The 57,671-nt window shown below is 33.6% G+C and carries 43 protein-coding genes and 1 pseudogene (1 of these 44 only partly in view); 25 read left to right on the top strand and 19 right to left on the bottom strand.

Translation table 11 applies throughout. The features are described 5' to 3' along the window. The 11 genes from ASE40_RS04740 to ASE40_RS04690 all read left to right on the top strand — a co-directional run. Positions 1-722, top strand: partial view of an LD-carboxypeptidase gene (locus ASE40_RS04740; RefSeq protein WP_082586756.1) — the 3' portion only. The gene continues 178 nt to the left of window position 1, outside the view; 722 of the gene's 900 nt are visible here — the last part of the coding sequence; its start codon lies beyond the left edge, outside the window; its stop codon occupies positions 720-722. Between the two features lie 138 nt (positions 723-860). Next, complete coding sequence (locus ASE40_RS04735) at positions 861-1,232, top strand: YraN family protein (protein WP_057115668.1); 372 nt, start codon at positions 861-863, stop codon at positions 1,230-1,232. Between the two features lie 64 nt (positions 1,233-1,296). Further along, positions 1,297-1,953 (top strand): hypothetical protein, encoded by a 657-nt coding sequence (locus ASE40_RS22275; RefSeq protein ID WP_008466087.1) that lies wholly within the window; start codon positions 1,297-1,299, stop codon positions 1,951-1,953. 387 nt (positions 1,954-2,340) lie between these two features. Next, entirely contained in the window at positions 2,341-2,904 is a 564-nt protein-coding gene (locus tag ASE40_RS04725; RefSeq protein WP_057115666.1) for an RNA polymerase sigma factor, read from the top strand. Between the two features lie 517 nt (positions 2,905-3,421). Continuing rightward, positions 3,422-4,600, top strand: coding sequence for a FecR family protein (locus ASE40_RS04720; RefSeq protein ID WP_057115664.1), 1,179 nt, complete (start codon positions 3,422-3,424; stop codon positions 4,598-4,600). 190 nt (positions 4,601-4,790) lie between these two features. Then, the gene (locus ASE40_RS04715) at positions 4,791-8,003 is read left to right on the top strand and encodes a TonB-dependent receptor (protein WP_241774320.1); all 3,213 of its coding nucleotides are present in this window, start codon (positions 4,791-4,793) and stop codon (positions 8,001-8,003) included. 8 nt (positions 8,004-8,011) lie between these two features. Beyond that, positions 8,012-9,520, top strand: a complete 1,509-nt coding sequence (locus ASE40_RS04710) for a RagB/SusD family nutrient uptake outer membrane protein (protein WP_057115659.1) — start codon at positions 8,012-8,014, stop codon at positions 9,518-9,520. Positions 9,521-9,534: 14 nt separating this feature from the next. Then, the gene (locus ASE40_RS04705) at positions 9,535-10,617 is read left to right on the top strand and encodes a SusE domain-containing protein (RefSeq protein WP_057115657.1); all 1,083 of its coding nucleotides are present in this window, start codon (positions 9,535-9,537) and stop codon (positions 10,615-10,617) included. A 95-nt stretch (positions 10,618-10,712) separates the two neighbouring features. Then, complete coding sequence (locus tag ASE40_RS04700; RefSeq protein ID WP_057115654.1) at positions 10,713-12,095, top strand: alpha-amylase family glycosyl hydrolase; 1,383 nt, start codon at positions 10,713-10,715, stop codon at positions 12,093-12,095. 47 nt (positions 12,096-12,142) lie between these two features. Then, a complete protein-coding gene (locus ASE40_RS04695) occupies positions 12,143-14,323 on the top strand; it encodes a glycoside hydrolase family 97 protein (protein ID WP_082586745.1) in 2,181 nt (726 codons plus the stop codon). A 248-nt stretch (positions 14,324-14,571) separates the two neighbouring features. After that, the gene (locus tag ASE40_RS04690; RefSeq protein ID WP_198530106.1) at positions 14,572-17,691 is read left to right on the top strand and encodes an Ig-like domain-containing protein; all 3,120 of its coding nucleotides are present in this window, start codon (positions 14,572-14,574) and stop codon (positions 17,689-17,691) included. Between the two features lie 63 nt (positions 17,692-17,754). Here ASE40_RS04690 and ASE40_RS04685 read toward each other — a convergent pair whose 3' ends face one another. The 3 genes from ASE40_RS04685 to ASE40_RS04675 form a co-directional block, all read right to left on the bottom strand. Then, positions 17,755-18,309, bottom strand: coding sequence for a DUF5683 domain-containing protein (locus ASE40_RS04685; RefSeq protein ID WP_057115649.1), 555 nt, complete (start codon positions 18,307-18,309; stop codon positions 17,755-17,757). 186 nt (positions 18,310-18,495) lie between these two features. Then, positions 18,496-21,861, bottom strand: coding sequence for a transcription-repair coupling factor (gene mfd / locus ASE40_RS04680; protein WP_057115646.1), 3,366 nt, complete (start codon positions 21,859-21,861; stop codon positions 18,496-18,498). After that, positions 21,854-22,462, bottom strand: coding sequence for a hypothetical protein (locus tag ASE40_RS04675; protein ID WP_057115989.1), 609 nt, complete (start codon positions 22,460-22,462; stop codon positions 21,854-21,856). Before ASE40_RS04675 ends, mfd begins: the two co-directional genes overlap by 8 nt. 312 nt (positions 22,463-22,774) lie before the next feature. On the opposite strand from ASE40_RS04675, the gene ASE40_RS04670 reads away from it, so the two are divergent. Continuing rightward, positions 22,775-23,713 (top strand): L-threonine 3-dehydrogenase, encoded by a 939-nt coding sequence (locus ASE40_RS04670; protein WP_057115643.1) that lies wholly within the window; start codon positions 22,775-22,777, stop codon positions 23,711-23,713. A 73-nt stretch (positions 23,714-23,786) separates the two neighbouring features. On the opposite strand, the gene ASE40_RS04665 is transcribed toward ASE40_RS04670, so the two are convergent. The 3 genes and pseudogenes from ASE40_RS04665 to ASE40_RS22270 all read right to left on the bottom strand — a co-directional run. After that, on the bottom strand, positions 23,787-25,667 hold the full coding sequence (locus tag ASE40_RS04665; protein ID WP_057115641.1) for a M1 family metallopeptidase: 1,881 nt from the start codon (positions 25,665-25,667) through the stop codon (positions 23,787-23,789). A 64-nt stretch (positions 25,668-25,731) separates the two neighbouring features. Next, positions 25,732-27,369 (bottom strand): S8 family peptidase, encoded by a 1,638-nt coding sequence (locus ASE40_RS04660; RefSeq protein ID WP_057115639.1) that lies wholly within the window; start codon positions 27,367-27,369, stop codon positions 25,732-25,734. A 306-nt stretch (positions 27,370-27,675) separates the two neighbouring features. Next, positions 27,676-27,786 (bottom strand): annotated as a pseudogene (locus ASE40_RS22270) (MBL fold metallo-hydrolase); the annotation flags it as partial. 219 nt (positions 27,787-28,005) lie between these two features. Here ASE40_RS22270 and ASE40_RS04655 point away from each other — a divergent pair. Continuing rightward, entirely contained in the window at positions 28,006-30,612 is a 2,607-nt protein-coding gene (locus tag ASE40_RS04655) for a leucine-rich repeat domain-containing protein (protein ID WP_057115637.1), read from the top strand. 74 nt (positions 30,613-30,686) lie between these two features. Here ASE40_RS04655 and ASE40_RS04650 read toward each other — a convergent pair whose 3' ends face one another. Next, positions 30,687-31,544: an MBL fold metallo-hydrolase gene (locus tag ASE40_RS04650; RefSeq protein ID WP_057115635.1), complete on the bottom strand. Its 858-nt coding sequence runs from the start codon at positions 31,542-31,544 to the stop codon at positions 30,687-30,689. A 74-nt stretch (positions 31,545-31,618) separates the two neighbouring features. Further along, positions 31,619-32,533: a hypothetical protein gene (locus ASE40_RS04645; RefSeq protein WP_057115632.1), complete on the bottom strand. Its 915-nt coding sequence runs from the start codon at positions 32,531-32,533 to the stop codon at positions 31,619-31,621. 334 nt (positions 32,534-32,867) lie between these two features. Between ASE40_RS04645 and ASE40_RS04640 the strand changes: the two genes are divergently transcribed. From ASE40_RS04640 to sufD, 5 genes are all read left to right on the top strand, one after another. Further along, a complete protein-coding gene (locus tag ASE40_RS04640) occupies positions 32,868-33,197 on the top strand; it encodes a HesB/IscA family protein (protein WP_012023267.1) in 330 nt (109 codons plus the stop codon). 84 nt (positions 33,198-33,281) lie between these two features. Then, on the top strand, positions 33,282-34,730 hold the full coding sequence (gene sufB, locus ASE40_RS04635) for a Fe-S cluster assembly protein SufB (protein WP_057115631.1): 1,449 nt from the start codon (positions 33,282-33,284) through the stop codon (positions 34,728-34,730). 166 nt (positions 34,731-34,896) lie between these two features. Continuing rightward, positions 34,897-35,643: a Fe-S cluster assembly ATPase SufC gene (sufC, locus tag ASE40_RS04630; RefSeq protein WP_029271512.1), complete on the top strand. Its 747-nt coding sequence runs from the start codon at positions 34,897-34,899 to the stop codon at positions 35,641-35,643. Positions 35,644-35,724: 81 nt separating this feature from the next. Beyond that, a complete protein-coding gene (locus ASE40_RS04625) occupies positions 35,725-36,114 on the top strand; it encodes a four helix bundle protein (RefSeq protein ID WP_057115629.1) in 390 nt (129 codons plus the stop codon). Between the two features lie 47 nt (positions 36,115-36,161). Then, positions 36,162-37,478, top strand: coding sequence for a Fe-S cluster assembly protein SufD (sufD, locus tag ASE40_RS04620; protein ID WP_057115626.1), 1,317 nt, complete (start codon positions 36,162-36,164; stop codon positions 37,476-37,478). A 103-nt stretch (positions 37,479-37,581) separates the two neighbouring features. Here sufD and ASE40_RS21960 read toward each other — a convergent pair whose 3' ends face one another. Together ASE40_RS21960 and ASE40_RS04615 are read right to left on the bottom strand one after the other, a co-directional pair. Further along, positions 37,582-37,758: a hypothetical protein gene (locus tag ASE40_RS21960; RefSeq protein ID WP_157848498.1), complete on the bottom strand. Its 177-nt coding sequence runs from the start codon at positions 37,756-37,758 to the stop codon at positions 37,582-37,584. Between the two features lie 9 nt (positions 37,759-37,767). After that, positions 37,768-39,117 carry a serine hydrolase domain-containing protein gene (locus tag ASE40_RS04615; RefSeq protein WP_057115624.1) on the bottom strand — a complete coding sequence of 450 codons (1,350 nt, stop codon included), beginning with the start codon at positions 39,115-39,117 and terminating at the stop codon, positions 37,768-37,770. Positions 39,118-39,335: 218 nt separating this feature from the next. Here ASE40_RS04615 and ASE40_RS04610 point away from each other — a divergent pair, with 218 nt between their 5' ends. The 6 genes from ASE40_RS04610 (at position 39,336) to ASE40_RS04585 (ending at position 43,451) form a co-directional block, all read left to right on the top strand. Beyond that, positions 39,336-40,550: an aminotransferase class V-fold PLP-dependent enzyme gene (locus ASE40_RS04610; RefSeq protein ID WP_057115622.1), complete on the top strand. Its 1,215-nt coding sequence runs from the start codon at positions 39,336-39,338 to the stop codon at positions 40,548-40,550. Between the two features lie 14 nt (positions 40,551-40,564). Then, positions 40,565-40,990 (top strand): hypothetical protein, encoded by a 426-nt coding sequence (locus ASE40_RS04605; RefSeq protein ID WP_057115620.1) that lies wholly within the window; start codon positions 40,565-40,567, stop codon positions 40,988-40,990. Positions 40,991-40,992: 2 nt separating this feature from the next. Beyond that, entirely contained in the window at positions 40,993-41,418 is a 426-nt protein-coding gene (locus tag ASE40_RS04600) for a SufE family protein (RefSeq protein ID WP_057115618.1), read from the top strand. Positions 41,419-41,504: 86 nt separating this feature from the next. Continuing rightward, positions 41,505-41,828 (top strand): SUF system Fe-S cluster assembly protein, encoded by a 324-nt coding sequence (locus ASE40_RS04595; protein ID WP_025570977.1) that lies wholly within the window; start codon positions 41,505-41,507, stop codon positions 41,826-41,828. Between the two features lie 85 nt (positions 41,829-41,913). Then, positions 41,914-42,423, top strand: a complete 510-nt coding sequence (locus tag ASE40_RS04590) for a DUF2480 family protein (protein WP_057115616.1) — start codon at positions 41,914-41,916, stop codon at positions 42,421-42,423. Positions 42,424-42,500: 77 nt separating this feature from the next. Then, a complete protein-coding gene (locus ASE40_RS04585; RefSeq protein ID WP_057115614.1) occupies positions 42,501-43,451 on the top strand; it encodes a DUF3078 domain-containing protein in 951 nt (316 codons plus the stop codon). A 166-nt stretch (positions 43,452-43,617) separates the two neighbouring features. Here ASE40_RS04585 and hflX read toward each other — a convergent pair whose 3' ends face one another. From hflX to ASE40_RS04540, 9 genes are all read right to left on the bottom strand, one after another. Continuing rightward, a complete protein-coding gene (hflX, locus tag ASE40_RS04580; RefSeq protein WP_057115612.1) occupies positions 43,618-44,856 on the bottom strand; it encodes a GTPase HflX in 1,239 nt (412 codons plus the stop codon). A 170-nt stretch (positions 44,857-45,026) separates the two neighbouring features. Beyond that, entirely contained in the window at positions 45,027-45,887 is an 861-nt protein-coding gene (locus tag ASE40_RS04575; RefSeq protein ID WP_057115609.1) for a hypothetical protein, read from the bottom strand. A 136-nt stretch (positions 45,888-46,023) separates the two neighbouring features. Beyond that, positions 46,024-47,373 carry a DUF5689 domain-containing protein gene (locus tag ASE40_RS04570; protein ID WP_057115607.1) on the bottom strand — a complete coding sequence of 450 codons (1,350 nt, stop codon included), beginning with the start codon at positions 47,371-47,373 and terminating at the stop codon, positions 46,024-46,026. 11 nt (positions 47,374-47,384) lie between these two features. Then, positions 47,385-50,204 (bottom strand): carboxypeptidase-like regulatory domain-containing protein, encoded by a 2,820-nt coding sequence (locus ASE40_RS04565; RefSeq protein WP_057115605.1) that lies wholly within the window; start codon positions 50,202-50,204, stop codon positions 47,385-47,387. 201 nt (positions 50,205-50,405) lie between these two features. After that, positions 50,406-51,626, bottom strand: coding sequence for an MFS transporter (locus ASE40_RS04560; protein WP_082586744.1), 1,221 nt, complete (start codon positions 51,624-51,626; stop codon positions 50,406-50,408). 447 nt (positions 51,627-52,073) lie between these two features. Beyond that, positions 52,074-53,114 (bottom strand): Gfo/Idh/MocA family oxidoreductase, encoded by a 1,041-nt coding sequence (locus tag ASE40_RS04555; protein WP_057115603.1) that lies wholly within the window; start codon positions 53,112-53,114, stop codon positions 52,074-52,076. A 142-nt stretch (positions 53,115-53,256) separates the two neighbouring features. Next, complete coding sequence (locus ASE40_RS04550) at positions 53,257-54,327, bottom strand: NADH:flavin oxidoreductase/NADH oxidase (RefSeq protein ID WP_057115601.1); 1,071 nt, start codon at positions 54,325-54,327, stop codon at positions 53,257-53,259. Between the two features lie 127 nt (positions 54,328-54,454). Further along, complete coding sequence (locus tag ASE40_RS04545) at positions 54,455-55,102, bottom strand: ABC transporter ATP-binding protein (RefSeq protein WP_057115600.1); 648 nt, start codon at positions 55,100-55,102, stop codon at positions 54,455-54,457. Further along, positions 55,096-55,998 carry a hypothetical protein gene (locus ASE40_RS04540; RefSeq protein ID WP_128414929.1) on the bottom strand — a complete coding sequence of 301 codons (903 nt, stop codon included), beginning with the start codon at positions 55,996-55,998 and terminating at the stop codon, positions 55,096-55,098. Before ASE40_RS04540 ends, ASE40_RS04545 begins: the two co-directional genes overlap by 7 nt. 247 nt (positions 55,999-56,245) lie before the next feature. Between ASE40_RS04540 and rseP the strand changes: the two genes are divergently transcribed. Next, positions 56,246-57,589, top strand: coding sequence for an RIP metalloprotease RseP (gene rseP, locus ASE40_RS04535; protein ID WP_057115595.1), 1,344 nt, complete (start codon positions 56,246-56,248; stop codon positions 57,587-57,589). Positions 57,590-57,671 lie beyond the last annotated feature (82 nt).

Here is a 57,671-nt window from a genome sequence, read left to right as displayed (position 1 = left end):
AGAGAGCAGCCGATTTTCAAAAACAATTAGATAATCCGAATATTAAAGCTATTTGGTGTGTTCGCGGTGGCTACGGAACTGTTAGGATGTTAGATTTATTAGATTTTACCAAATTCAAACAACATCCAAAATGGGTTATTGGTTTTAGTGACGTTACTGTTTTGCACAATCATTTAAATACAATGGGCTATAAATCTATTCATGGTATTATGCCCGTAACTGTTCCTAGAGCAACTCCAGACGCAGTGAGTTCGTTAAAAGCAAGCTTGTTTGGCGAACCAATTTCATATTCTATCAGTCCAACTCCAATGAATCGTTTAGGAAGCGCTACCGGAGAATTGGTTGGCGGTAATCTTTCTATTTTATATAGTTTATTAGGTTCTCCGTCTGCCATTGACTGCAGGGATAAAATTTTATTTATCGAAGATCTAGATGAATATCTTTATCATATCGATCGTATGATGATGAATTTGAAACGAAATGGATGTATCGAAAATCTAAAAGGAATAATCATTGGAGGTATGACAAGTATGAAAGACAATGAAGTTCCGTGGGGGAAAAATGCATTAGAGATTATTGACGACGTCACAAAGAAATATAATATTCCCGTAATTTTCAATTTCCCAGCCGGTCACATTAGAGACAACAGAGCTTTAATTATGGGAAATACCGTTTCTATGGAAGTTACTGCTTCTGGAAGTACTGTTACTTTTAAAAAATAATATCACCGAATCCTAGTAAGGAAACTCAAGAATACCACATAAAAAATCTCGCAAAGACGCGAAGCCGCCAAGTTAAATACTCTTAGCGACTTCGCGTCTTTGCATGCAAATAACCTGAAACTTGAAACAAAAAAGAACATGGCAGAACATAATGATTTAGGAAAATTAGGAGAAGATCTCGCAGCTGCACATCTCGAGGAAAATGGTTATAAAATTATAGAGCGAAATTATGTTTTTCAAAAAGCCGAAATAGATATAATTGCTCAAAAAAAATCCATTTTAGCAATTATCGAAGTAAAGACGCGCTCAAGTTTAGATTTTGGATCGCCGCAGGATTTTGTCAAGCCAAAAAAGATTCAATTACTCATTAAAGCAGTAAATGCCTACATAAACGATAGGGAAAGGGATTTTGGTGAAGATATTGAAATCCGTTTTGACATCGTTGCCATCCATAAATACGGCGAATCATTTGCAATTGAACATCTTACCGACGCATTTTATCATTTTTAACATAATTTTTTATTGTTATAATTGTAACAATTTGTTTTTTTATTTATNAAAAAAAAAAAGAATTATGAAAACTGTTTCTTCTATTGTAGAAAACTACATTAAAACAAAACCATTTTTATTAAATGCCCTATCACTCGGAATTATTAACCTAACTTCACTTTCGCGAAATATTATGACCGAATTAGAAAGTGAGTTTGGAAAAGAAGTAAAACAAGGCGCTGTTGTAATGTCTTTAAAACGACTTACGGAAGAACTAGATTTTAAACTAAACCACAAAATCAATAAAGTAATTAAAAACATAGGTGAAATTACGGTTCGTTCTGAACTTACAGATTACACTTTTGCAGCTTCTGAAACTGTTCTAAACAAACAAGCCGATTTAATTTCTGATATTAATGCTTTATCAGATATCTTCTATACCTCATCTCGTGGTGTAAACGAAACCAATATCGTTGTCAGCAGCAGTGTAAATCACTTAGTTGAAAAACACTTTATGAGAGAAAAATTAATTCAAAAATTAGATAATTTAGCTTCAATTACTGTAAAATTACCAAAAGAAAATATTGTAGTTCCTGGTATTTATTACTTCATTTTCCAGCGTTTAGCTTGGGAAGGCATTATTATTAATGAGGTAATTTCTACTTCAAATGAATTTACAATTTTAGTTGGAGAAGATCAGGTTGATGTTGCTTTTAAAGTAATTAAAGATTTGAAAAACTAATCCAATTTATAATATTTAAGAATCATTTTTGATTCTCTTACTCATAATCCTTTTGTCTTTTTATTTAAAGATAAAAGGATTTTTTTTGAAATGAAATTATCATTTTCGACTAAATTTCATTTTTCGCAAATAAGAATATTCTCAAAAGTCAAATTCTAAATTAAATTTTATTTTACAAAAGCGTTAATCTGACACTTACTTGCGTGAAAGCGACTTGCCAGTACTTTTTGCCTCTTTTATTTAAAAAACTACTTGAAAATAAGAATTAAGTTTTTTTATATATAATTTGTTGCGAATAATATTTTTATATATTTGCCATGAAGTCAGATCTCCGACCTCTTATTTTGATAGTTTAATACCATTAGAATTAAATAAAAGCGAATTAAATTGTTAGAAGCTGCCAACCATAGTGAAAAATTATTGGTAAGTGAACTCAAAAACGGAAACGAAAAAGCTTTTCGCCAACTTTTTGATTTATTCCACCAAGATATTTATGGATACAGCATCAGTCTTCTAAAATCAAAAGAGGCAGCGGAGGAAAATGTGCAGGATGTTTTTTTGAAGGTTTGGCTCAACCGTGAGAATTTAGATATTGAACAATCTTTTAAATCTTACATTTTTACAATCGCAAGAAATCAGGCTTTTAATGTTTTGAATAAAGCTGCGAATGAAATTTTATTGAAAGAAGCCGTTTTCTACGAAAGTCAGAAAACACATGAATACGGTGACTATGCAGTTCGCGAAGCCGATTGCAAAAAACTCCGAAAACAAGCCATAAAGCAGCTTCCACCCAAACGACGGCAGATTTTTAAAATGTCTCGGAAAAAAGGAATGAGCTATGAAGAAATAAGTCAGGAACTCGGAATCTCGATAAACACGGTCCGGAACCAAATGAGTAAAGCGCTCGAATCGATGCGCGGTTTTTTTCAACTTCACGATGAAATTATCTAACCAAAACCACAATAATGCCATTAAATCACTCTTCGGAGTGATTTTTTTTGATTAAAACTTTGATCTTTTTTTTAGCCACAGATTAAAGGATTTCCACTGATTAAAATCCCTTTTTAATATTTTAAATCTGTCGCTAAAAAATTCAATTGCCTCCAGTTTTAGCTGGAGGTTTATAATGAAACCGCACGAAAGGCTTTAGCCAAACTATTTATTTTGTCTAAAGCCTAGTATCATGAAGCATTTTATGACCTCCAGTTAAAACTGGAGGCAATTGAATAAACTTTAGCATTTGTAAGCTTGGCTATAAATTTTATTCTTTGTGGAAATTCTTCTAGATGACAAACTGGTTAATCATTAATTATTTAAAAAAAAAAATTTTTTCAAAAGACTAAAAATCAACTACATAAAAAATCAAAAACTGTTTCAAATGTTAAAATTTAAAAATTTACAACGTTTGAGTAGTACTCGCCTTCTCTTCAACTGTATTATATAAACACAGAACCTAAAAACATTCTTAATGAATTCAAATTCTGAAATAAAAACGCTTTTACAAAAGTTTATTCTCAATCAATGTACTGCCGAAGAAACAGAACAAGTAATTGCCTATTGCCGTAGTAACAAACTTACAGAAGATTTCCCGACAGTTGAAGATGTACAAAAGCTCTTAAACGAAATGCCAAAAATGAAGGCTGAAAAAGCAGACTCTATCTTCAACAATATTTTAACTGCAGGAAAAGAAGAAGAAAACGTCATTGAACTTCATTCTAAAAAATCAAATCGTAGAATATATATTTCTATTGCTGCATCTCTTTTGGTATTGCTTGGAATTGGTTTTGCCTACAAACAAGTTTTTTCTAATAAAGTTGCTGAAGTTCCTTTCGATTTTAAAAACACAGATATCGTTTTGCAAATGGAAGACGGAAGTGTTCAGATTATTTCAGAAAATGGAAAAGTGCAGGTTCATGATAAAAATGGAAATATTGTTGGAAATCAAGACGGAGACAAACTGGTTTATGAAAAAGAAACAGATTCTGAGAAGTTAACCTACAATACTCTTAAAATTCCATTTGGTAAAAAATTCCGTTTAGAATTATCAGACGGAACTTTGGTACATTTAAATTCTGGAACAACTTTGAGATATCCGGTAAAATTTATTGCCGGTCAAAATCGTCAGGTATATCTTGACGGTGAGGCATTTTTTGATGTAGCAAAAGATAAAAAACATCCTTTTATTGTAAATGCCGACGAACTAAACGTGCGCGTTTTAGGAACTCACTTTAACGTCTCTAATTACCCTGAAGATGCTCTTACCGATGTTGTCCTAGTAGAAGGTTCCGTTGGAATGTATCGTTCTAATGAAGATTTTGATGCGAGTAAAAACACTATTCTAAAACCAGGATTCAAAGGAAGTTTCAACAAACAAAACGCTTCAATTTTCACAAAACCCGTTATAACAGAAATTTATACTTCTTGGATAGAGGGCGGATTGACTTTTAGAAACATGACTTTCAAAAACATTATTACAAAACTGGAAAGACGCTATAACGTAACAATCATTAATAAAAATGAAAAACTGGCGAACGAGAAATTTAATGCAAGTTTTAAAGAAGAATCTATAGAAAATGTAATGAGTTATTTTAATGAAATTCATGGCATTAATTACACCATAAAAAACAATCAAATACTAATTAAATAACCACTAACCCAATGAAAATTTATGAGGAAAAAAGAATACTAGAATAAAAAAATCGGAAAGAGCTGCGAACAATTTCCGATTTACTAAGTGATTGAATATAACGAATTAACTACAATCAATTAACAAAATTATGAAAAAAAAATCTAAGAATAATGGGTTTCTATACTCATTGTTCCAAAATGACCTAAAATTGAAACTAACTACACTACTTATTTTGGTCGCCATGTTTAATATTAGAGGGAATACTTATGCCCAAAAGACAAAAGTTACCCTTGAATTAAACAATTCAACAATCGAAAAGGTTATTGAGACCATTGAACAAAAAACAGATTTTAGATTTATTTACAAATTGAGCGACATCGACTTAGATCGAACCGTTTCAATTTCTGTAAAAGATCAATCTATATATGTGGTTTTAGACAAACTTTTTAAAGGAACTCCAACCGAATTTAAAATTCGTGATACGCAAATCATACTTAAGAAGCCCGAACTTAAAACACAGGTAATTGAATTTCAAAAGCAAACCGTTTCAGGTATAATTACCGATGAAAATGGTATGCCTTTACCTGGCGCTTCTGTTATTGAAGAGGGAACAAAAAACGGAATGGTAACTGATTTTGACGGAAAATACAAGCTTACGGTTGAAAGTAGCCAATCGGTAATTGTTGTGTCTTTTGTTGGATATAAAGAGAAAAAAGTAGTTGCCAGCCAAAGCGTTATCAATATTCAGCTTCTTCCAGATGCAACCGATTTGCAAGAAATTGTAGTTGTTGGTTATGGTACAACATCCAAAAGAGATGTAACTGGTGCTGTTTCGTCTATTGGTGCTAAAGATATGAATCAAGGTGCGATTGTAAATCCGTTACAATTAATTGCGGGAAAAGCTGCAGGTGTTAATATTACACAGTTAGGAAGCGAGCCAGGTTCTGGTCCAAGTGTTCGTATTCGTGGAATTTCTTCTTTAATTGGCGGAAGTGATCCTTTGGTAGTTGTTGATGGAATTCAGGGAAATATGGATTTGCTGAGCCAAGTTCCCCCTAGCGAAATTGAAAGTTATGATATTCTAAAAGATGCTTCTGCAACTGCCATTTATGGTTCTCGCGGTGCGCCGGGTGTCCTTATAATTACCACTAAAAAGAATAAAGCAGGTAAAACTACTATGGAATATACTGGTTCTACATCTTTAGATTTTATTCCAAAAAAATTAGACATGTTAAATGCTGACGAGTGGTGGGCCACTGCACAAAGTGTTGGCGTACCTGCATCTGCAAATCATGGTTCTAATACAGATTGGTATGGCCTTTTGACACAAACTGGTTTAACACAAACTCATACACTTTCTTTTGGTGGAGGAACTGATAAATTTAATTATAGAGCTTCTTTAACTGCGATTTTGCAAGATGGAGTTGTAATTAATTCAAGTAATCAAAAATACATTGGGCGTATTCAAGCAACTCAACTGGCACTTGATGATAAATTAAGTTTAACTTTTAATTTAAACACGGGAATTAATAATACAACCAGCATTATTCAAAGTATTGGAACTGCAGCGTATACTTCAAACTTAATTACTAACGCATATTTAGTAAGACCAACAGATCCAGTTTTCAATACTGATGGAACTTATTTTACAGATCCTAATGTATTTCAATATTTAAATCCTTATGCAACGGCTCAATCTGTTTCAAATGATGCAGAAAATGACAACTTATTTGCAAGTTTAAAAGCTGATTTAGATTTGGCTAGAGGTCTAAAGGCTAGCTGGTTTGGAAGCTGGAGAAAAACAAATACAACCGAAGGTTATTATCTTCCTGTAGTTTCAACAAGTGCTTATGCCATTGATCAAAATGGTTATGGAAATGTTAGAAACCGCAGACAAAATGAGAAACTTACGAACTTTAGTTTGAATTACAAGAGAACATTTGGCGTACACAGTATAAACGTATTAGGTTTATACGAATGGCAAAATCAGATGTATCAGGGAAGTTTTGCACAAGTAAGAGGTTTTATTAATGATAAAGCCACTTATAATGCACTTCAGTTAGGAGATTTGACAAAAATTCGTCCTGGCGATATTGAAACCTATAAAAACGACAGAACTTTAGCTTCATTTTTAGCGAGAGTAAACTATTCTTTATTAGATCGATATTTAGTTACAGCCAGTATCCGTCGTGATGGTTCTTCAGTGTTTGGTGTTAATAATAAATGGGGAAATTTCCCTTCTGCATCTGTTGCATGGCAAATTGAAAAAGAACCATTTATGCGTAACCAACGTTTGTTTGACGAATTAAAACTTCGAGTAGGATATGGAGAAACGGGTAACCAGCAAGGACTTTATCCGCAAAACTCAATTTCATTAGTAGGCAGCAGCGGAACGACTTATTTTGGAGGTTCGCCAATTACAAACTACATAATCACCCAAAATGCAAATGCCGATTTGAAGTGGGAAACCAAAAAACAAACCAATTTAGGTCTTGATTTCGCACTCTTAAATAACAGATTAAGAGGAACTGTCGATGTTTATGATTCTAAAACAGAAAATTTATTATTTGATTATACAGTACCTCAACCTCCTTATCCTTATCCTACTATTAAGGCAAACGTGGGAAGCATTTCAAACAAAGGTATTGAGGTTTCTCTTGCTTACGACGTTATTAAAACACAAAACAGCACATTGACTTTGGCAGGAAACGCTTCATTTATGAAAAATGAAGTCCTAAATTTAGATGGAAGCATTAATGGCGTTCCTTTAAACACTGATTATGTGGGTTGGGGAGCCGCAAACTCTTATTTGGTAAAAGGAAAACCAATTGGAGCATTTTATATTCTAGAACATACCGGCAAAAACGAAAACAATGTTGAAACTGTTTTGGATCGCGACGGAAATGGTATAATTGATCAAGGTGTAAAAAGTCCAGATCGTTACTACGCTGGTTCTGCTTTACCAACTTATACTTTTGCATTTAATCCATCTTACAGATATAAAAACTTTGACGCTTCTCTTTTATTAAGAGGTTCTGGAGGAAATAAAATCTACAACGGATTGCGTTCTAACTTAAGCAGATTAGAAAACATTGGTAAATCGAATGTCTTGGCAAGTGCCGTAGATCAAGGAATTTATACTTCTCCTTACGGTTCAGATTTATGGCTAGAAGATGGTTCTTTCATTCGTTTAGAAAATCTTACAGCGGGATATACTTTCCGTTTCACAGATAAATATATTGATACTATTAGACTTTCACTTACAGGAAACAACTTATTCCTGATCACGGATTATTCAGGTATTGATCCAGAATTGAACGTAAGCGGAAGTGGCAGACCTGAAGATAACTTTGGAGGCGATAGAGGAATTTATCCTCGTACCAGAAGCGTGGCGTTTGGTTTGACTGTAAAATTTAAATAGTAAAAGACATGAAAATTAAAAATATATTGATAACAGGAAGCTTGTGTTTCCTGACTCTTTTTAGTTGTACAGATATAGACGAAAATGTGTACGATAAATATCCCGCAGAAGATTTTTACGGAACTCCAGAAGGTGCTGATATAGCGCTTGCAAGCGTTTACGCCCAAGTTCCTGGTGATTTCGTAAGAGATAATGCCTCTGGTGTTGGTTATGCAGGTGCAGATAATGGCTGGTATGATATGAACTGTATGTCATCAGACGAGCAGGTTATTCCGCACAGAAATACAGGTGACTGGCAGCAGGATTTCGCCCGTCTGCACAAACACGAATGGCTGCCAACAGATTTCATTATCAACAACACTTGGAACTGGCTTTATAAATCTATTTTCAATGCCAATTTAGCGGTTAGTTTATTAGAAAAATCAAATGCCGAAGCTTCTAAAATTGCTGAAGCTAAAACATTGAGAGCTTTCTTTTACTATTTATTAATTGATGACTATGGCGATGTTCCTTTCTTTACTGATAATAATATTACTGTTGATAAAATTCCGCAGTCAAGCCGTAAAGAAGTTTATGATTTTATCGTAAAAGAATTAACCGAAAATGTAGAACTGCTTTCTGGAACAAGAGGTGGCAATTATTATGGAAGATTCAATAAATGGGCGGGTTATACTTTACTGGCAAAAGTATATCTGAACGCTCAAGTATACACAGGAACTCCAAAATGGAGCGAATGTTTAGCCGCTTGTAACAAAGTTGCTGAAGGCGGATTTTCACTTCACTCAGGAGCGGCAGATGCTGCAAATCCTTTAGGAAGTAAATATTATGAATTATTTGGAGATGTACTTCCTGAAGATGAAACCATTTTACCAATTTACGCAACCTTAGATGTTGTATCTCGTAACGTTTATGCGGTTCGCAGTTTATATGGTCCGCACGCACAAGCTCTATTTGGTTTCAGCGGATGGAACGGTACAATTGTTCCTAAAGAATTTTTCTTAAAATACGATGTAAATGATATTCGCAGAAAACAGTTTTTATTTGGAGAACAGCCAGGCGGTTTCAATTATACACTTGATGTTGCTTCATTAGACAATCCAGGAGCAGATCCGCAAGCTGGAGTTAGAAACGTGAAATTTTATCCTGTAGCGCCAAGAACGGGCGGAGGAGCTTCTAACGACTTCCCTATTTTCAGATATGCAGATGTTATTTTAATGATGGCTGAATGTAATGCACGCTTAGGAAATCCAAGCGCTGCAAAACCTTTCATAGACCAAATAAGGCAGCGTGCCGGGTTAAATGCTTTAGATCACGACCCAACTCTTGATGATATTTATAATGAAAGAGGATTCGAACTAAACTGGGAAGGACACAGAAGACAAGACATGATTCGTTTTGACAAATTTTTATTGGCAAATGAATTTAGACCTGCATCTCCTGCTTTCAGAAAATTGTTCCCAATTCCAACCTCAGCTCTAGATGCCAATCGTGGATTAAAACAAAACCCAGGTTATTAAAAACAAAGACTATCATGAAAAAATATATCAATAAAATATTCATATTAGGCAGCTTGCTTTTCTTGGGTTCATCCTGCGAAAGCGACGCCGAATTAACAACATTAAAATCTGTTAGTTTTCCATCAGAAATCAGCGTTTCATCCAATACAATAGTATTAACAGAAGACACTGCAGAAGATCAGGCATTACTAGTTTCTTGGCCATCCGTTTCTTTTCCTATTGAAGCTCCAGTAACTTACGCCCTTCAATTTGATTTAGTTGGAGATACAAGCGGCTCTAACGCTTGGTTAAAAGCAAAACGAATTGAAGTTGGCACCGATGTTTTAAGCAAAACTTTAATTGGTCAGGATCTAAATAAAATTGCTGTCGATTTAGGACTTCCAATTGATACTCAAGGAAAATTAGTCGTTCGCGTAGAAGCAACAATGGATCGCAAAGTCTATTCAGATCCAGTTACTTTGACTGTTACTCCTTATGAAAAAAGTGTTGTTTTCGGCGAAATTTATATGCCTGGAGCCTATCAGGGAGAATGGAATGTAGACACTGCTCTTGCTTTAACGGCTATCGCAAAAGGTGTTTATCAAGGTTATGTTACGGTACAACCAGGTTATGGCCCTGTATTTAAATTAAATCAGGGAAGAAATTGGGAACAGTACTATGGTGCAGGTGCTACTAACAGCGACCTACAAAACATGAGTACGAAAGATTTTGCGCTTCCGGGCGAAGGTTCGTATCAGGTTAAAGTAAATCTAAATACTTTAAAATGGACAGCTACACCTTACTCTTGGGGTATTGTTGGTGATGGAACTTCTGGAGGCTGGGATAACAGTACACCAATGAATTATGATTACCAGACAAAAACATGGAAAATAACCGCAGTTTTGGTTCCAGGAAATGTAAAATTCAGATTAAATAATAACTGGACAATCAATTACGGACCTAAGAATACAACAGATGGAATTGTGTATTTAGATGATCCAGGCGCTCATTATGTTGGCGAAGGCGGTACGTATGAAATCACATTCAAAATAAACGATGTTGATCCTGCAACTACTGGATATCCTCCAACAGCAACTTATACAATCACAAAAAAATAGATAAAAATTAAGTTTAGTTTGGTTTGAGTTTACCTGTCTTTTTACTTCGAAAGGCAGGTTACTTCTCAACCATTTAAAATATAAAAAGTAAAATCATGAAATTTAACATAAAAATCGTGTACGCATTACTGCTTACATTGGCATTTGTTTCGTGCAGTTCATCTGACGACGATACAAAAACACCAGAATCTTCATATACACAATATGGAGCTCCTTTTGAAAAAATGCCAAAGAAAGAAGATGCTATAATCTATCAGGTAAATATTCGTGCCTTTAGTCAGGCAGGAACATTAAAAGGCGTTCAGGACAGATTGACACAAATTCAGGAACTGGGAGCAAATGTTATTTATTTAATGCCTATTTATCCTGTTGGAAAAGAAAGAGCTTCAGGCGAATTAGGATCTCCTTACGCGGTAAAAGATTATAAGGCCGTAAATCCAGATTTCGGAACGTTACAAGATTTGCAGACTTTAGTCGAAGAAGCGCATAAAAAAAACATGGCAGTTGTTTTAGACTGGGTTGCCAATCATACTGCTTGGGATAATACTTGGATTACACAACATCCAGACTGGTACCAAAAAGATGCAAGCGGAAACATTATTATTCCGCCAGGAACAAATTACAATGATGTTGCTCAATTAAATTTTAATAGTACTGAAATGAAAGATGCGATGATCGACGCCATGTCATACTGGGTTTACAACGCAAATATTGATGGATTCAGATGCGATTATGCTGATTTTGTTCCTCAAGATTTCTGGTCTGATGCTATTTCAAAATTGAGAAAAATCAAGAAAAATCAAACCATTTTAATGCTTGCCGAAGGTTCTAAAGTAAATCATTTCGCATCAGGTTTTGATTATACGTTTGGATTCAATTTCTTCAGAACGTTAGAACAGCTTTTCAAAAACAACAAACCTGCTACAACTATTCAGGATTCGAATGCAACTGAATATGCAAATAATTACAATCCAGAAAATAGAGTTGTTCGTTACACAAGCAACCATGACGTAAATCTTTCAGATGGAACTCCATTAGAACTTTTTGGAGGTAAAAAAGGATCAATTGCAACTTTTGTCGTAGCTGCTTATTTAAAATCTGTTCCAATGATTTATAATGGTCAGGAAATTGGTTACGATAAAAGATTAAATTATTTTGCCAAAACACCAATCGACTGGAGTACTGCTGATACTGAAATGCTGGCAGAATACAAAAAAATCATTGCCTTTAGAAATACAAGTAATGCCATTAAAAAAGGTACATTTACAGGTTACAGCAGCGATGCCGTAAGTGCATTTACGATGGAAAAAGATGCAGAAAAAGTTTTTGTACTTTCTAACTTAACCAATTCAACAGTAAAACATCTTATTCCAAATACTTTAAAAGGAAACTGGAAAGACGCTTTTACTGGAGCTGCCGTAACTGTAGGTTCTGAAATAACACTTCAACCCTTTCAATATTTAGTATTGAAAAATTAATATTCTTATGCAGCTTTAAAACCTAAATTTGCAAAAAACTTAATAACATGAATTTTCAATCCCAAAAATCATTGCTTCAAATTTGTTTGAGCAAAAAAACAGCGTTTTTATTTTTTCTTCTTGTCCACACATTATGGATTCACGCACAAGAAATAACTTCGCCAGACAAAAATCTTTCTTTAAAATTTGAATTAAAAGAAGGCGGTGTTCCGTCTTACCAATTATCATATAAACAAAAAGCAGTTATAAAACCAAGTTCTTTGGGCTTAGAACTGCAAAACCTGCCTTCGTTTTTGGATGGTTTTACCATTACAAATACAGCACAATCTTCTGTTGATGAAAATTGGAATCCAGTTTTAGGCGAAGAAAAAACAATTCGCAATCATTACAACGAATTGGTTGTCACTTTAGCTCAGGCAAAAAACAACAATAGATTTATTCGCATCCGTTTCCGTTTATTTAACGACGGATTGGGATTTAGATATGAATTTCCGAAACAAAATGATCTAAGTTATTTTGTAATAAAAGAAGAACGTTCTCAATTTAATTTGGCTGGAAATCATAAAATTTTCTGGATTCCAGGAGATTATGATACCAACGAATATGCGTATACAACCTCAAAAATTTCAGAGATTCCTTCGTTGATGAAAAAGGCGACGATCGAAATCAATTCGCAGTGGCCCATAAAAGAGCTTTCTGTTCAAACGCCGTCAATGATGAAATCTGATGATGGTTTGTACATCAACATTCACGAAGCTGGATTAATCAATTATCCGGCAATGTACCTTGAAGTTGATGCAGTAAACAACAAAATGATCAGTCATTTAGCACCAGATGCGGTTGGCGCAAAAGGTTATATGCAGACAGATGCACAATCGCCTTGGAGAACTATTGTAGTAAGCGATAAAGCAACAGATATTTTAGCTTCAAAATTAATTTTGAATTTGAACGAACCAACAAGTTATAAAGATGTTTCGTGGATTAAACCCGTAAAATACATTGGAATTTGGTGGGAATATTTCGTAGCCGGAAAAAGTACGTGGGCTTTTGGAAAAGAAAACAATGTGAAATTAACAGATGATTTTACGAAACTTACTCCAAACGGAAAACACGGTGCTACAACAGAACGTGCCAAAGAATATATTGATTTTGCATCTAAAAATGGTTTCGATGCCATCCTTATCGAAGGCTGGAACATTGGCTGGGAAGACTGGATTGGCAACTGGAAAGAAGAAGTTTTTGATTACGTAACGGCATATCCAGATTTTGATGTAAAAGCAGTTCATGAATATGCAGCTTCAAAAGGAGTGAAAATTATCATGCACCACGAAACTTCAGGATCGGCAACCAATTACGAAAGACGTTTAGATCGTGCTTTTCAATTTATGAATGACAACGGTTATGACGCTGTAAAAACCGGTTATGTTGGAAAAATTATTCCGCGTGGCGAACACCATGATGGTCAATGGATGGTCAATCATTACATCAATGTAGCCAAACGTGCAGCTGATTATAAAATTATGATTGACAGTCACGAAGCCGTTCGTCCAACAGGTTTACACCGAACTTTTCCAAACTGGATTGCTCAAGAATCTGCTCGCGGAACGGAGTTTGAATCTATGGGAGGTTTAGCGCCAGATCATACTACGATTTTACCATTTACAAGATTAATTGGAGGTCCAATGGATTATACACCTGGAATTTTTCAAACCGATCTTTCTTATTACGGAACAGGAAGTTCACAGCGTGTTAATACCACTTTGGTAAAACAATTGGCATACTATGTAACTATGTACAGTCCGTTGCAAATGGCAGCAGATATTCCGGGGAATTATGAGCGTTTTCCAGATGCATTTCAGTTCATTAAAGATGTTGCTGTAGATTGGGACAATAGTTATATTCTAGAAGCTGAACCTGGAGATTACATTACAATTGCGCGTAAAGCAAAAGGCAAAAACGAGTGGTTTATTGGTGGTATTACAGATGAAAATGCAAGAACTGCCAGCATTTCATTTGACTATTTACCCGCTGGAAAAAATTTCATCGCCACAATTTATGCTGATGCTAAAGAAGCCAACTGGAATGTAAATCCTCAGAAATATACCGTTACTAAAGTTATCGTAAACTCAAAAAGCAAACTGAAGCAATATTTAGCTCCAGGCGGAGGTACAGCTATCAGCATCAAAGAAGGAAATTCTACAGAATTAAAAGGATTGAAAAAGTTATAATTTAAGAAACTTAGGTTCTAAGTTTTTTGCCACAAATTTCACGAATTGACACGAGAATTAGCTGCAGATTAAATTTGTGCTAATTCGTGAAATTCGTGGCAGAAACTTATGCTCATTAATGAGCAAAAAATTAAAAAATTTACTACTTGAAAACTATTAACCACAAAATGTTTGTCGAATTTAAAAACAATGCGAGTGAGAATGAATTTTAGTTAGAAATGCCGACAAGCATTCAAAAAACTATTATTATGAAAATCAAAATTACCACTAGATTATTTCATATTACCAAAGCATTAGTTTGCTTTCTATTATTATTATTTGCAAGCTCCGTTTATGCGCAGGATCCTCCGCAATACGGAACACCTTTTGCCGGTGTGCCTGATCCGAGAGATGTCAATATGTATCAAGTACATATACGTCCGTTTAGTGCTAACGGAAATTTAGCAGGAGTAACCGCCCGATTAGACAATATAAAAGCACTCGGCACAAATGTTATTTATTTAATGCCGATTTACCCGCATGGAACAGATTCCCGAAGTTCGGCTTCGCCTTATTGTATTAAAGATTTTAAAGCCGTAGGATCAGAATATGGTTCGCTTGCAGATTTAAGAACTTTAGTTGATGGCGCACACAGCCGCGGAATGGCCGTAATTCTAGATATTGCTATCAATGGAACTTCATGGGATCATGGATGGACAACTTCTCATCCAGAATATTATAAGCGAACTGGAACAACGATTCAGCAATTAGGAAACTTCTCCGATATTGCTGCGCTTGACCTTAATAGTTCGGCTACACGAGATGCTATCAAAGATGCTATGCGTTACTGGATTTTCGCTGCTAACATTGATGGTTATCGCTGCGATTATGCTAATAATCCTCCTTTAGATTTCTGGTCTGAAGTCAACTCAAATCTTCGAAGTATTTCTTCTCATAATTTATTAATGTTAGCCGAAGGAGACAGACAAGAAAATTTTCAGGTTGGTTTCGACATGAATTATGGCGACAGATGGTTTCACAGCGGTTTATATGATATTGCTAATGGAGGACCAGTTTCTCAAAGACTTCAAGACCAATCTACTTATGAATATGCTAAAGCAACCGGAAATCAGCAAATAGTTCGATATACTGGTAACCATGATACGTACACCAATGATGATGGCGTAAGAAGACCGTTCGTAGCCTTCAAAAATCATAACGGAATTGTTGCGAACTTCTTAGTTTCGGCATATATGAAAGGTGTTCCCTTTTTAATGAGCGGACAGGAAATCGACTACGAACCCAAAACAGATTGGCCGTGGACAAACTTCAAATTCAACTGGTCTCAAAACCCGACAGCTGCCGCAGATTTCGCCAAAATCTTAAATTTCAGAACTACTAGTGCTGCCATCAGACGTGGTGATTTAACCATGTATGCAAATGATGATATCAGTATTTTCACTAAAACATTAGGTACAGAAAAAGTAATCGTAATGTCGAATTTGAGAAATGCCTCAAAATCGTATGTAATCCCAGCGGCTTTAGCAGGAACTTATGTAAATCCATATAATAACAATGCCTCTGTAACTTTAACAACAGGCGCGACAAGAACATTTGCTGCTTTTGAATATTTGGTTTTAACGAATACCAATGCGCCTGTTGTGGCCGTAACTGGAGTTTCAGTTAGTCCGACAACGGTAACTGTTGGTTTAGGCACAACACAGCAGTTAAATGCAACGATAGCTCCTGCAAATGCCACAAACCAAAACGTAACCTGGACATCCAGCAATACTGCAGTTGCTACTGTAAATGCATCTGGATTGGTTACAGCCGTTGCAGCAGGAACAGCAACTATTACAGTTAAAACAGTTGACGGAAACAAAACGGCTACTTCTGCTATAACTGTTGCTGCAATTCCAGTTTCTTCTGTGGCAGTTTCCCCAACTTCTGCAAGTCTGTATGCTGGAAATACACAACAGCTTTCGGCGACAATTTCTCCAGCAAATGCCACGAACAAAAATGTAACATGGAGTTCCAGCAACAACGCAATTGCAACGGTAAACTCAAGCGGACTTGTAACGGCAGTTGCTGCAGGAACAGCAACGATTACAGCAACAACACAAGACGGAAATAAAACAGCGTCTGCAACAATTACAGTAAATCCGAATACGAATTTTACGGTTTATTTCTATAAACCATCAAACTGGGGAACTGGAATTAAAATCTATTATTGGAGTGCTTTACCAACAGGAGTTTTAGCAAATGCAACCTGGCCGGGCGTAAACATGAGCGATGCAGGAAGCGGATGGTACAGTTATACATTTACCAATGTAACCTCAACAAATTTAATTTTCAACGACGGAACCAATCAAACTGCCGATTTAAGCAGAAACAAAACCGGCTGGTATATGAACAACACTTGGTACGATTCTAATCCAGGAACGGGCGTTGCCGTTACAAGTGTAACTTTATCTCCAACCACTGCGGCTTTATCGGTTGGTGCAACACAGCAATTAACGCCAACAGTTTCGCCATCAACAGCGACAAACAAAGCCGTAACTTACAGTTCAAACAATACTGCTGTGGCAACAGTAAATAGTTCCGGATTAGTAACTGCTGTAGCAAATGGAACAGCTACAATTACCGTTACAACTGTTGACGGAAATAAAACGAGTACTTGTGTCGTAACAGTTTCTACAACTTCTACGGGAGGAACATATTATACAATTAAAAACAGATGGACAGGAGCTTATTTATCTGATGCCGGGACAAATGTTGGCTACGGAACAACGGTTTCTGGAAACAACTACAAATGGCAGAAAATCGCTATTGATGCCACTTATTTCGTTCTTAAAAATGCAGCAACTGGAGAGTTAATTAATATTGAAGGTCAAACAGGAACTGTTCAATGTAATATAACAGATACTACTTTCTGGAGTGCACAATGGTCAAGCGATTATATTGACGGAACCTGGGTAAGATTAAGAAATAGATGGCAGACAGGAAATATTATTCATGTTGAAAATCAAACAGGATCTGCTCAATATGGAAATTCACAAGACGGCTGGTTGAGCGCACAATGGCAGTTGGAACCAACTACTGTTGGTACATCAAAAATGGCACTAAATGTTGAAGAAGTTTCAACAGCAGAACCTGTAATTGGTATTTATCCAAATCCTGCAATAAACAATGAATTTCATATTCTAATGCCAGAATTAGCAAATGGCGATACTGCCGAAATTTTCGTTTCTGATTTGAATGGAAGAAGTCTTTTAACCGAAAAACTTTCTTCTTCAGGACAAGTTAATCATCATTTATCTTCAGGCATTTACATTGTAAACATTATTTCTAAAGATTTTAATGTAACTAAAAAACTAATTGTTAAATAATTTTTTTCGCCGCGAATTCACGAATTTAATTTAACCTAATTTGTGAATTCGCGGCGATTTTTTTTAAAAAGAATAATTTAAAGCAAACCCAAAATTATTATTTAATGTAATATCATTATTGATTACGGAAGGTTTAAATGCTAATTTCTCGCTTACATTAAACTGCGATAATGCCGCATCGATATTAGCATCAATAATATTCAAAACGTAAAAACCAACTATAAATAGGGCTGATAAATCTCTGTTCCTTTGAAATTGTTTCTGAGCAGAAATCAATTGACTTTCACTTAATCCAGCTAAATAATCTGAGTTACTCGTATTTCCTTCCAATCTGCTTTTATATTCATCTCTGTATATATTGTACTTTTTTTGATTGTCGATATATAAATAAGCGCTTGTGCCGATTGCTCCATAAACTAAAGGAACTTTCCAGTATTTTTTATTGTAAACCTGACCTAAACCTGGTAAAATAGCTGAATAAAATGCTGCTTTTGCGGGACGAAGCGGATCAATTGTTTCTGATCTAAGAGTGTCATTTAAGACAATTTTAGTTTTTTCCTGAGCAAAAAGAGAAGTTAATCCAAAAAATAAAAATAGGAGGATGAATTGATTCTGCATATAAAGTTGTCTTTGAAAATTTGATCAAAGAAAACTTTTTAGTTCTAAGGTTTTTCTTAAATAAAAGATAAATAAAACTTAATGTTATTTACCACGAATCACAAAAATCAGGACTAATTTTTATTTTTCAAGCTTTAAATTATTTCGTGCTAATTCGTGTAATTCGTGGCAACACTTTATTCTATACTATTCCTCAAACAACTCCATCAACTCCAAAGCACGTTTGATAGATTTCACATTTTCAAAAGTCAATAATAAACGTAATCCGTTTACGGTTTGTTTTTCTTTCATTTTGCAAAGATTACTATGCTTCTGAACAAAATTTAAAACATTTCTAAACTTCACCGACTGATAGTAATCAGATTGCTGGTCTGAAACAAAATAACCAATCATTTTGCCTTGTTTCAAGACTAATTTCTCGATTCCAACACGAGTTGCAATCCATTTTATACGGATGCTGTTTAGTAAGGCAGTTGCTTGTTTTGGCAAAGGTCCGAAACGGTCAATTAGCTTTCTTTCGAATTCCTGTAAACCAGCTTCGTCTTTTATAGCGCCTAATTCGTTGTATAAAACCAAACGTTCCGAAACGTTATTGATATATTCATCTGGAAATAATAACTCAAAATCGGCATCGATTTGAATGTCTTTTACATATTCCTTAGTATCAATATTATTTTCTTCTGGATACAAATCTTTGAATTCGTTTTCTTTCAATTCTTCAATTGCTTCATTCATGATTTTTTGGTACGTATCAAAACCAATTTCGTTTATGAAACCGCTTTGTTCTCCGCCCAATAAATCTCCTGCACCACGAATTTCAAGATCTTTCATGGCTATGTTGAAACCGCTTCCTAATTCGCTGAATTGCTCCAAAGCCTGAATACGTTTTCTTGCATCTTCCGTCATAGATGAATATGGTGGGCAGATGAAATAACAGAATGCTTTTTTGTTGCTTCGTCCAACACGCCCGCGCATTTGATGTAAATCTGATAATCCGAAATTGTTGGCGTTATTAATGAAAATCGTATTGGCATTTGGAACGTCCAAACCACTTTCGATGATTGTCGTTGCCACCAAAACGTCGAATTCTCCATTCATGAAACCTAACATCAATTCTTCGAGTTTTGCACCGTCCATTTGTCCGTGGCCAATTCCGACTCTTGCGTTTGGAACCAAACGCTGAATCATTCCTGCCACTTCTTTTATATTTTCGATTCTATTATTGATAAAGAAAACCTGTCCGTTTCGCTGGATTTCATACGAAATCGCATCACGAATGATCTCTTCATTAAAACCAACAACATTCGTTTCAATAGGATAACGATTTGGCGGAGGCGTTGTAATTACAGACAAATCTCTCGCCGCCATTAAAGAGAATTGTAAAGTTCTCGGAATTGGCGTTGCTGTTAATGTCAACGTATCAACATTTGCTGCAATAGTTTTTAATTTATCTTTTACGTTAACTCCAAACTTTTGTTCCTCATCAACAATCAACAAACCTAAGTCTTTAAAAACTACATTTTTGTTGACCAATTGATGCGTTCCAATTACAATATCCAATTTACCTTCGGCTAAATCTTTTAAAGTTTGTGCTTTTTGTTTTGCCGTTCTAAATCGGTTTAAATAACCAATAGAAACTGGCATATCTTTCAATCGTTCCGAAAAAGTTCTATAATGCTGATAAGCCAAAATAGTCGTCGGAACCAAAACGGCAACTTGTTTGCTATTATCAACCGCTTTAAAAGCAGCACGAATCGCAACCTCTGTTTTTCCGAAACCAACATCACCGCAAACCAAACGATCCATTGGGCGATCGCTTTCCATGTCGGCTTTTACTTCTTGTGTCGATTTAGTTTGATCTGGCGTATCTTCATAAATAAACGAACTTTCTAATTCGTTTTGCAAATAACTGTCCGGCGCAAACTGGAAACCTTTTTCTAAACGACGTTTTGCATACAACTGAATTAAATTGAATGCAATATGTTTGACACGCGCTTTGGTTTTTTGTTTTAAAACTTTCCAGGCGTTCGATCCTAATTTGTAGATTTTCGGCGGTGTGCCGTCTTTTCCGTTATATTTCGAAATTTTATGCAGCGAGTGAATGCTCACGTACACGATATCATTATCGGCATAAACCAATTTTATGGCTTCTTGCGTTTTGCCTTCTACTTGAATTTTCTGTAAACCGCCAAACTTCCCAATTCCATGATCGATGTGTGTTACATAATCACCAACAGAAAGTGCTGTTAATTCCTTAAGCGTAATATTCTGCTTTTTAGAATAACCGTTTTTAATGTTGAATTTATGATAACGTTCAAAAATCTGGTGATCGGTATAAGCCGTTATCTGATTTTCTTCATCAATAAAACCTTGGTATAAAGGCAGTACAATAGTGTTGTATTGTTTTCTGATATTCTCAGAATTAGCTTCGTCCAGCGATTCAAAAATATCATGAAAACGTTTGGCCTGCGTCTCATTCGAACAGAACAAATAATTTTTGTATCCGTTAAAATGATTATCACTCAAATTATTCAGCAATAAATCAAATTGTTTGTTGAACGAGGGCTGAGGCTGAATATGAAATTCGAATTTTTTAGTGGTTTTAAAAATTGGTTTTGAAGCCAATTCTACTATCGAAAAATCTAAAGCTCGTTTGATAAACGAAGCCTGATTTAAAAATAATTGTTCTGGTTCGGCATGTTTTATTTCTCCCGAAAGTTTCGAAAAAGCTTCTTCTGCCCTTGCAAATTGTTTGTCTAACTGACTAAAAAGTCCATCAGTATTTTGAATAAAAAGTACTGTTTTCTCAGCAATATAATCTAAAAAGCTTTCACGGTTTTCCTGAAATATCTTGTTTTCGACATTCGGAATAATGGTGATTTTTTTATGCGTTTCAACAGATAATTGTGTTTCTACATCAAAACTTCTGATGCTGTCTACTTCATTTCCGAAAAATTCAATTCGATACGGATGATCATTTGAAAATGAGAATACATCGACAATACCTCCACGAACCGAAAATTCTCCCGGTTCTGTAATAAAATCGACTCTTTTGAATTCATATTCAAATAAAACTTCATTAATGAAATCAATTGAAATTTTATCGTTTAAAGAAACTTTTAAAGTGTTTTTATCCAATTGCTGGCGCGTCACTACTTTCTCAAAAAGTGCTTCTGGATACGTAACAATTATGGCCGGTTTTTTTCGGGAATTTATTCGGTTTAAAACCTCAGCGCGAAGCAAAACATTTGCATTGTCTGTTTCATCAACTTGATAGGGACGACGGAATGAAGCGGGATAAAACAATACATCCTGCTCGCCAATCATCTGCTCTAAATCGTTTAGGTAATACGCAGCCTCTTCTTTATTGTCTAAAACAATTAAAAAAGGAAGTTCGGTTTTTTTAAAAACAGAGCGGACAACAAATGAAACTGCAGATCCCAGCAATCCGCTGAGATGCATTTTTATCTGATTTCCTTCCAGTAAATTTGATGCAATCTGTTGTGCTTTTGGCAGATTGTCGTATATCGTATATAGTGCGTTTTTACTCAATTCTAGGTTTATTTTGATCTAATGGCGGCGTAGAACTCGGTATCGCACGCGTGGTGTCTAACATTCTAAGGAAATCTGCTTCTCCTTCTTCTTTCGGAATTTTGGCTTTTTCGACAATTTTATCCATTTGTCTTTCCAGCGAAATCAATTCTTTGTTGATTTCTTGTATCAAAAAAACCACTTTATCATCTGGAACTTTATTTAAATGAATAAATAAATCCATCATTTTTATTTTGGTAATTAAAATAGAAATACGGCTTTTTATTTGAGGTACATTAAATTCTGCCGGAATATTGTTATTTAAAGCCATTGCTTTTTTAGAAATAGCAGCCGATTTTTTCTGAAATGCTCCAATTGTTTTTCTTGGCTTATCTCCAATCTCTTTCATAAACTCTCGCCATTCTGTCCAAGAATTTAATTTTTGTTCTGAGATTTCATTGATCGGTTCATCAATAAACGTCCAGCCTTTATTTATATTATTAAAAATAGCTTCTTTCTTTTTTGCTTCTTTTTCATTTTCAGCAAGACGTTTTTCATCTTGATTTTGACATGAATTCAACACAAAAACAAAAAGCAGAAAAAGAGATATCTTATATTTCATTTGGTAAAACATTAAGCTACAAAGTTACAAAGTAAATTTACAATTACGAATTCTGATTTTTGCCTTTGATTCACATAAATTACTATCTTTTTTTTACGACAGATTATGCAGATTTAAAATAATTTTCTTTGGTTTTATTATCAATAGAAATGATCTTTTACATAGATTTTTGAAAGGCACAAAGACACACCCTTGTAAAAGAGAATTATCCAACAAACAAACTTTTTAATTGTTGAATTTATAATTTATTCTTCAAAAAAGCGCAAGTAATTGCGAAAACGTTATATTTGTATCTCTAAAAATCATCGAAAAATGAATCCTAAAATATTGATCATTGGTGCCTGCGGTCAGATTGGAACAGAGCTGACGCAAAAACTGCGCAAATTATACGGAACCGAAAATGTAATCGCTTCTGATATTCGAAAATTAAATACTGATGTTGTTAATTCGGGACCTTTTGAAGTGGTCAATGCTTTAGATTTTAATCAAATTGAACATTTGGTAGAAGTTCATCAAATTACTGATATCTATTTAATGGCGGCACTTTTATCTGCTACTGCTGAAAAAAATCCAGCATTTGCATGGGATTTGAATATGAATTCGCTTTTTCATGTTTTGAATTTAGCGAAAGCAAAAAAGATTCAGAAAATTTTCTGGCCTTCGAGTATTGCAGTTTTCGGACCAACGACTCCAAAAGAAAACACTCCACAATATACTGTAATGGAACCTTCAACAGTTTACGGAATCAGCAAGCAAGCTGGAGAAAGATGGTGCGAGTATTATCATAATATTTATGGTGTTGATGTTCGAAGTATTCGTTATCCTGGTTTAATCAGCTGGTCTACTCCTCCAGGCGGCGGAACTACAGATTATGCTGTTGATATTTTTTACAAAGCGATTGCTGATAAAAAATACGAATGCTTTTTATCGTCTGAAACCAAAATGCCGATGATGTATATGGATGACGCTATTGATGCAACGATTAATATTATGAAAGCTCCTGCTGAGCAGATTAAAATACATTCTTCTTATAATTTGGCTGCAATGAGTTTTACTCCGACAGAAATTGCAAATGAGATTAAGAAACATATTCCTGATTTTGAAATCACTTATAATCCAGATTTCCGTCAAAAAATTGCTGACAGCTGGCCGGCAAGTATTGACGACAGTTCTGCCAGAGAAGACTGGAACTGGAATCATAAATTTGATCTGGAATCTATGACAAAAGATATGATCGAGCATTTGAGTTAAACCTTAATGATCTAAAAATAAAAAGTCCCGTTTATTAATTTAAACGGGACTTTTTTTATTCTTTAAATGAAGATTATTTCACGTCAAAAACATTGTTTGCAGCTTTTACATCAGCCATTAATCCGCTTGGATCAATAGTGATTTTTTTGATTGCAATTTTGTTTTTATCGATTGTAAAACTATAGTTTTGCTGTGCCCAAGCCCAGTCTTCTAAAACAGTTCTTTTTTGATTTGGATTTGGATTCGGTTTAATAAAATTCATCATTCTTAACGGAATGTAGAAGTTCTCAGAGGTTCCGTCAGTATAATCTACTTTTAAGTCGATTGGCATTGGCATTCTTCCAATTCTCTCCAAAGTTACAGTTGTTTTTCCTGCATTATCAGCAACGTCTTTAATTCCGTAATCAATCGTATTTAATGTTTGCGTCCAATCTGTTAAATACCAATCTAGCTCAGCTCCAGAAACTCTTTCTGCTGTTCTTTTGATGTCATTTGGAGTTGGATGTTTGAATTTAAAATCGTTGAAATATCTTTTTAAAGTAGCATCAACATTTTCTTTTCCAATTACATATTCTAATTGAGAAAGAAAAATACTTCCTTTTACGTAAGAAGAAATACTGTAAGGACGGTTTTCGTCATAGCGATCTCCGTGTGTACTTTGCGGCTGTTCTTTTCCAGAATTTACTAAACTGTAATAAGCAGCATAATTCCCTTTAAATGGATTTACTTCTTTTTTATCTCCCTTTAATTCGTTCAAAGCGCTGTCTTCAATATAAGTTGTAAAACCTTCATCCATCCAAGGATGTTTGGATTCGTTTGAAGCTAAAATATGCTGAAACCAAGAGTGTCCTAATTCGTGTGTTGCAGTCCCAAGAATTCCTTCCAGTTTTCCATTTCCTAGCATTAAGGTACACATTGCATACTCCATTCCACCGTCTCCACCTTGAATAAATGAATATTGTTTGTACGGATAAGCTCCAACTCTTTGGTTGTAATAATCCATTACTTTTACCATCAATGGCTCTAATTGTTTCCAGTTTTCTGCCACTTTTGGAGTGTTTTTATAGAAGAAATGCAAATCAACATCGTTTGGTCCTTTTACAATATCATGTGCATATTCTTTGTCTGCTGCCCATGTAAAATCGTGAACATTTGGAGCAATAAAATGCCAAGTTAACGTTTTTGCTTTTTTAGGATAAGTAACCGTCACACCAGCATCTTCGTAACCGTGTCCAATTGAATTTTTGTCTTGTAAATATCCAGAACCTCCAATTGTATATTCTTTATCGATTGTAATTTTTACATCAAAATTTCCCCAAACACCGTGAAATTCTCTCGCAATATACGGATCTGCGTGCCAGCCTTCGAAATCAAATTCTGCTAATTTTGGATACCATTGTGACATCGAAAGTTCAATTCCCTCCGAATTATTTCTTCCCGAACGACGAATTTGCACTGGAACTTGTCCGTCAAAATCTAATGTGAAGGTAGTTTTTGAATTTGGTAAAATTGGTTTAGCCAAAGTAACTTCTAGAATAGTTCCTGAAACTCTTGTTTGAGCTGCAGTACCATCCTGTTTAAAGTTTGTGATTTTTAAAAATCCAATTTCATTTGGTTTTAAAGTTTCAATTCGGCTTTGTTTTACATCTTTTCCGTCTGCACCTTTTACTTTATTTACCATTCTTCCGTCTGGATCTTTGATAAAATGAAGACGCGCATCCATTTCACTTCCTGGCTGAAAAGCATTTGGAAACAAATGATAGAATACTTTTCTTAAAGTATCAGGAGAATTATTGGTGTAAACCAATTCTTGTTTTCCTTTATACTGATAGTTTTTTACATCCATTGAAACCTCCATTTTGTAATCGGCGTGTTGCTGCCAATATGAGGTGTTTTGAGCAAAAGCTGTGTTTAATCCAAAGCTCAGGAAAGAAAGTAAAATAATTTTTCGCATGTTTATATGTAATAGAAAATGGAAGAGCGCGAACTCTTCCATTAGATTAATAGTGTGTTATTCTTTATTTTTTAGACATCTTCTCTGCCATTAATAAAGCGTTGTAAGCATTTACCATTTTTGCAGTTTTTGATGATTCTGCAGAAGAAACCGCTACTGGTTTTTCATTTGGATTTGGATTTTCTCCCAAAATAACTTTAGAAGGAAGTGCAACTCCAGAATCCATCAAAATCTTCTTAACTTGAGCAGCTTTTAATTTTGGGTAGTAAGAACGAATTAAAGCCGCAACACCCGCTGCATTTGGAGATGCCATTGAAGTTCCTTGTAAATATTTGTATTTATTGTTTGGAACTGTTGCGTAGATTTCTTCACCTGGAGCAAATACGTCAACATTAATTTTTCCGAAGTTAGAAAATGGTGCAACAACCGTTTCTCCGTATTCTTTATTGATTGCTCCAATTGTGATTACATTATCAGCAAATTCTTTTACGTTGTCTTCTGAATCATTTGGATAATTGATATTTTTTGTCTCATCAATATTGTATCCGTCGTTTCCTGCAGCATGTACAATTAAAACGTCTTTTTTAGCTGCATATTTAATAGCATCGTAAACCCATTGTTTGTGAGGAGAAAAGCTTTTTCCGAAACTTCCGTTAATTACTTTTGCACCATTATCTACTGCGTAACGAATTGCTAAAGCGATATCTTTATCATACTCATCACCGTCTGGAACAGCTCTCACAGTCAGAATCTCAACGTTTGGCGAAGCAACTCCGTCTCCTCCTAAATTGTTTCCACGGATTTGTGCAATGATTCCAGCAACGTGAGTTCCGTGAAGTGCTTTTTCTTTATCTGGACCAAAAACAACATTATTTCCATAATGATTGTCTTTAATATCTTCTGGATTATCGCCTACGACTTTTCTTCCGTCAAATTCTTTATTTAAATTATAATTCAATTGATCGTAAACTTGCTCTTTATATTCTCCAAAATCAGCTTCTGGGTTAAAAGTTGGACCAGCATTTGTAAAAATTTGAGTCATTATTGCTTTTGCTCTAGCAACTTTTGAATCTGTTGACGTAATAGATGCTAAATCCTCAACTTTATAATCTGTCTTATTTAGTTCTTTTTTGATAGTATTATGAATATCTAATAAAAAATCAACTTGTTCTTTATCTTTTAGAGCTTTTTCGTATTTCTCGTTGTATTGGGCTAAAGCTTCTTTGTATTGAGCAGAACCATCGTCTCCTTTTTTGACAATACGTGTCATTTCAAGATTTTCATTAACAGCATTTCCAAGGAAATTCCAGCCGTGAACATCATCAATAAATCCGTTTTTATCATCATCGATTCCGTTTCCAGGAATTTCTTTTGCATTAGTCCAGATCATTCCCTGCAGATCTTCATGTTCGATATCTACACCAGAGTCTACAATACCAACAATAACTTTATTGCCTTTTTTACCTTGAAGCAATTCAGTTAAAGCTCTATCAACACTCATTCCTGGGATAGAATCTTTTACTAAATCAAGATGACTCCATCTTTTTAGTTCGTTTTCACTAACTGGTGCTTTTTTAACAACTGCTAAAGGAGCAACAATTGGTTGTTTTGGCACTGATTTTTGCGCTTGCAAACTTGCACTGCATCCTGCTAAAACAAGTAATGCAAAAGCAGATAATTTAAGAGGTTTTATATGACTCATGTATCTATTATATAAGTAAAGTTAAAAGATGGGTCTAAATTATGCTTTTTTGTTACAAAAAACTAACTGTTAACAATGTGTTATGAAATTTTAATTAAAATTTACCATCATGAAAATTAGCATAAACAATTAAAATTCAAATCATTGTAAAGCATCTACATATTAAAAACTCTATATTAAAAAAGAATAACGTGAATAATTGTCCACTTATCAAAAAAGCTTACAACTATATTAAATGATTTAGAGAATCATATTTAAAAAAATGAATGAATATAAAACTTAATCTATTAGTAAATAAACCTCCGCTTAAAAAATCTCCTCGCAGGTAAAAACCTCTTTTAATCGAACTTCTTTATCCGTATGTTCAACTGTTATTATTTGGTTGTGTGCATCATGTTCCAGAAACAAATAATATGATATGAGTTGATATAATGGAATTTGAATCAGATACTTATTGAATGGACCGTAGTATCTTTAGATTGAAACATCAATTCTTTTTTAAAACTTAATCAGTTTAAGATAATAAATTATTCTAAATTTTAACATGTAAAAACTTATAATTATGGTCGTTTTTATTTATTTTTGCAGATAAAATATTATTTTATTTATAAATCTGATTATTGTAAACAAATTTTTATGAAAATAAAATTACTCTTATTATTGCTATTGGCAAATTTTTGTATTTATGGACAGTATACTACTATCTCAGATGTTAATTTTGAAAACAAATTAATCAGCTTGGGTATTGATTCAGGTGCTCCAGACGGTCAGGTTTTGACTTCCAATGTAGCTACTTTGACTTTTTTGAATGTTAGCAACAGTTCTATTACTGACATTACAGGAATTGAAGATTTTACTGCGTTAAGATACTTCAATTGTAATAATAATAGATTGACTCAATTAAACTTATCTCAAAACACCGCATTAACCAATTTAGAGTGTGGTAATAATCTGTTAACAACATTAAATCTTACTAATAATCCTCTCTTAAGTAGCCTGCAATGTGCAAATAATAACTTAGCATCGCTTGATTTTTCTAACAATACAGCAATAAAAATTATTGACTGTAACCACAATCAGCTTACAAGCATAGATGTTTCTCAACAGTTATTGCTGGAAGGCTTAGATTGTAGATATAATAACATCAAAATTCTCGACGTCTCCACTAATTTGAAACTTGATCGCTTATGGTGTAATAATAATTTACTAAAAAGTCTCGATCTGAGTAAAAATAATAAACTGAGTGTGATGACAGCGCACTCAAATTTGTTAACTTATTTAAATATAAAAAACGGAGCCAATTATTTATTCAATCCTAATGCTTCTTATGCCACATTTTATGGTAATCGCCTGGAATGCATTCAGGTGGATAACGTAGAAGATGCTAATAAAATCTGGTCTCAAGTAAAAGATCCCATGACAAGCTTCAGCACAGACTGCGGAGCGTACACATTAATTCCAGATGTCAATTTTGAGAACAAACTCATTACACTTGGAATTGACCGAGATGGTGTTAACGGAAAAGTTTTGACTTCAAATGTTGCTTCAATAACAACATTAAATATTTATGGGAATTCAATTGCTGACTTGACAGGAATTCAGGATTTTACCAGTTTGACAACCCTAGATTGTTCTAATAATCAAATTACCACTTTAGATCTTTCAAAAAATATAAAATTAATTAATTTGAGATGTACTCAGAATAAATTAACGACTATCGATATATCAAGGAATATAGATTTGCAAGATTTGTCTTTGTCTTCCAATAAATTGATTACAATTGATGTTTCTAAGAATTTAGCACTAAATACGTTAGGACTTTACAACAATAACCTCACGAGTCTAGATATATCGAATAATTTGGCGTTGAAAAACTTATATTGTAATGAAAATCAAATAACATCAATTGATTTATCTAAAAATTTAGCATTAAATACATTATGGATTTCTTCAAATAAATTGACAAATTTAGATTTATACTCTAATTTAAATTTAACTTCATTAAATTGTGATCGAAATCTATTAACTAGTTTAGATCTTACCAATAACACTACATTAACATCGTTAAACTGTGCCTCTAATAATCTGAACTGTATTCTGGTTGATGATGTAGCTTATGCCTTCAAAAACTGGAGCATTACAAAAGATGCCACTGCGAGTCTCACTAAAGACTGTAACGCTGTTACATTAATTCCAGATATCAATTTTGAAACTAAATTAATTAGTTTAGGCCTAGATTCTGGAATTCCCGATGGAAAAGTGCTAACTATCAATATTGCACCTATTAAAGAATTAGATGTAAAAGGATCTGAAATTACCGATTTAACAGGAATTGAAGCATTTAAAGAATTAGTCAACTTAAATGTGGACGATAATCAATTGCTGTCATTAAACCTTTCCTCAAATACAAAGCTGCTGTCATTAAGTGCAGAAGAATGTCAGTTAAAAAATATAGATCTTAGAGCAAACACTTTATTAGAATTTTTATTACTTAATAAAAACCAATTAACAACACTAGATGTTTCTTCCAATTCAAAATTGACTGGATTGCATGCTTCTGGAAATAAATTAAAAAATATAAATATTAATACAAATACTTTATTACAACATTTATCACTTAGTGACAACGAATTAGCAACATTGGATATTTCTTCAAATACAAAATTGATTGGAATATTAGCTTCTAAAAATAAATTACAAAATATAAATCTAAAAGCGCAAACTTTACTCCAATATTTAATACTTAATGAAAACGAATTAACAACATTAGACCTTCCTTTAAATGCAAAATTATATTGGTTAAATATCAATAGTAATCAATTGACTTCATTAAATATAAAAAATGGAAACAACACTTTATTGACCGATATCTCAATTTTAGACAACCCAGAATTAAAATGCATTCAGGTCGATGATGAAAATTATTCAAATACAAACTGGGCAGAAAGAAAAGACCCAACAACCGTTTATTCAACAAACTGTACTACTTTAGGTGTTGAAGATTCTGTTTTCGACAAAGTAGTAGTTCATCCAAACCCAACAAAAGGAGAAATAACTATTGATAATGCTTCATTAGACAAAGCAACAGTTTACAATTCATTAGGCCAATTGGTAAAATCTTTTACTTTAAATAATGCAAATACAAATAATACGATCGATTTATCTGGTTTACCTAGAGGAGTTTATTATGTTTATTTAATCAATGGAGATGCTGCTTCTGCGAAAAAAGTAATTGTAGAATAATCACTATTCGTAAAAATTAAAAATCCCATTTTCATTCAGTTGAAAATGGGATTTTTTTATAGTTTAATTTCTATCTAAAGAATTTCTTCGCAGGTAAAAACCTCTTTTAATCGAACTCCTTTATCTGTATGTTCAACAGTTATTATTTGATTATGTGCATCATGTTCCAGAAACAAATAATGATTTTGGTCTGCTGCTAAATTCAAGAATTTTGATTTTTCTGGCATCGTCAGCAATGGTCTTGTATCGTAACCCATAACATAAGGAAGTGGAATGTGTCCGGCAGTCGCTAATAAATCGGCACAAAAAACGATTGTTTTATCTTGGTATTTGATATAAGGAATCATTTGTTTTTCGGTGTGGCCGTCTACGTAGAAAATTTCAAAGCCCATTTCTTTTGAAAATCCAAAATCGGTTTCTCGTCTTTCGATGAAATTCAATTGTCCGCTCTCCTGCATTGGTAGAATATTTTCAGATAAAAAAGACGCTTTTTCTCTTGGATTTGGTTTTGTAGCCCACTCCCAATGATTTTCATTTGTCCAGAATTTTGCATTTTTAAAAGCTGGTTCATATCCTGTTTTATCCGAATTCCACTGAACACTTCCGCCGCAATGATCAAAATGAAGATGTGTCATAAAAACATCTGTAATATCATCTCGGTTAAAACCGTATTTTGCTAAGGATTTATCTATAGAATGCGAACCCCATAGTGAGTAATAGCCAAAAAACTTTTCCGATTGCTTATCGCCCATTCCTGTATCAATTAAAATCAAACGATTTCCGTCTTCGATCAATAAACAGCGTGCGGCAATATCAATGAGATTATTAGAGTCAGCAGGATTTGTTTTGTTCCATATTGTCTTTGGAACAACACCAAACATAGCACCGCCATCTAATTTAAAATTTCCAGATTCGATTGGGTAAAGTTTCATTAGTTTGATTTTTGTAAAAGAACAAAGCTAGCAAATACAAAATCCTTTTACTACAATTTATTTTTAAAAAACGCTTATTCTAAGGTAATCGAAGCGCTTCCCATTATTTCCTGCTTGTCGAAGAAATTGACAAAATAGGTTCCTTTTTTAAACTGGTCATTTAGAATTCCATACACATTTACCGATTTACCCTGAAAATCTGTGCTCACAATAAAACTATATACCAGAGCTTTATCATTTCCAAATTCAATCAATTTATTATCACCCAAAACATTATTCTTCTGGTCGAGTACTTGAATGTAAAAGATTCTTTTTCCTGTTTTTGCAACAGCATTTCCATTAACAGTAAAAATAGCTTTAAGTTTTTTTGTACTTTTTGCCTTTGTAGTTTCCAGTTCTGCTCCCGAGCTTTTTTCGCGCAGAGCAATTACTTTAAAATTGCTTAGAGAAAGTTTTGATGCATCTTTTAAGGTAGACTCTAATTTCTTTTGTTTAGAAATAAGTGTATCATTTTCTGCTTTTTGGTTGTACATTACAACATTCTGACTTTCAATTTCTGTCAATAAATTTTTATTCTGAGATTTCAATTTCTTAATTTCTAACACTTTTCCTTCTAAAGAAAAATTCAAATCTGAAAGTTGATTTCTAAATATTTTAATTTGAGCAGCAGATGGATTTTGAGAAGCCTTAATGATTTCCATTAAATTCTCAACATTCTTACGCTCTAGCTCCAACTCTTGAGATAGCGCCGTTTTTTCTAAAATTGCAATATCGTACGCAGCCTTGAGTGTATTTAGAGAATCTAAAATATTTTTTTGTTCCGTGTTTTCTGTATTAACAAATGGAATTTTGGAAGTACTTTCTTTTTTAACCTTATTTTCATTTTTATCAGACTCATTGCTAAAAACTAGTACTGCAGCACCTACTCCAAAAACAAAAAATACTGCAAAAAAGATTTTTACCCAATTATTTTTCTGTTGTTTTTTCATAATTACTCACAATTTATTGCAAAAGTACCAATAAAGCATGGGTTGTAATTGAGTATAAATACTTGTTTTTTAACATTTATAGGCAATAAATTCAATTTAAAATCGTAAAATTAATTTATTCGAATTATTAGCCTCTTTTTTCAGGTTGATTTTATCAAAATAACTAATATCTATTTTCTCATTTGTTATAATAATGTGAACCGTTATGGAAAAAGGTTTTTAAGTCGTATCTTTGCAGATAATTTCTATTTAACATTGAAAATTAGCGCTTTAAATCTGTACTAAATTAATTACAGACAAGAAATGCTTATTAAAAAACAAACATCTAAGAACAATGATAAAAGTTTCTGATACTGCCAAAAAGAAAATCATCGACTTGATGACTGACGATGGTTTTGACGCCGCAAGCGACTACGTAAGAGTAGGCGTGAAAAGCGGTGGATGCTCTGGCTTGTCTTATGATTTAAAATTTGACAAAACCAAAGGAGAAGACGACAAAATATTCGTAGACAATGATATCCAAATTGCTGTTGAAAAAAAATCATTTCTATATTTAGCTGGAACAATTTTAGAATTTTCTGGCGGATTAAACGGAAAAGGATTTGTTTTCAATAATCCAAATGCAAGCAGAACTTGTGGCTGCGGAGAATCATTCTCTCTTTAGTCAAAGCTGAAAGTCGCAAGTCGTAAGGACTTAAAATGACTTTCGAACTTTAGACTTTAAAACTATTTAGACAATAAAAAAATAATGAGCAAATACACCGAAGACGATTTAAAAATCGAACTGGAAACAAAAGAATATGAGTACGGATTTTATACCAATATAGAATCTGAGACTTTCCCTATTGGCTTAAACGAAGAGATTGTTAGAGCTATTTCGCTTAAAAAAGAAGAACCTGAATGGATGACCGAATGGCGCATCGAGGCTTTCCGTGCTTGGAAAGAAATGATCGAGCCAGAATGGGCAAATGTAAATTACGAAAAACCAGATTTTCAGGCAATTTCTTATTATTCAGCTCCAAAACAAGTAGATCCTAATAAAACTTTGGATGATGTTGATCCAGAACTTTTAGAGATGTACAAAAAGTTAGGAATTTCTGTTGATGAACAAAAAATGATGAACAATGTCGCAATGGATATTGTGGTCGATTCTGTTTCTGTAGCAACAACTTTCAAGAAAACTTTGGCTGAAAAAGGAATTATTTTCTGTCCGATTTCTGAAGCTATTAAAGAATATCCTGAATTAGTAAAAAAATATTTAGGGACTGTTGTACCTCAAAAAGACAACTTCTATGCAGCATTAAACTCAGCGGTTTTCTCTGATGGAAGTTTCTGCTATATTCCAAAAGGCGTTCGTTGTCCAATGGAACTTTCTACTTACTTCAGAATCAATCAAGCAGGAACAGGACAATTCGAAAGAACTCTTGTCATTGCAGATGAAGGAAGTTATGTTTCATATCTTGAAGGATGTACAGCTCCAAGCCGTGATGAAAACCAATTGCACGCTGCTGTAGTTGAATTAATTGCTTTGGATGATGCTGAAATTAAATATTCTACTGTTCAAAACTGGTTCCCTGGAAACAAAGAAGGAAAAGGCGGAGTTTACAACTTCGTAACCAAAAGAGGTTTATGCGAAACAAACGCTAAAATTTCTTGGACACAAGTTGAAACTGGTTCTGCTGTAACTTGGAAATATCCTTCTTGTGTACTTAAAGGAGATAATTCAGTAGGAGAATTTTATTCAATCGCCGTTACGAATAATTACCAACAAGCAGATACTGGAACTAAAATGATCCATTTAGGGAAAAATACTAAATCGACTATTATTTCTAAAGGTATTTCTGCTGGAAAATCACAAAACAGTTACCGTGGTTTAGTGCAAATCTCTTCAAGAGCAGAGAATGCAAGAAACTTTTCGCAGTGTGACTCATTGTTAATGGGTAACAATTGCGGTGCGCATACTTTCCCTTATATCGAAAGTAAAAATCCATCAGCAAAAATCGAGCACGAAGCAACTACAAGTAAAATTGGAGAAGATCAAGTTTTTTACTGCAACCAAAGAGGTATCCCGACTGAAAAAGCGATTGCCTTAATTGTAAACGGTTTCAGTAAAGATGTATTGAATAAGCTTCCAATGGAATTTGCTGTAGAAGCTCAAAAATTATTAGAGATTTCTTTAGAAGGATCTGTGGGATAAAAGTTTAAAGTTTCAGGTTTCAAGTTTTACAAATGCTTTGATCCTTAAAATAGAAACTTTTCACAAAACCTAAATTGAAAAATAAATAGTTTAAACAAAAAAAGATTTTAAAGTAGCATTTCTTAAAACTAAGAATTTGAAACTTTAAACTTTAAACAAAAATAACATGTTAAGTATAAAAAACCTTCACGCCTCAATTGGTGATAAAGAAATCCTTAAAGGAATTAATATAGAAGTTAAAGCTGGAGAAGTTCACGCTATTATGGGACCAAACGGTTCTGGAAAAAGTACACTTTCTGCTGTTATTGCAGGAAACGAAAACTACGAAGTTACAGACGGGGAGGTAATTCTTGACGGAGAAGATCTTGCTGATTTAGCTCCTGAAGAAAGAGCTCACAAAGGAGTTTTTCTTTCTTTCCAATATCCGGTAGAAATTCCAGGAGTTAGTGTAACTAACTTTATGAAAACTGCTATCAACGAAACTCGTAAAGCAAACGGTCAGGAAGAAATGCCTGCAAATGAAATGTTGAAAGTAATTCGTGAGAAATCTGAATTATTAGAAATCGACCGTAAATTTTTATCTCGTTCTTTAAACGAAGGTTTTTCTGGAGGAGAGAAAAAAAGAAACGAGATTTTCCAGATGGCAATGTTGGAACCAAAATTGGCTATTCTTGACGAAACAGATTCTGGTCTTGACATCGATGCTTTAAGAATTGTGGCTAATGGAGTTAACAAATTAAAAAGCGACAAAAACGCAATTATTGTAATCACTCACTATCAACGTTTGTTAGATTATATCGTTCCAGATTTTGTTCACGTTCTTTACAACGGAAGAATTGTAAAATCTGGAGGAAAAGAATTGGCTTACGAATTGGAAGAAAAAGGATACGACTGGATTAAAGCGGAGAATTAATTTGTTTCAGGTTTCATGTTTTTTTAGTTTCAAGTTACAAACTATATTTGTAAGTTTTAACTTAAAACAATAAAAATAGAAATGGCAACAATTAATAGATTTGAGGATTTAGAAATTTGGAAAGAAGCTCGACGATTAGCAAAAGAAATACATTTTATTTCAGTTGAAACAGAGTTAAGATCTGATCTCAGATTTAAAAATCAAATCAAAAGTTCTTCTGGCTCAGTAATGGATAATATTGCTGAAGGATTTGAAAGAGATGGAAATTTAGAATTTCGACAATTTTTATCAATTGCAAAAGGCTCAGCGGGAGAAACAAGATCTCAGTTATATCGAATTTTTGATTTTGAATATATTTCAGAAGAAAAATTCGAAGCTTTAAAAAAGGATTATGAAAATTTAAGCGGTAAAATAAAAAACTTTATCACTTACCTAAATAAAAAAGATTTCAAGGGGAATAAGTTTCAATAGGCAACCTGAAACTTGAAACCTGAAACACCGAAGGAAACAAAAGAACAATGGATTTAAAAGAAAAATTAGTATCGTCTTTTATGGCTTTTGAAGAGCGTGTCGATGTACATTCAGATTTACACGACATACGCACAAATGCTTTAAAAAACTTCGAAAATAAAGGTTTCCCAACCAAAAAAGAAGAAGCTTGGAAATATACATCGCTAAATGCCATCTTAAAAAATGACTTTACGGTTTTTCCTAAGCAGGAAAATGCAATCGAATTTAATCAGGTAAAAAAATACTTTTTACACGAAATTGACACTTATAAATTAGTGTTTATTGATGGTGTTTTTAGTTCACATTTATCTTCTACAACTCACGACGGAATCGATGTTTGTTTGATGTCATCGGCATTGACCAAACCAAAATACAAAATGGTTATTGATACTTACTTCAATAAAATAGCAAGTAAAGATGACAGCTTGACTTCATTGAATACAGCTTTTGCAATTGAAGGTGCTTTTATCAATATCCCACAGAAAAAAGTAGCTGATAAACCAATTGAGATAATGTATTTCTCAACAGGAAACGAAGCTGCATTAATGGTTCAGCCAAGAAACTTAGTTATTGTGGGTGAAAATTCACACGTTCAAATTATCGAGCGCCACCAAAGTTTGAATGAAAATCCAGTTTTAACAAATTCTGTTACTGAGATTTTTACTCAAAAACGTGCGATTGTTGACTATTACAAAATTCAAAATGATAATAGCGAAGCTAACTTAGTTGACAACACTTATGTTTCTCAGCAACAAGAAAGTCATGCTTCTGTTCATACATTTTCGTTTGGAGGAAATCTAACTCGTAACAACTTAAATTTTTACCATTTTGGAGAAAGATTGACAAGTACGCTTAACGGAATTTCTATCTTAAACGACAAACAACACGTTGATCATTATACTTTAGTAAACCACGCAACACCAAACTGCGAAAGTTTCCAAGATTATAAAGGAATTTTCTCTGATCGCTCAACTGGAGTTTTCAACGGAAAAGTTTTGGTAGAAAAAGAAGCTCAAAAAACAAACGCTTTCCAAAAAAGCAACAACATTTTATTGAGTGACAAAGCAACTATCAACGCAAAACCACAATTAGAGATTTTTGCAGATGACGTAAAATGTTCTCACGGTTGTACTGTTGGACAATTAGATGAAACAGCAATGTTCTACATGCAGTCTCGCGGAATCCCGAAAAAAGAAGCAAAAGCTCTATTGATGTACGCATTTTCAAATGCCGTTATCGAAAGCATAAAAATACCAGAATTAAAACAAAGAATTACTAAAATCATTGCCATGAAATTGGGCGTGAATTTAGGATTTGATTTGTAGTCAGGTTTACCGCAAAGACACAAAGGTTATGCAAAGTTCGCAAAGTTTTTTATATAAACTTTGCGAACTTTGCGCTTTTTACTTGGCGTTTGCGATTAAATTTTTAATCTCTTACTGCTAAAACAAACATTATAATTCCAATAAAAAACAATACAATACCTCCTAAAAAACAAAATGTATTTATTATCGAATAACCTAGATTAGTAGAATAACCTAAGCCGATTGAGAACCAACCTCCAATTATCATTAAAACCGATTGTAAAACTTTGTTTTTTATCATAACTATTGTTTACTTCTTCACACTCTCAATTACCTGCTTCAAAAACCCATTAAAGTCGAAACTTTTATCACCTTCTCTTACTCCCATTCTCACCACAACCATATCCAGAGACGGAATAATTGCCACCATTTGTCCTTGATAACCGCTGCAATAAAACATATCACGAGGCACATCTGGAAATTTCCCTCCCGCGTTCAGCCAAAATTGCGCACCGTATTTTCCCTCAGAAGTATTCGTTGGAGTTGCAGTATATTTTACCCAGCTTTCGTCAAGGATTTGTTCGCCGTTCCAGTTTCCTTTTCTTAGATATAACAATCCAAATTTAGACCAGTCGCGTGGCGTTGCCCATCCGTAAGAAGAACCAACAAAAGTTCCTGACATATCCTGTTCCACAATCATCGAATTCATTCCTATTTTGTCGATTACAGCGCTGTACCAAAAATCAAGATATTCTTGCTGCGTTTTAAATTGTCTTCTTAAAATCAGGGATAATAAATTGGTTGTTCCAGAAGAATAATTCCAATGTGTGTTGGGTTTAAATTGAGCCGGCTTATCCATTTGTACTTTTCCCATATCTTCTGCTTGAAAAAGCATTTGTGTAGCATCACAAATGGTGCTATAGTTCTCCTCCCATTCTAAACCAGAATTCATGTGAAGCAAATCGTTAAGCGTAATATTTTTGCGTTCGTCATTTTGCCATTCTTTAACTGGTGCCGGTTTGTAAATATCGATTTTTCCTTGTTTTGCCAAAACACCAAAAGCCGAACTTGTGATACTTTTTGTCATCGACCAGCCTAAAATTTTGCTGTCTTTATTAAAACCTTTATCGTATTTCTCGGCAATTAATTTGTCTTTATATAAAACTACAACGGCGCGGGTTCTTTTTGTTCCGCCACTAGGTTTATCAAAAGCATTATCAACCGCTTTTTTTAATTTGGAATAATCAACATTCGAAAATGCGGTATCTTTTGGCTCCTTATTACCGTAAGGAAAAGGAAGATTATTAACCAATTTGGTTCTCTTTGGCAGCAGATACGGTTTCGAAACATCAAAATCATCATTAATCAAAACAGCACCTAAACCTTCTCTGTAAATCGCTTTTCTTTCTTTTAAACCATAAACATTTGAAGTTGCAAATTTTCCTGCATCATCAATTGCATTCGTTGCCAAATCAATCATGTCGATATCATTGTCGGTTTTTTCAATTAATTCTTTCGAACGATTATCTATAAAATGTCCTGATGCAATACTCTTGGCAGAAAATCCAGAAATCAAATCCAGTTTAGGGTAAGTTGTAAATCCGAAATATAAAAAAGCCAGAACAACTACAAGCAGAAGTACTTTGAGAAATTTTTTCATTGATACGTTATTTTTTATTGCAATATAAATAATTTATGTTCACGTTTTTAGGACTCAAATTATAAATCTGATTCAGATAATTCAGAAAAGTCAACCGATTTTTACAGAATCAGCATTTACGCCTTGTAACAATGATGCCATAAAAGGAAATTATAGAATTCCTGTATAAACAAATTTAGTTTTAGTACTTTTGTAAATAGATTTTTTCTAAATAAGACATGCTAGATATTCAAAAAATAAGAGCTGATTTTCCAATTCTTAACCAAAAAGTTAACGGAAAACCTTTAGTATATTTCGACAACGGAGCTACTTCTCAGAAACCACAAGTTGTGATCGATGCCGAAGTAAAATATTATCAAGAAATCAACGCCAATATTCACCGTGGCGTTCACACTTTAAGCCAGTTAGCTACTGACGCTTACGAGATTTCTCGTGGTAAAGTAAAAGAACATATAAACGCAAAACATGCTCATGAAGTGCTTTTTACTTCGGGAACAACTCATGGTATTAATTTAGTAACCAATGGTTTTGCTTCAATTTTAAAACCAGGTGACGAAGTAATTGTTTCGTCATTGGAACATCACAGTAATATTGTGCCTTGGCAGATGTTGTGTGAAAAAACAGGGGCGGTTTTAAAAGTAATTCCAATTAATGAAAACGGAGAATTAATTCTAGAAGAGTTTGATGCTTTGCTTTCGGAAAAAACAAAGGTGGTTACACTTAACCATATTTCAAATGCACTTGGAATCATTAATCCGATAAAATATATAATTGATAAAGCGCACTCTGTTGGTGCCGCTGTTTTAATTGACGGTGCTCAGGCAGTTCCGCATTTAAAACCAGATGTTCAAGAATTGGATTGCGATTTCTATGCTTTTTCAGGACATAAAATGTGCGGTCCAACCGGAACTGGAATTTTATACGGAAAAGAAGAATGGTTAAACAAACTTCCTCCTTATCAAGGCGGCGGCGAAATGATCAAAGAAGTTACTTTCGAGAAAACTACTTACGCAGATTTGCCTCATAAATTTGAAGCAGGTACACCAAATATTGCCGGCGGAATTGTTCTTGGAACTGCAATTGATTATTTGAATACTATTGGTTTCGAAAATATTCAAGAGTACGAACACGAACTTTTGGAATACGCCACAAAACGTTTATCTGAAATAGAAGGTTTGAGAATCTACGGAACGGGGAAAAATAAAGCATCTGTAGTTTCGTTTAATATTGATGGAATTCATCCGTATGATATTGGTTCTATTATAGATAAATTAGGAATTGCCGTAAGAACCGGACATCATTGTGCACAGCCAATTATGAGTTTCTTCTGTATTCCTGGAACAATTCGTGCTTCTTTCTCTTTTTATAATACTAAAGAAGAAATTGATTTAATGGTTGATGCCGTTAAAAAAGCACAAACAATGCTAAGCTAAAAAAAACTATTTTTATGAGAATATTGTCTTTATTGCTTTTAACGCTTTTTATTGCAACTGGATGCTGCAGTCAAAAAAAAACAGATATGACTTCAACACAAATTGAATATTCTGCCCACTCAAGAGGTTATTACAAAACTATCGTAGCACAAAACAAATCGGTTTTGGTTACTACAGCACGTAATGCTGAACCTGTGCAAATTAATATTGATGATGCAAAATGGAACGAAATTGTTACTGCATTTTCCAAAGTTAATTTAGACAATCTTTCCTCTTTAAAAGCTCCAACTGACAAACGTACATACGATGGCGCTGCAATAGGAAATTTAAAAATAACAAAGGATGGAAAAACCTATGAAACACAAGGTTTCGACAATGGTTTTCCTCCAAAAGAAATCGAAAAACTAGTAAATTTATTAGTTGATTTTGTTAAAGAATAATTATGACAATAAAAGAAATACAAAACGAGATAATAGATGAATTCTCAATGTTCGACGACTGGATGCAGCGTTATGAATACATCATCGAGCTCGGAAAAACGCTTCCGCTGATTAAAGAAGAATATAAAACCGATGAGAATTTAATTAAAGGATGCCAGTCAAAAGTTTGGTTACAAGGTGAAGAACAAGACGATAAAATTGTTTTCACGGCAGACAGCGACGCTATTTTGACTAAAGGAATAATTGCAATTTTAATTCGTGCTTTCTCTAATCAAAAAGCAAAAGACATTCTAGAAGCTGATGTAGATTTTATTGATGAAATAGGTCTAAAAGAGCATTTATCAGCAACACGTGCTAACGGTTTGGTTTCGATGATTAAAAACATCAAAATGTATGCTTTAGCATTTGATTCAAAAAACAAAAATTAAATTTCTTCTGCCACGAATTTCACGAATTAACACAAATTTTAATTCGGGAAATTTGTGAAATTCGTGGCAAAAAACAAATAAAAACAATGGAACAAGAAATAGACACAAACGAATTAGGAGAATCAATCGTAAGAATTTTAAAAGGAATTTACGATCCTGAGATCCCTGTTGATATTTACGAGTTAGGATTAATTTATGACGTAATGGTAAACACAGATTACGAAGTAAAAATTCTAATGACTTTAACTTCTCCAAACTGCCCAGTTGCAGAAAGTTTACCACGCGAAGTTGAAGAGAAAGTAAAAACAATCGAGCACATTAAAGATGTTGAAGTAGAAATTACTTTTGATCCACCTTGGAGTAAAGATTTAATGAGCGAAGAAGCGAAATTAGAATTAGGAATGCTTTAAAAATATTTGTTTCAGGTTTCAGGTTTAAAGTTTCAGGTTACTCAACTTGGAACTTGAAACCTCAAACTTGAAACTAACTTTTCACATGGAAGAAATTATCAATAAAGTTGCCAATAGTGCTTTAGAAGTTTTTGATTTAGAGGATTATTATCCAAAAGGAATGCGTGTGCAGATTGACATTTCGCAATGGCTTTTGGAAGGATTTTTATTGAAAGAAAAAGACTTTAGAGAGCACCTGAAAAATCATGATTGGTCGCAATATCAGGATCAATATGTTGCTGTACATTGCAGTACAGATGCTATTATTCCAGCTTGGGCATTAATTCTGGTTAGTGTTCATTTAGCTCCGTATGCCAAAAAAGTAGTTAACGGAACAATCGAAGATCTAGATGCAAGTCTTTACGAAGAGATTTTAAGTAAAATTGATTATTCTGTTTACAAAAGCAAACCCGTAATTGTAAAAGGCTGTTCTAGAAAACCCGTTCCTATGCGTGCTTATATTTTAGCTGCAAATTATTTACAGCCATTTGCTCGCAGCATAATGTATGGCGAAGCATGCTCTGCAGTACCTTTATACAAAGAATCTAAGAAATAACCTGCAATTACAAGCGATAATTATCTAGTTTCAATTGGTTTTTAGTATATTTGATAATACACTTAAACTAAACAACCATGAGAAAGCTGGCGTTATTACTATGCATTTTAGCGAACTTTGCTATTGTTCAGGCACAAAATTCAGAAAAAGAATTAATTCAGAATACCGAAAAAGCAGTAAAAAAAATTAATGATACTATTGAAGGAGAAGGCTGGAAAGCAAAAGGAACAGTATCTCTTTTGTTAAACCAATCAAGCTTCAACAACTGGATCGCTGGTGGTGAAGATAGTTTTTCTGGAACTTTAGGAATAAACTATGACTTTAATTATAAAAAAGACGATGTAACCTGGGATAATAAAATCCTTGCTTCTTACGGACTTTTACAAACTAAAAATACCGACTTCGGAAAAAAAACCGATGACCGATTAGAGTTTAATTCAATTGTAGGGAAAAGAGCTTTTGGCGAGTGGTACTACTCTTTCTTTTTAAACTTTAGAACGCAATTTACAACGGGTTATATTTACGGTCAGAATGCTAACGGAAAAGAAATTAGAACTGAGCAGACTAAATTCATGTCACCTGGATATCTAACTACTGGACCTGGTATTTATTGGTCTAAAGATGAAAATCTGAAAATAAATTTTGCACCGCTTACTTCAAAATTCACTTTTGTAGACAATGCTTATACAAGCGGAATTGATAGATTTACAGGTCTGCCTTATGTAGATGGCGATTATTTTGGAGTTGACGAAGGCAAAACAATGCGCTATGAACTAGGTTTTTATGCTTCACTTTATTACAAATTGGCTATTATGACCAATGTAACTGCAGAAAACACATTGAATTTATACTCTAATTATTTAGAAGATCCTCAAAATGTTGATATCAATTATTCTTTGAATATCATAATGAAAATAAACAAATTCTTATCTGCTAACTTAGCATTCCAAGCAATTTACGATGATAACGCTTTTGAAGGTCTCCAAACTCGAGAAGTATTTGGTTTAGGAGTTAACTTCGGATTTTAATCTATAAAGTCCTTATTATATTTTACCGCAAAGAGGCAAAGTTTTTTCAAAGCTCAATTTTATATAATAAAAATTCGCAAAGCTGGATGTTATTTAGCTTTGCGAACTTTGTTTTTTATGATACTATAATATAAAAATCTTAACGCTCTTTGCGGTAAAAAATTTATTATTCTTCATTTTCTTCTTCCTTCTCAATCGCATCCTTATAATCTGGATACAAAAATTTATTATAAGGAAAACGAGTAATATGAATTTGTCGAACAGCTTCATAAACCGTTTCTCTAAATTCTTCAAAGTTTTCTTTTTCTCTTGCTGAGATAAATAAAGCTTTGCCTTCTCCTACATCATTCATCCAAGTTTGTTTCCATTCTTCGAGTGTATAATGTTTGCGGGTTCTTTCGGTAATTAAATCATCTTCTTCAATAGTGAGATGACGGTAAGCATCGATTTTATTGAAAACCATGATCGTTGGCTTATCATTACTTTTAATTTCCTGCAACGTTTTGTTTACAGATTCTATATGATCCTCAAAATCAGGATGTGAAATATCTACAACATGCAAAAGCAAATCTGCTTCACGAACCTCATCTAGTGTACTTTTAAAAGAATCAACCAATTGGGTTGGCAGTTTTCGAATAAAACCAACAGTATCTGAAAGCAAAAATGGTAAGTTTTTAATCACCACTTTTCGAACTGTAGTATCCAAAGTTGCAAACAATTTGTTCTCAACAAAAACATCACTTTTACCAATTGCATTCATCAAAGTCGATTTCCCAACGTTTGTGTAACCAACCAAAGCCACACGAACCATCGCACCGCGATTACTACGCTGAATGCTCATTTGCTTGTCAATGGTTTTGATTTTATCTTTCAACAACGAAATTCTGTCACGCACAATACGTCTGTCGGTTTCGATCTCTGTTTCTCCAGGTCCACGCATACCAATACCCCCTTTTTGACGCTCAAGGTGTGTCCATAAACCAGAAAGTCTTGGAAGTAAGTACTGACATTGAGCCAATTCTACCTGAGTTCTTGCATATGAAGTTTCAGCTCGCTGCGCAAAAATATCCAGAATCAAATTGGTTCTATCCAGAATTTTACAATCAATAATTCTCGAAATATTTTTTTGCTGTGAAGGCGTTAATTCATCATCAAAAATTACTGTCGATATTTTGTTTTCTTTTACAAAAAGATTGATGTCATCAATTTTTCCCGTACCCACGAAAGTCTTCGGATTCGGACGTTCCATTTTCTGCGAAAAGCGTTTAATAACTTCACCTCCTGCGGTAAATGTCAAAAACTCTAATTCGTCCAAATATTCATTTAGTTTTTCTTCACTTTGATTTTGAGTAACAATTCCAACAATTACTGTTCTCTCAAAATTTATAACTTCTTTTTCTAACATAGTCTTGAATAAGTTGCAAATTTAATCATTTGTAAGCTACAATCAATTATACAATTTCGTTTTTAAATTTATATCTAAAATTGCTTTTACAGCAAATTATAAAAAAATGGAATTCTGTTAAGCTTACCTCAACAAAATTCCATTTTGAATAATTTCTAAATTTGAAATATTTACTCGTAAATAAACGTTTTTTCTGTTTTTACAATTCCGTTTTCTTCAATTTGCGAACAAGAAATCGGAAAGTTTAGTTTGTTGTATTTGTATTTTCTGCTTACCGCTACTAAAGCTGTAGACGAAGGACTAAAATTCATTTCATTATTGTATGAAATCGATTCAAAGGCAAATTCGTCTTCATGGTAAGAAATCATTGGTACAATTACTTTGTAATTATCACCAAACAAGCTTTGAACAATTAATTGATCCACCGATTTTTTATCATCGTAAGTGTAGGTCTTAGAAATTTTATCTCCAACCAATCCTTTGTGTTTAGATACATTATCGTTTACATAAACGTATTCAAGTTTTCCAATAATTTGTTTATTTCTATCGCGTGAAGTACGTCTTACAATGATTCCGTTTTCAACAAGATATTCGATATCATCTACTAAATTCTGGTGATTCGTGCTCTTTTTTGTAGTAACTTTAATCCTTGCACCTTCATAAACAAATGAAACCACTTTAGTAATATAATTTGGTCCTTCTTGATATTTTTTGACAAACTTTGTAATATTGTTGTCAGCATCATAAGTATAATTTACGACTTCTTTCCAGTCGCTTCCAACCTTATCCTTAACAGTCATATCAAGCAAACCATTTTTGTTGTAAAAGAAATGCTGTACAACGTCTGAAGTTGTTACGGTTTGAAGTTTACCATCTTTAAAGACCATTGTTTTATTTACAATTTCACCGTCTTTAGAGTTTTGGTAATTTGTTTTAACAATATTGATCTGCTTCAATTTAACAGGAGCGTCCTGACTATGCAGTAAACATGGAAAAACCATCATCAAGATGGCAAGAAAGTAGGTTTTCATGAGATATTTGTATTGATTTGGGATGACCAAAATACAAAATTCAATTAAATTTCAGGAATTTGAAATACGAAAACTACAAACTTTTAAATAAAGCTCTAAAAATCAACTATTTAATTTTGAATTTAAAAATTACGTCCTATTTTTCTCCAAAAATCTTAATATCATCAACCATAAAAGCGCCGTTTAAAGTTTTATCTTTTCCAGAACCGATGTATTTAAATGCAATATGAATATTTCCAGAATACGCCGAGAGATCAATTCCTCCAGAGCTTATAAATTCACGTGTTGGTGTTGCTAAAGAAGGAACTTTAGCTTCTAATTTTGTCCATTTTGCCTTGGTAACATTCGAACCATCAAAATTGGTTGAAACATAAATTTCTAACGTATTTAAAGGCGAATCCATTTTTAAATCATGCTGTGCACTTCTAAACGAAAATACCGCATTTTTATATCCTGCTAAATTAATTTTAGGAGAAACCAGCCATGCAATATTTTCGGCTGCCGTCGTGCTTGTAGTATTAAACTCTGCATACCCATTTCCGGAATATACCACACTCTTCCAAAGTTTAGTGGCTTTTTCTACGATATTGCTCCAGCCAGGCAAAACAAAATTTACATTGTTTTTAACGGACTGAAAATCTTCTGCAAAAAACGGGACATTCCTTTTTCCATTCATATCAATGTCACTTTCGTATCTTACCATCAATTGATAATCAGTGCCAAATTTGGTCAGAATCCCTCTTACTTTTCCACTTCCTTCTGGCACAAAATGATCTGCAAATTTTGCATAACTGCTGGTTCTAAAAATAATTTGGTTTCCTGTTTTATCTCGCAGATTCCAATTTGTAGATCCGCCCACATTATTTGATTCTTCAAAATAATGACGTCCTAATGCCGCCTCTGTAAATTCGACATTATTTAATTCTATTAATGTGTTCAATTTATTATCCTTAAGTGCCTCTTCTACAGAAAGTGATTCAACCAAAGTATTTTCATCAATTATTGTACAGGAAGCATTCAGCACATTTTTATAATCATTTTGAGAAATCCTGCCAATTGTTGGATCGCCGGCATTACTTACATATAAACTTCCAATTCTTAATCCGCCATAATATAAATCTGTAAATTGGTTTTTAAGTTTTACATATACTTTATTTCCAACGCGATAATCAATATAAGTATTTGATGCATCTATGGGAACGCTAAAACCAATTGCTGGAGTTTTTGCAGCAGCAATTGTCTGCAATGAAATCGTCTTAAAAAAATTACCGCCTTCGTCACTGGAAACTACATACGCTTCAATAATATCATCGTACAAATATTGTTTGGCTGTATTATTTGAAAGTTCATACACTTTTTCTACAGTCTTATTTACTACGAAATCTGGCTGTGTGCAAACCAATTTCGGCATTTCGACTTCGGTACTGCAGCTCGTGATGATAAATAATGATATTCCAAAAAATGAATTTAAAAATATGTTTTTCATGAGATTTTGATTTACAATCCAATGGTGAGATTTAAAAAATAAGTTCTTCCGTAACCATAATAATATTTAGGACCAAAGGATGGAGTTCCGCTGGAAATATCTTGATTTAAAGCTCTGAAGTTTGCATTCCGCGCCTGTTCAAAACCTCCAGTTTTATATATTGAATTGAAAACGTTATTAACGCTGGCAAAAAGACCTATATATTTTTTACGAATGCGCCATGACTTTCCGCCGCTAATATTTAGTAATGATACAGGATCAAACTTTTCTTGTTTCAATAATTCATTTCCCCTTTCTGAAGTTGCTTCTGGGAAAGGAAAATTATTGGCTGGATTAATGTAAAATTGGGAAGTTCTTGAAATTGGCGAAACATCGATATAACTTTCTGCCAAATAATTAACATTAGCAGCCACCCACCAAAATTTTGGATCGCGATATTCCATTCCAAACGAATAAGCCTGCTGCGGAGTACCTGGCTGTTTGTAATTTTTAAGATAAGCCTGACCGAAATCAAAGGTAGTCTGCGCTCCATCTTTTGCTGCGTTTGCATCATTTGTAATTGATACGTTTGGATTACTACTGTAAACATAATTTCCGTAGGCTGCACACAAAATCGCTTTTACTGTCGATGAAAATTGATATTCTAAACTTAATTCTGCTCCAGTATTTTTCTTGTCTAAATGCGTTAAAGTCTGATTTACAAAAGCATCTGTAGCATCATAACCTGCTCCGTTATCGAAAATTCCTTCGGCATAGAAAAAAGAAATTTTTGAAGTGTTTTTTATTAAAGTATAATAAGCCGTAAAACGCATTTTAAGTTTTGGCGATCGATAAACATAATTAGCTTCAGCACTGCTAATATTTTCACTTTCAATTCCATTAACTATCGAATTATTTAATCGTGAATTTGAAAATGTATTTCTAAGAGAAGGAGCTCTTGTCAAATGCGCTGCATTAAAAAACAACAGCTGCTTTCCAGAGATTTTATACGTAAATCCGCCTTTGAAACCAAAATTTTCAAAGTTAACCTTATCACTTTTTCCCAGTGAAGAAGTTGGATAAAGTCCGTTTTGATACAATCCTTCTCTTTGATAATCGGACATTGCGTATGATTGTGCCAGATAAAATTCTGTTTTATTATAATTAAATTTAAACTGCGTGAAAAGATCTAAAGTATTAGCAAGCAAATTATAATTATACCCATAAATATCTCCTTTCTTAACTTTTCGATCTGGATGCTGTAAATCTGATTGTGAAAGATTTCCTTTGTAAAATGGATCAATATCTTCAAAATATTCTCCGCCTAAAAGATCCAGCAAATACTGAAAATTATGTGATTTTAATTTTCGGAAAGTGAATCCGCCATCAAATGAAATATTTGGAGTAATCTGCGTGTTTAAGTTTGAATTTACTGCAAAAGTCTTATCGTCTGTTCGGTCTTCATAAAGAACATATTTACTTTTTGCAGGTTCATAACCATTTTCCGTTGGATTTTGATTAGCAAGATACATTGACTCCCAATCAATCTGAGGATTTTCTAGAAGTGCAATTGTATTTTTTGCTGCATTTTCATAATCTGGAGTAAACTCACCTGAAAATTGTCCTTGATCTTTCGCATAAAGCGAACTAAAATAACTTGGCATTTTTTTATAATAAACGGGATCTGGACTATCTGCATTTTGATAATCAATACTGCTGTTTCCGACTTTCCCAAATTGATACATAACGCTCGAATTCAGGTTTGTTTTAGCATCAATTTTAAAATAATGATTCAGCATTACTAATGGTTCTTCAACATTTTTAACTCTTGCGTTTCGTTTTTCACCATTCTGAAATCCCCAGTACGAATTGTACTTTTCGCCCATTAAACTGGTCACTTCACTTGTATTTGCCGAATTTTTTCCGCGCGAATTCGGAGTATAAAAGCCTGTAAAATTGAGAGAATTTCTGTTGGTTAATTTCTTTTCGATACTAATAAAAAAAGAATCTGCATTGAAATTTGTTCCTTCAAAATAACCTTCATCAGCCCATCTCTTTCCAGCTGCAACCGCATAAGCCCAGCCAGAAGAATTCATTCCAGATGCATATGTTCCAATTGCACGCCAAGTGTATGTTGTATTGCTTCCAGAAAATGTAAGTGATGTTCCCTTTCGGTATAAGGAAGCTCGAGTTGTTATTTGCTGTGTACCTAAAATTCCACCGAAAGTATAATTTGATGCAGCCGTTCCAACAGAAAATTCTTGATTGCGCAATACATTATTTAAGCCTCCCCAATTGTTCCACTGCGGTCTTCCGTCGTAGATTTTGTTCATTGTCATTCCGTTGAGCATCATGGTTCCGTTTTCACTGTCTAAACCGCGAATTCTAAACCGAGCTTGACCCCAATTAAACGCAGATGCCTGCATAAAGGCATCTTTTGAAGATTGTAAAAGTCCAGATGTCATTTCTGAGGAGCTGTTATCTTCAGAAAAATCATTATCAGACAAAGTAATCAATGCAGCTGGAACTTCATCCGAATAAGTATCTTCTATCTGTAAAATTCCTAGATTAATGTTTTGTTTTGAAGATTGGATTTTTAAAATATAATCTTTGTATCCTTGGTTTCTCAGCAAAAGTAATTGCTCTTTTTGCGGAAATATATGAAGTTCAAATTTTCCATCTTTTGACGTGAGCTGCATCACTGCTGTATTCTGTATCGTCACAACTACATTTTCCAGCGGATTTTGCGTTCGCGCATCAATAACGATTCCAGTAACAGTTATTTCTTGCTGCTGTGCCGATGCAAAAGTACAAGACATTAAAATTAAAGCCGTTAAGTATTTTTTTACCATTAAAAATTCCAATTTATTTTTGAAAATTTTTTAGGATCGCAATCCTTATTCAAAAGATAAAATTGGTTTTTGGAAAAGAAATTCTAAGTTTTACCAGTGAGGCTCTAAATTCAAAAATAGGTAAAATATTTAAATATAAGTAAATTCTTTCAAATTTATTTTAATTAATGAAAAGCTAATTAAGTACTCATAAGTGATAGCTTAAGCTGTAGTGCGAATTTTAGAAACCATAAAAGCGATCAAAACTCCAAATATTCCGATAAAAGCAAAAGAGAATTGAAGACCAAAACTTTGTGCAATATGCCCAATTACAGGAGGTCCCATCAAGAACCCTAAGAAACTTACACTCGAAACAATCGTTAAAGCTTCGCCGGCAGGCACGGTTGGATTTTTCCCAGCAATACTATATACGGTTGGAACGATAGTGGCAACACCCAAACCAACGAACATAAAAGCGATTGTACACGGAATAATATAAGGAAGAAAAACAGCAGTAAAAAGTCCGGCAGAAATCATAACGCCGCTAATCTGCATTACGGGTTCACGACCAAATTTATTGATTAATCCGTCACCCAAAAATCTTCCGCCAGCCATCATAATCATAAAAGAAGTGTAGCCTAAAACTACTAATGCTCCAGGCGCTTGTACAATATCTTTAAAGTAAACACCGCTCCAATCGAACATAACTCCTTCGCTTGCCATACTGCAGAATCCGATTACACCAAGCCAAAGTAAAGCTGTGTCTGGTTTTACAAATAGTTTTTTGCCTTCTTGTTTTACTTTTACTTTTTCTTTGGCTCGCACCAAAAATTTAAAATTAAAAGCAACCATAAGCAAAACTATTCCAGCCACAATTAGAAAATGATGCAGCGGACTTAATTTTAAAGCAAGCATGCCTAAGCCGACTAATGCTCCTGTAAATCCTGCAAAACTCCACATTCCGTGAAATGCTGACATGATTGTTTTTTTGAACAAAACTTCCGTGTAAACTCCTTGCGTGTTTACGGCAATATTGGCTAGATTTCCAAACAAGCCAAACAAAAATAATCCTAAAGATAATTGTAAAGCCGTTGTTGCCAATCCTAAATTAATTAAGCAGAAAACGTACATTATTAAAGAGAAAATCAAAATGCGGTGACTGCCAAATTTGGTAACCATTTTTCCAGAAAAAGGCATAATCATTAATTGCCCAACTGGAAGCGCAAAAAGTATAGAACCCAAATCACCTTCTGTTAAATGCAGAGCTGTTTTAATATCTGGAATCCTGCTGGCCCATGTTGCAAAACTCAAACCCATTCCGAAATAAAACATTCCAACGGCAAAACGAATCCGATTTAAATAAGAAGCCTTTGCCTCTCTAAATACTTTCTTGATTTTACCTTTGGTCTGAAAAAGCGCTAATGGATTAAAATTTATCAGCATATTTAATTTTTAATGAATGATATTTTCAAAAATACTAAAAACACATGTTAAAGCGCATAAAACCTAATCTTATGCACAATATACAACGTTATTGTTTATAAATTCGAAGGTTTTCAATTGAAATCTTCTTATTAAAATTACAACTTTTCAGGTTTAGTAGAATTATAATCTGCGTCATTTTTTTATTAAAACAAAAAAGGAGCAATCTCAACTTTCGAGAAAAACCCCTTTTTATTTATATTTCTCTGTTCCATAGGAACATTTCGTCGGTAGAAAAAATTATATCGTTGCGATATTTTACGTTCCGTAGGAACGTTTGATACATTTAGATTATAAAAATGACAACAAAATCAAACGTTCCTATGGAACGTAAATGTGACTGAACATTATATTTTTTACCGACGAAACATTCCTACGGAATGATAATCCTACTTAATTACATACTTATTATATACTTATTACCTTTTGCTGGGCATTACTTGCAATTGCAGCTTCTATAACCTGCATCACTTTTACACCGTCTTCTGCAGTAACAGGTTCCTTTTTATCGTTTACGATAGAATCATAAACTCCATCAAAAAAACTGAAATAATTACCTTGAAGTGTCGGGATTTTTTCCCTTACTATTTTACCATCAATTTCTGTGTGTAAAAGTCCTTGGAGATTTTCATCTTCTGTTCCCCAAGATTCTAGATTTGGCTTTTTTCCGATTTTTAAATCGTCTTCCTGAACATCTCCTCGAGGTTTTAAGAAAGAACCTTTTTTACCGTGAATGGTATAAGCTGGATTGGCTTCTCTCACAAAAAAACCTGCTTTTAATCTTACTCTGAAATTAGAATAAAACAATGTCAAATCGATCCAGTCGTCTACAACAGAATTTTCTCTGGTTACTCGAATATCTCCAAATACCGATTTCGGACAGCCAAATAAACTCACCGCTTGATCTATTAAATGCGGACCTAAATCTTTTAAAACTCCAGCACCGTCATTTGCCGTTTCTTTATGTGCCTTCGGACTCAATAAAGGATTATAGCGGTCAAAATGAAATTCTGCTTCTATCAAATCGCCTAAAACTCCTTCGTCGATAATTTTCTTGATTGTTTTAAAATCACTGTCCCATCTTCTGTTTTGAAATACAGAGAGTTTCAGTCCCTTTTCTTTTGCAATTGATGCCAGTTCTTTTGCCTCCGCAACTGTTGTTGTAAAAGCTTTTTCTACTACAGCATGTTTGCCTGCCAAAAGGACTTTTTTAGCATATTCATAATGTGTTCCTACAGGTGTATTTACAATTACTAAATCTACATCGTCGTTAAATAATTCGTCTATCGAAGCGTAACTTTTAACGTATGGATAATCTTCTTGGATTAACTTTTTGCTTCTTTCCCAAGAACCTAATAATTCAAATCCTTCGTGAATATCTAAAAACGGTGCGTGAAAAACTTTTCCCGACATTCCGTATGATAAAAGTGCTGTTTTTATTTTTTGCATGTTATTTTTAGTTTTTTGCCACAGATTAATGTGATTAAAAAGGATTTTTGTTTTGCCACGAATTTTACCAATTTACACGAATTATTTTAAACTTTTAAAGCAACGATTTGTGTAAATCGTGAAATTCGTGGCGTAAAAAAATTTAAATCTTAGCTCGTTCGTATTGTTTTGGCCATTGAATTTCGCTGTCTAATTCTTTAGCGAAATCTAAAGGCAAATTCGGATTTCTCAAAGATTCTCTAGCGAATAAAATTAAATCGGCTTGACCGTTTTTTAGTATTTCTTCGGCTTGTCTGGCTTCGGTAATTAAACCAACTGATCCGGTTGAAATATTAGCTTCTTTTTTTACTTTTTCTGCAAAAGGAACTTGATAACCTGGGCCAAGTGTAATTTTTTGATGCGAAACCAATCCGCCCGATGAAACGTCGATTAAATCTACTCCTTTTTCTTTTAATATTTTTGAAAGCTGTACAGATTCTTCAGGATTCCATCCGTTTTCTGCCCAGTCAGTTGCTGAAATTCTAACAAATAATGGTAAATCTGAAGGCCATTCGGTTTGAACTGCTTCTACAATTTCGAGTGTAAAACGAATTCTATTTTCAAAACTTCCTCCATATTCATCTGTTCTCACATTAGTCAATGGAGATAAAAACTGATGCAGCAAATATCCGTGCGCTCCGTGAATTTCTAAAACCTGATATCCAGCTTCTACCACTCGTTTTGTTGCTTCTTTAAAATCTGAAATCACTTTTTGGATTCCGTTTTTATCCAAAGCTTCTGGAAGAAATGGTTCGTCATCATGATACGGAATCGCACTTGCAGAAACGGTCTGCCATCCGCCTTGAGCGAAATCTAATTTTTTATTGCCAAGCCACGGAGCAGAAACACTTGCTTTTCGTCCCGCATGCGCCAATTGAATTCCCGGAATTGAATTTTGAGAAATAATAAATTGGTTGATTTGTTTTAATTTTTCGATGTGTTCGTCTTTCCAGATTCCTAAATCTGAAGGAGAAATCCTTGCTTCTGGAGAAACTGCAGTCGCTTCCTGAATAATTAATCCCGCACCTCCAGTCGCTCGACTTCCTAGATGAACCAAATGCCAATCGTTTGCAAAACCGTCTTCTGCAGAATATTGACACATTGGAGAAATTGCAATTCTATTTTTTAAAGTAATTTTTTTTATAGTTAATGGAGTAAATAATTGTGAAGCCATAATTGTAACTTTTGAAGATTTTATGCTGCCAATTGAAAATGACAACAGTTTAAAAAGTAAAGTTACGGCATCTTGCTAAAACGAGAAATTGAAATGTTTATTAATTAACAAACATTTAAATCAAATTCTATTCAATACTATTTATTGCAAACAATTCTTTCTCAATTTCTGAATATTGGCTTTTTTCAAACTCAGTAATGTTTTTATTTTGAAGTAAAAAGATTTTGTCACAATCCCTGTAAAGTATCTCTAAAATATGCGAAGAAATAAAAATAATACTCTTTTTTGAAAGTGCTCTAATATGGTTCATCAACAAATAATTTGATTCTAAATCGAGACCGTTAAAAGGCTCATCCAAAATATAGATTGCAAATTCTTTTTGAAAAACGGCATTCAGATATGTTTTCTTTTTCATTCCGGTAGAAAACTCTCGAATTAATTGATTACTTGGAACTTCAAATATTTGAGACGTGCTTTTTCTTTCTACATCTACTAAATGGGCATAAAAATCGTAAAATTCGACAGCGGTAAGTTCTCCATAAATTGGAGGATCTGTTGGAACCCAGCCTGCATTTTGCAGTACTACTTTTTCTTCATTAACAGAACAGCTTCCATTAAACTTTTCTAAACCTAGAATACATTTAAAAAGTGTTGTTTTACCTTGACCGTTTTTACCAATGACACCATAAATTCCAGGCTGATCAATACTGATAGTAATGTTTTCTAATATTGATTTGTCTTTATATTTTTTCTGATCAATAATAATCTTCAACATGTTTTTAATTCGTTTAAGTTTTGAATCGTTTTTTTATAAATAAAAGGTGTTGCCAACAATGGAACTCCAAATAAAAAAATACTTGAAGCTATAAAAAGAGTAAAGAAAATCTGCTGTAAATAATTGTTATTAAAATAGATATACTTGAACAGAAGATTTAAAAGAGGAACAATAAATATAAAAATGAGAAATATTAATTTCTCCCACTGCAGTAAGAAACACAATGTTAGAGCTACTGGAAGCAATAAATAAGCAGTATTAATAATTGAATTTTTAAACTGAAAAATCAAGTATTTTTTGGCACTAAAAGGATTCTGTTTTATTTCTTCTTTTGTTTCTCTTTCAAAGGATGGAACGCAGGTTATTAAAGACAAACCTAAAAAAACCGCATACAATAGATTTTGATTTTTACTGTTTACCGCCATAAAAATAATGGTAATCAAAATTGGAAGAATATAAATCAGCTTGTATTTTCTAAAAGAGATATGCCAGTAGATATTAAATGTATCAAAAGGATATTTAATGATTTTTAAATTGAATTTAGGAGCATTGATTAATAGAATCTTAAACAAAATAATTGCTGCGATAAAAATAAATTCATTCTTTAATAAGAGTACTAAATAAAATGGAGATGAATAAATAAGGTATTCTATAAATAGAATTAATTTATAATTTTTCTTCATTTTTAGAAGCTCTACATCTAACCTCTGCAAATGATAAACCACTATCTCCAAGAAAAGGAGGGGAGCATAACTCCTGAACTTTTCGAAGTTTTTATAAATTAAAAATGCGCTGACAAAATGGACTGCTATAATTAGAAATACTGCCAGATTATCATCTTTAGAAACTAATTTTCTAAAACGAACCAAAAACAAATAATGTAAGATTGTTCTCAATATTTTTTTTCCGAAATTTACTGTTTTTTATTTATAACCAAAGAATAAAAGCTCATTTTACAAATACTTGCCGAAGATATTTGTAACAAATAATCAAAAATGTTACTAACAAACGAACAATATTTACTTTATTGAAAAGTAAGGTCAATTATTAACAAACATTTAAAACCTTAAACATTATCTTGCGGTCTTAAATTAAATAAGAAAACGCTACTTTTGTGCGTTAAATACGAACTAAAAATAAAAAATGGATATAGTTATCAAACTCTCTCAATTTCTATTGAGTTTATCTTTACTTATTATTCTTCATGAATTAGGGCATTTTATCCCTGCAAAATTGTTTAAAACAAGAGTCGAAAAATTTTATTTGTTTTTTGATGTTAAATATTCACTTTTCAAAAAGAAAATAGGAGAAACAGAATATGGTATCGGATGGCTTCCGCTTGGAGGTTATGTGAAAATTTCTGGAATGATTGATGAAAGTATGGACAAAGAGCAAATGGCTCTGCCTCCACAGCCTTGGGAATTTCGTACTAAACCAGCTTGGCAGCGTTTAATTATTATGCTTGGCGGCGTTACTGTAAACTTTATTCTGGCTTTTATTATTTATATCGGAATGGCTTTTGCCTACGGAGATACTTACATTGCTAATGCGGATTTAAAGGATGGTGTTGCAATTGAAAATCCTGCTATGATTAAAGCTGGATTTAAAACGGGTGATAAAATCATTTCTATTGATGGTAAAATTGTAGAAAATTTCGATAAGGATATGAACATGAATATCATTATGGCTAAGCATGTTTTAATAGAAAGAGATGGAAAGCAGCAGACTATTACAATGCCGACTGACTTTGTAGACCAGCTTTCTAAAACAGATAAAGGACTTCTTATTGATATACGGAGACCTTTTGCAATTGGAAAAGTGGCTGAAGAGTCTCCTAACCAAAATTTAAAACCAAAAGATTTAATTCTTTCTCTTAACGGGCAAAAAATCAAATACTTTGATGAAGCAAAAGCAATTTTAGAAGTCAATAAAGGAAAACAAATTCCTGCTGTTGTTTTACGTGATTTAAAAGAAACTCACATTACTTTAAATGTTGCTAATGATGCAAAACTTGGCGTTTTCCCTGGCGGTTTAGACATGAAATCATTAGAAAAACTAGGTTACTATAAAATCAGTACTAAAGAATATGGTTTCTTCGAATCTATTCCGGTTGGTCTTGAAAAAGGTAAAGATCAATTAGTAGGTTACGGAAAACAATTGAAAATGATTTTTAATCCAGAGACTAAAGCTTACAAACAAGTTGGCGGTTTTGCAGCAATTTTCAATATTTTCCCTACTTCTTGGAGCTGGGAAGTATTTTGGTCAATCACGGCTTTATTGTCAATTATGCTTGGAGTTATGAATTTATTGCCAATTCCAGCACTTGATGGCGGCCACGTAATGTTTTTATTGTATGAAATGATCAGCGGTAAAAAACCAAGTGATAAATTCCTAGAGAATGCGCAAATGGTTGGTTTTGTTTTACTTATTTCACTATTACTATTTGCTAACGGAAACGACATTTACAAAGCAATTGTAGGCAAGTAAAAATATTTAATAAAAAGAGTGAAAATGTTTTTGAGAAACTAAAAATAGTTTTATATTTGCACTCGCTAAAAAGAGCAACAAC

The organism is Flavobacterium sp. Root935 (assembly GCF_001429295.1).
Classification (GTDB): Bacteria; Bacteroidota; Bacteroidia; order Flavobacteriales; family Flavobacteriaceae; genus Flavobacterium.
Note: the sequence above shows the minus strand (reverse complement) of the source record. Positions and strands in the feature narration are given on the sequence as shown.

What these genes read in the sequence shown, in the direction of transcription:
- ASE40_RS04660 (WP_057115639.1), bottom strand. Translation starts at nt 27,369, where the DNA reads ATGAGTCATATAAAACCTCTTAAATTATCTGCTTTTGCATTACTTGTT.
- ASE40_RS04665 (WP_057115641.1), bottom strand. Translation starts at nt 25,667, where the DNA reads ATGCGAAAAATTATTTTACTTTCTTTCCTGAGCTTTGGATTAAACACA.
- ASE40_RS04625 (WP_057115629.1), top strand. Translation starts at nt 35,725, where the DNA reads ATGGCAACAATTAATAGATTTGAGGATTTAGAAATTTGGAAAGAAGCT.
- ASE40_RS04735 (WP_057115668.1), top strand. Translation starts at nt 861, where the DNA reads ATGGCAGAACATAATGATTTAGGAAAATTAGGAGAAGATCTCGCAGCT.
- ASE40_RS04610 (WP_057115622.1), top strand. Translation starts at nt 39,336, where the DNA reads ATGCTAGATATTCAAAAAATAAGAGCTGATTTTCCAATTCTTAACCAA.
- hflX (WP_057115612.1), bottom strand. Translation starts at nt 44,856, where the DNA reads ATGTTAGAAAAAGAAGTTATAAATTTTGAGAGAACAGTAATTGTTGGA.
- ASE40_RS04615 (WP_057115624.1), bottom strand. Translation starts at nt 39,117, where the DNA reads ATGAAAAAATTTCTCAAAGTACTTCTGCTTGTAGTTGTTCTGGCTTTT.
- sufB (WP_057115631.1), top strand. Translation starts at nt 33,282, where the DNA reads ATGAGCAAATACACCGAAGACGATTTAAAAATCGAACTGGAAACAAAA.
- ASE40_RS04645 (WP_057115632.1), bottom strand. Translation starts at nt 32,533, where the DNA reads ATGAAAAAACAACAGAAAAATAATTGGGTAAAAATCTTTTTTGCAGTA.
- ASE40_RS04555 (WP_057115603.1), bottom strand. Translation starts at nt 53,114, where the DNA reads ATGCAAAAAATAAAAACAGCACTTTTATCATACGGAATGTCGGGAAAA.
- ASE40_RS04570 (WP_057115607.1), bottom strand. Translation starts at nt 47,373, where the DNA reads ATGAAAAACATATTTTTAAATTCATTTTTTGGAATATCATTATTTATC.
- ASE40_RS04565 (WP_057115605.1), bottom strand. Translation starts at nt 50,204, where the DNA reads ATGGTAAAAAAATACTTAACGGCTTTAATTTTAATGTCTTGTACTTTT.
- ASE40_RS04590 (WP_057115616.1), top strand. Translation starts at nt 41,914, where the DNA reads ATGGAAGAAATTATCAATAAAGTTGCCAATAGTGCTTTAGAAGTTTTT.
- ASE40_RS04690 (WP_198530106.1), top strand. Translation starts at nt 14,572, where the DNA reads ATGAAAATCAAAATTACCACTAGATTATTTCATATTACCAAAGCATTA.
- ASE40_RS04695 (WP_082586745.1), top strand. Translation starts at nt 12,143, where the DNA reads ATGAATTTTCAATCCCAAAAATCATTGCTTCAAATTTGTTTGAGCAAA.
- ASE40_RS04640 (WP_012023267.1), top strand. Translation starts at nt 32,868, where the DNA reads ATGATAAAAGTTTCTGATACTGCCAAAAAGAAAATCATCGACTTGATG.
- ASE40_RS04700 (WP_057115654.1), top strand. Translation starts at nt 10,713, where the DNA reads ATGAAATTTAACATAAAAATCGTGTACGCATTACTGCTTACATTGGCA.
- ASE40_RS04595 (WP_025570977.1), top strand. Translation starts at nt 41,505, where the DNA reads ATGGAACAAGAAATAGACACAAACGAATTAGGAGAATCAATCGTAAGA.
- sufD (WP_057115626.1), top strand. Translation starts at nt 36,162, where the DNA reads ATGGATTTAAAAGAAAAATTAGTATCGTCTTTTATGGCTTTTGAAGAG.
- rseP (WP_057115595.1), top strand. Translation starts at nt 56,246, where the DNA reads ATGGATATAGTTATCAAACTCTCTCAATTTCTATTGAGTTTATCTTTA.
- sufC (WP_029271512.1), top strand. Translation starts at nt 34,897, where the DNA reads ATGTTAAGTATAAAAAACCTTCACGCCTCAATTGGTGATAAAGAAATC.
- ASE40_RS04655 (WP_057115637.1), top strand. Translation starts at nt 28,006, where the DNA reads ATGAAAATAAAATTACTCTTATTATTGCTATTGGCAAATTTTTGTATT.
- ASE40_RS04710 (WP_057115659.1), top strand. Translation starts at nt 8,012, where the DNA reads ATGAAAATTAAAAATATATTGATAACAGGAAGCTTGTGTTTCCTGACT.
- ASE40_RS04650 (WP_057115635.1), bottom strand. Translation starts at nt 31,544, where the DNA reads ATGAAACTTTACCCAATCGAATCTGGAAATTTTAAATTAGATGGCGGT.
- ASE40_RS04670 (WP_057115643.1), top strand. Translation starts at nt 22,775, where the DNA reads ATGAATCCTAAAATATTGATCATTGGTGCCTGCGGTCAGATTGGAACA.
- ASE40_RS04600 (WP_057115618.1), top strand. Translation starts at nt 40,993, where the DNA reads ATGACAATAAAAGAAATACAAAACGAGATAATAGATGAATTCTCAATG.
- ASE40_RS21960 (WP_157848498.1), bottom strand. Translation starts at nt 37,758, where the DNA reads ATGATAAAAAACAAAGTTTTACAATCGGTTTTAATGATAATTGGAGGT.
- ASE40_RS04720 (WP_057115664.1), top strand. Translation starts at nt 3,422, where the DNA reads ATGAATTCAAATTCTGAAATAAAAACGCTTTTACAAAAGTTTATTCTC.
- ASE40_RS04545 (WP_057115600.1), bottom strand. Translation starts at nt 55,102, where the DNA reads ATGTTGAAGATTATTATTGATCAGAAAAAATATAAAGACAAATCAATA.
- ASE40_RS04550 (WP_057115601.1), bottom strand. Translation starts at nt 54,327, where the DNA reads ATGGCTTCACAATTATTTACTCCATTAACTATAAAAAAAATTACTTTA.
- ASE40_RS04605 (WP_057115620.1), top strand. Translation starts at nt 40,565, where the DNA reads ATGAGAATATTGTCTTTATTGCTTTTAACGCTTTTTATTGCAACTGGA.
- ASE40_RS04560 (WP_082586744.1), bottom strand. Translation starts at nt 51,626, where the DNA reads ATGCTGATAAATTTTAATCCATTAGCGCTTTTTCAGACCAAAGGTAAA.
- ASE40_RS04705 (WP_057115657.1), top strand. Translation starts at nt 9,535, where the DNA reads ATGAAAAAATATATCAATAAAATATTCATATTAGGCAGCTTGCTTTTC.
- ASE40_RS04675 (WP_057115989.1), bottom strand. Translation starts at nt 22,462, where the DNA reads ATGAAATATAAGATATCTCTTTTTCTGCTTTTTGTTTTTGTGTTGAAT.
- ASE40_RS04685 (WP_057115649.1), bottom strand. Translation starts at nt 18,309, where the DNA reads ATGCAGAATCAATTCATCCTCCTATTTTTATTTTTTGGATTAACTTCT.
- ASE40_RS22275 (WP_008466087.1), top strand. Translation starts at nt 1,297, where the DNA reads ATGAAAACTGTTTCTTCTATTGTAGAAAACTACATTAAAACAAAACCA.
- ASE40_RS04575 (WP_057115609.1), bottom strand. Translation starts at nt 45,887, where the DNA reads ATGAAAACCTACTTTCTTGCCATCTTGATGATGGTTTTTCCATGTTTA.
- ASE40_RS04585 (WP_057115614.1), top strand. Translation starts at nt 42,501, where the DNA reads ATGAGAAAGCTGGCGTTATTACTATGCATTTTAGCGAACTTTGCTATT.